This is a genomic window from Paenibacillus jepli (assembly GCF_047238105.1).
Taxonomy (GTDB): Bacteria; Bacillota; Bacilli; order Paenibacillales; family Paenibacillaceae; genus Paenibacillus_D.
The window spans coordinates 5708775-5766445 of sequence record NZ_JBDFMD010000001.1 but is presented as its reverse complement, the minus strand read 5'-3'; the positions used below and the strand labels follow the sequence as shown (position 1 = coordinate 5766445).

General features: G+C 56.8%; 45 protein-coding genes (2 of these 45 cut by a window edge). 15 read left to right on the top strand and 30 right to left on the bottom strand.

The features are described 5' to 3' along the window. The 4 genes from ABC336_RS24135 to ABC336_RS24120 form a co-directional block, all read right to left on the bottom strand. Positions 1-871, bottom strand: partial view of an ABC transporter permease gene (locus ABC336_RS24135; protein ID WP_413241080.1) — the 5' portion only. It extends 92 nt beyond the left edge of the window; only the first 871 of its 963 coding nucleotides appear in the window; the start codon lies at positions 869-871; its stop codon lies beyond the left edge, outside the window. Next, on the bottom strand, positions 868-2379 hold the full coding sequence (locus tag ABC336_RS24130) for a sugar ABC transporter ATP-binding protein (protein ID WP_413241079.1): 1512 nt from the start codon (positions 2377-2379) through the stop codon (positions 868-870). The genes ABC336_RS24135 and ABC336_RS24130 overlap by 4 nt, the downstream gene beginning before the upstream one ends. 114 nt (positions 2380-2493) lie before the next feature. After that, positions 2494-3411: a ribokinase gene (gene rbsK, locus ABC336_RS24125; protein WP_413241078.1), complete on the bottom strand. Its 918-nt coding sequence runs from the start codon at positions 3409-3411 to the stop codon at positions 2494-2496. A gap of 17 nt (positions 3412-3428) precedes the next feature. Then, the gene (locus tag ABC336_RS24120; protein WP_413241077.1) at positions 3429-4442 is read right to left on the bottom strand and encodes a LacI family DNA-binding transcriptional regulator; all 1014 of its coding nucleotides are present in this window, start codon (positions 4440-4442) and stop codon (positions 3429-3431) included. A 413-nt stretch (positions 4443-4855) separates the two neighbouring features. On the opposite strand from ABC336_RS24120, the gene ABC336_RS24115 reads away from it, so the two are divergent. The 6 genes from ABC336_RS24115 (at position 4856) to ABC336_RS24090 (ending at position 10220) form a co-directional block, all read left to right on the top strand. Continuing rightward, complete coding sequence (locus ABC336_RS24115; RefSeq protein WP_413241076.1) at positions 4856-6010, top strand: family 8 glycosyl hydrolase; 1155 nt, start codon at positions 4856-4858, stop codon at positions 6008-6010. 177 nt (positions 6011-6187) lie between these two features. Further along, the gene (locus ABC336_RS24110; RefSeq protein ID WP_413241075.1) at positions 6188-6736 is read left to right on the top strand and encodes an RNA polymerase sigma factor; all 549 of its coding nucleotides are present in this window, start codon (positions 6188-6190) and stop codon (positions 6734-6736) included. Then, positions 6729-7469: a hypothetical protein gene (locus ABC336_RS24105; RefSeq protein WP_413241074.1), complete on the top strand. Its 741-nt coding sequence runs from the start codon at positions 6729-6731 to the stop codon at positions 7467-7469. Before ABC336_RS24110 ends, ABC336_RS24105 begins: the two co-directional genes overlap by 8 nt. A 28-nt stretch (positions 7470-7497) precedes the next feature. Continuing rightward, the gene (bamE, locus tag ABC336_RS24100) at positions 7498-7884 is read left to right on the top strand and encodes an outer membrane protein assembly factor BamE domain-containing protein (RefSeq protein WP_413241073.1); all 387 of its coding nucleotides are present in this window, start codon (positions 7498-7500) and stop codon (positions 7882-7884) included. 102 nt (positions 7885-7986) lie between these two features. After that, positions 7987-9096: a copper amine oxidase N-terminal domain-containing protein gene (locus ABC336_RS24095; RefSeq protein ID WP_413241072.1), complete on the top strand. Its 1110-nt coding sequence runs from the start codon at positions 7987-7989 to the stop codon at positions 9094-9096. A 29-nt stretch (positions 9097-9125) separates the two neighbouring features. Beyond that, positions 9126-10220 carry a copper amine oxidase N-terminal domain-containing protein gene (locus ABC336_RS24090; protein WP_413241071.1) on the top strand — a complete coding sequence of 365 codons (1095 nt, stop codon included), beginning with the start codon at positions 9126-9128 and terminating at the stop codon, positions 10218-10220. A gap of 62 nt (positions 10221-10282) precedes the next feature. Here ABC336_RS24090 and ABC336_RS24085 read toward each other — a convergent pair whose 3' ends face one another. The 3 genes from ABC336_RS24085 to desA all read right to left on the bottom strand — a co-directional run bounded on the left by ABC336_RS24085 (position 10283) and on the right by desA (position 13170). Next, positions 10283-10882 (bottom strand): response regulator, encoded by a 600-nt coding sequence (locus ABC336_RS24085; RefSeq protein WP_413241070.1) that lies wholly within the window; start codon positions 10880-10882, stop codon positions 10283-10285. A gap of 4 nt (positions 10883-10886) precedes the next feature. Continuing rightward, entirely contained in the window at positions 10887-12014 is a 1128-nt protein-coding gene (locus ABC336_RS24080) for a sensor histidine kinase (protein ID WP_413241069.1), read from the bottom strand. 82 nt (positions 12015-12096) lie between these two features. Next, positions 12097-13170: a Delta(5) desaturase DesA gene (gene desA, locus ABC336_RS24075; protein ID WP_413241068.1), complete on the bottom strand. Its 1074-nt coding sequence runs from the start codon at positions 13168-13170 to the stop codon at positions 12097-12099. 288 nt (positions 13171-13458) lie between these two features. Between desA and ABC336_RS24070 the strand changes: the two genes are divergently transcribed. From ABC336_RS24070 to pstB, 5 genes are all read left to right on the top strand, one after another. Beyond that, positions 13459-14856, top strand: coding sequence for a TolB-like translocation protein (locus ABC336_RS24070; RefSeq protein WP_413241067.1), 1398 nt, complete (start codon positions 13459-13461; stop codon positions 14854-14856). A 38-nt stretch (positions 14857-14894) separates the two neighbouring features. Next, entirely contained in the window at positions 14895-15755 is an 861-nt protein-coding gene (locus tag ABC336_RS24065; RefSeq protein ID WP_413241066.1) for a phosphate ABC transporter substrate-binding protein, read from the top strand. A gap of 290 nt (positions 15756-16045) precedes the next feature. Continuing rightward, positions 16046-17008 carry a phosphate ABC transporter permease subunit PstC gene (gene pstC, locus ABC336_RS24060; protein WP_413241065.1) on the top strand — a complete coding sequence of 321 codons (963 nt, stop codon included), beginning with the start codon at positions 16046-16048 and terminating at the stop codon, positions 17006-17008. After that, positions 17005-17898 carry a phosphate ABC transporter permease PstA gene (gene pstA / locus ABC336_RS24055; protein ID WP_413241064.1) on the top strand — a complete coding sequence of 298 codons (894 nt, stop codon included), beginning with the start codon at positions 17005-17007 and terminating at the stop codon, positions 17896-17898. Before pstC ends, pstA begins: the two co-directional genes overlap by 4 nt. 19 nt (positions 17899-17917) lie before the next feature. Next, on the top strand, positions 17918-18673 hold the full coding sequence (gene pstB, locus ABC336_RS24050; protein ID WP_413241063.1) for a phosphate ABC transporter ATP-binding protein PstB: 756 nt from the start codon (positions 17918-17920) through the stop codon (positions 18671-18673). Between the two features lie 97 nt (positions 18674-18770). Here pstB and htpG read toward each other — a convergent pair whose 3' ends face one another. The 10 genes from htpG to ABC336_RS24000 form a co-directional block, all read right to left on the bottom strand. After that, entirely contained in the window at positions 18771-20663 is a 1893-nt protein-coding gene (gene htpG / locus ABC336_RS24045; protein ID WP_413241062.1) for a molecular chaperone HtpG, read from the bottom strand. A 147-nt stretch (positions 20664-20810) separates the two neighbouring features. Further along, positions 20811-21689 (bottom strand): cell wall hydrolase, encoded by an 879-nt coding sequence (locus ABC336_RS24040; protein ID WP_413241061.1) that lies wholly within the window; start codon positions 21687-21689, stop codon positions 20811-20813. A 341-nt stretch (positions 21690-22030) separates the two neighbouring features. Beyond that, positions 22031-23029, bottom strand: a complete 999-nt coding sequence (locus tag ABC336_RS24035) for a Gfo/Idh/MocA family protein (protein WP_413241060.1) — start codon at positions 23027-23029, stop codon at positions 22031-22033. 555 nt (positions 23030-23584) lie between these two features. Beyond that, a complete protein-coding gene (locus ABC336_RS24030) occupies positions 23585-25270 on the bottom strand; it encodes a glycoside hydrolase family 13 protein (protein ID WP_413241059.1) in 1686 nt (561 codons plus the stop codon). A 7-nt stretch (positions 25271-25277) separates the two neighbouring features. Beyond that, entirely contained in the window at positions 25278-26114 is an 837-nt protein-coding gene (locus tag ABC336_RS24025) for a carbohydrate ABC transporter permease (RefSeq protein WP_413241058.1), read from the bottom strand. After that, a complete protein-coding gene (locus ABC336_RS24020) occupies positions 26114-26989 on the bottom strand; it encodes a carbohydrate ABC transporter permease (RefSeq protein WP_413241057.1) in 876 nt (291 codons plus the stop codon). The genes ABC336_RS24025 and ABC336_RS24020 overlap by 1 nt, the downstream gene beginning before the upstream one ends. A gap of 98 nt (positions 26990-27087) precedes the next feature. After that, on the bottom strand, positions 27088-28347 hold the full coding sequence (locus tag ABC336_RS24015) for a sugar ABC transporter substrate-binding protein (RefSeq protein WP_413241056.1): 1260 nt from the start codon (positions 28345-28347) through the stop codon (positions 27088-27090). 143 nt (positions 28348-28490) lie between these two features. Continuing rightward, positions 28491-29468 carry a LacI family DNA-binding transcriptional regulator gene (locus ABC336_RS24010; RefSeq protein WP_413241055.1) on the bottom strand — a complete coding sequence of 326 codons (978 nt, stop codon included), beginning with the start codon at positions 29466-29468 and terminating at the stop codon, positions 28491-28493. A gap of 335 nt (positions 29469-29803) precedes the next feature. Continuing rightward, the gene (locus ABC336_RS24005; protein WP_413241054.1) at positions 29804-31222 is read right to left on the bottom strand and encodes a response regulator; all 1419 of its coding nucleotides are present in this window, start codon (positions 31220-31222) and stop codon (positions 29804-29806) included. Further along, the gene (locus ABC336_RS24000; protein ID WP_413241053.1) at positions 31219-32988 is read right to left on the bottom strand and encodes a sensor histidine kinase; all 1770 of its coding nucleotides are present in this window, start codon (positions 32986-32988) and stop codon (positions 31219-31221) included. The genes ABC336_RS24005 and ABC336_RS24000 overlap by 4 nt, the downstream gene beginning before the upstream one ends. Positions 32989-33197: 209 nt before the next feature. Between ABC336_RS24000 and ABC336_RS23995 the strand changes: the two genes are divergently transcribed. Beyond that, entirely contained in the window at positions 33198-33578 is a 381-nt protein-coding gene (locus ABC336_RS23995) for a PepSY-associated TM helix domain-containing protein (RefSeq protein WP_413241052.1), read from the top strand. Between the two features lie 29 nt (positions 33579-33607). Here the strand turns inward: ABC336_RS23995 and ABC336_RS23990 are convergent, their stop codons facing one another. The 4 genes from ABC336_RS23990 to ABC336_RS23975 are packed head-to-tail and all read right to left on the bottom strand — an operon-like array spanning position 33608 to position 38770. Beyond that, positions 33608-34915: an MBL fold metallo-hydrolase gene (locus ABC336_RS23990; RefSeq protein ID WP_413241051.1), complete on the bottom strand. Its 1308-nt coding sequence runs from the start codon at positions 34913-34915 to the stop codon at positions 33608-33610. A 7-nt stretch (positions 34916-34922) separates the two neighbouring features. Next, positions 34923-36599, bottom strand: coding sequence for an ABC transporter permease (locus tag ABC336_RS23985; protein ID WP_413241050.1), 1677 nt, complete (start codon positions 36597-36599; stop codon positions 34923-34925). Between the two features lie 3 nt (positions 36600-36602). Further along, positions 36603-37700 carry an ABC transporter substrate-binding protein gene (locus ABC336_RS23980; protein ID WP_487247464.1) on the bottom strand — a complete coding sequence of 366 codons (1098 nt, stop codon included), beginning with the start codon at positions 37698-37700 and terminating at the stop codon, positions 36603-36605. 17 nt (positions 37701-37717) lie between these two features. Continuing rightward, complete coding sequence (locus ABC336_RS23975) at positions 37718-38770, bottom strand: ABC transporter ATP-binding protein (RefSeq protein WP_413241048.1); 1053 nt, start codon at positions 38768-38770, stop codon at positions 37718-37720. 729 nt (positions 38771-39499) lie between these two features. Between ABC336_RS23975 and ABC336_RS23970 the strand changes: the two genes are divergently transcribed. Further along, positions 39500-40651 (top strand): LysR substrate-binding domain-containing protein, encoded by a 1152-nt coding sequence (locus ABC336_RS23970; protein ID WP_413241047.1) that lies wholly within the window; start codon positions 39500-39502, stop codon positions 40649-40651. A 139-nt stretch (positions 40652-40790) separates the two neighbouring features. Here the strand turns inward: ABC336_RS23970 and pflA are convergent, their stop codons facing one another. After that, positions 40791-41546: a pyruvate formate-lyase-activating protein gene (gene pflA, locus ABC336_RS23965; RefSeq protein ID WP_413242590.1), complete on the bottom strand. Its 756-nt coding sequence runs from the start codon at positions 41544-41546 to the stop codon at positions 40791-40793. A 263-nt stretch (positions 41547-41809) separates the two neighbouring features. Continuing rightward, positions 41810-44086 carry a formate C-acetyltransferase gene (gene pflB / locus ABC336_RS23960; protein ID WP_413241046.1) on the bottom strand — a complete coding sequence of 759 codons (2277 nt, stop codon included), beginning with the start codon at positions 44084-44086 and terminating at the stop codon, positions 41810-41812. Positions 44087-44445: 359 nt separating this feature from the next. Here pflB and ABC336_RS23955 point away from each other — a divergent pair, with 359 nt between their 5' ends. Continuing rightward, positions 44446-45675: an acetate/propionate family kinase gene (locus tag ABC336_RS23955; protein WP_413241045.1), complete on the top strand. Its 1230-nt coding sequence runs from the start codon at positions 44446-44448 to the stop codon at positions 45673-45675. Between the two features lie 293 nt (positions 45676-45968). On the opposite strand, the gene ABC336_RS23950 is transcribed toward ABC336_RS23955, so the two are convergent. From ABC336_RS23950 to ABC336_RS23920, 7 genes are all read right to left on the bottom strand, one after another. Next, positions 45969-48320: a glycoside hydrolase family 3 C-terminal domain-containing protein gene (locus tag ABC336_RS23950; protein ID WP_413241044.1), complete on the bottom strand. Its 2352-nt coding sequence runs from the start codon at positions 48318-48320 to the stop codon at positions 45969-45971. A gap of 45 nt (positions 48321-48365) precedes the next feature. Further along, positions 48366-49943, bottom strand: coding sequence for a response regulator transcription factor (locus ABC336_RS23945; RefSeq protein ID WP_413241043.1), 1578 nt, complete (start codon positions 49941-49943; stop codon positions 48366-48368). After that, the gene (locus tag ABC336_RS23940; RefSeq protein ID WP_413241042.1) at positions 49885-51720 is read right to left on the bottom strand and encodes a cache domain-containing sensor histidine kinase; all 1836 of its coding nucleotides are present in this window, start codon (positions 51718-51720) and stop codon (positions 49885-49887) included. The genes ABC336_RS23945 and ABC336_RS23940 overlap by 59 nt, the downstream gene beginning before the upstream one ends. Positions 51721-51769: 49 nt before the next feature. Then, positions 51770-52603: a carbohydrate ABC transporter permease gene (locus ABC336_RS23935; protein WP_413241041.1), complete on the bottom strand. Its 834-nt coding sequence runs from the start codon at positions 52601-52603 to the stop codon at positions 51770-51772. A gap of 16 nt (positions 52604-52619) precedes the next feature. After that, positions 52620-53495 carry a carbohydrate ABC transporter permease gene (locus tag ABC336_RS23930; RefSeq protein WP_413241040.1) on the bottom strand — a complete coding sequence of 292 codons (876 nt, stop codon included), beginning with the start codon at positions 53493-53495 and terminating at the stop codon, positions 52620-52622. Positions 53496-53630: 135 nt separating this feature from the next. After that, positions 53631-54953, bottom strand: a complete 1323-nt coding sequence (locus tag ABC336_RS23925; RefSeq protein ID WP_413241039.1) for an extracellular solute-binding protein — start codon at positions 54951-54953, stop codon at positions 53631-53633. Between the two features lie 282 nt (positions 54954-55235). Then, complete coding sequence (locus tag ABC336_RS23920; protein WP_413241038.1) at positions 55236-56252, bottom strand: glycoside hydrolase family 130 protein; 1017 nt, start codon at positions 56250-56252, stop codon at positions 55236-55238. Between the two features lie 231 nt (positions 56253-56483). On the opposite strand from ABC336_RS23920, the gene ABC336_RS23915 reads away from it, so the two are divergent. Continuing rightward, positions 56484-57671, top strand: partial view of an oxalate decarboxylase family bicupin gene (locus tag ABC336_RS23915; RefSeq protein ID WP_413241037.1) — the 5' portion only. Its footprint extends 6 nt past the window's final position; the window shows 1188 of its 1194 coding nt (coding positions 1-1188); the start codon lies at positions 56484-56486; its stop codon lies beyond the right edge, outside the window.

The following is a 57671-nucleotide window of genomic DNA, read 5'->3' as shown; positions in this document are numbered from 1 at the left end:
CATCGACCCAGAACGGCGACACCTTGGAAATAATCAAACCGTTTTTGATAATGCCCATAAACAATACGCCGAGCATCGTGCCCGCTATGGTGCCAATGCCGCCAAAGATACTGCCTCCGCCGATCAGTACGGCTGCCATGACTTCAAAAGCCAGGCTGTTCCCTGCTGTAGAGGCTTGTACACTGCCTACCTTGGAGGCAAAGATGACAGCGGCGATGCCGACCAGCAAGCCGGAGAGCACATATACCTTGAATTTGGACCCCGCAACGCTGATGCCTGCAAGCTTGGCTGCCGGTCCATTGCCGCCGATCGCATAGATCCGTCTGCCGAACCGAGTGAACTTCAGCGCGTAGATGAAGATAGCGATCAACACGATAGCCACAAGCAGCGGGAAGGATAGACCAAACAGCTTACCTTGTCCGAAAAAGCGGAATCCGGCAGGGAAATTGGTCATCCAGGTGCCTCCGCTGATGCCGACCGCGATGCCCCGGAAAATGTACATTGTCGCCAGGGTGACGATAATATCCGGGATCTTCACATAGGCGATGAAGAATCCGTTGACCATGCCGCACAATACGCCGATGCCGATCCCCATTACAGCAGCAATCCATGGGTGGATGCCGTGGCTGAGAAACAAACCGACCGAAGTAGCGGTCACAGCCAGCACCGAGCCGACGGAGAGGTCGATGCCGCCGAGCAGGATTACCATAGTCATGCCGATCGCCACGATAAACATGGAGATGTTCTGATCCAGGATCATCTGCAGATTGTCGATACCGAAGAAACCGGAGGAATACAGGGAGAACGCCAGGATGACGATCATCGTAAAGATGATGATGGGCGCTTCGTGCATATTCAATAGGCGTTTCATACGTGGCCTCCTTCTCTCAGCGGATGTGAAGCGCGCTGCAGCAATTGCTCCTGATCGGCTTCTCCATGTGCAAATTCGTGGACAATCTCGCCTTTGTGCAGGACGAGGATCCGGTCGCTGAGCCCGATCACCTCCGGCATCTCTGAGCTGATCAAAAGGATACTGAGACCTTCTTGTGCCAGCCTGTGGATGATCGCGTAGATCTCCGCCTTGGCTCCGACGTCCACGCCCCGGGTGGGTTCTTCCAGGATCAGGATGTCGGGATGCGTAGCCAGCCATTTGCCGATAACGACTTTCTGCTGATTGCCGCCGCTGAGGTAATCGACGCTTTGTCCGTCGCCGGGCGCCTTGATCCTCAGACTCTCCATGTACTCGCTGCTCATTTCGCGGACACGCGCTTCGTCGATAACGACGCCTTTGGAGAGTCGGGGCAAGATCGGCAGCGTCAGATTCTGCCGGATCGTCATCGGCTTGATGATCCCCTGCCGATGGCGGTCAGGCGGCACATAGGCGATCCGTCTCGCCTTGGCATCGCCGGGATTGCGGATGCTGGCCGGTATGCCGCTGACGATGATCTCGCCGGTGCCGCTCCGGAGGCCGAACAGCCGCTCAGCGATGGTGTGGGTTCCGGATCCGGGGATGCCGAACAACCCGAGGATCTCACCTTTATGCAGCTTGAAAGATACATGATGCGTGCTATCAAGCGAGAGCCCTTTCACCTCCAGCATGATCTCATCCCCCGGCTTTTGCTCTCGGTCAGGATAGAGCCGGCTCACCTCTTTGCCGACCATCATGTGGATCAGCTGCTGTTCGGTGACCTCGCCGATCGGACGGGTATCGATCCAAGCGCCATCCCGCAGCACCGTCACCTTATCTGCGATCTCGAAGATTTCCTTCATCCGGTGGGAGACATACACGATTGCTACACCTTGATCCCGCAGGCGTTTGACCACATCGAACATTTTCTTCACTTCATTCTCCGGCAGGGCTGCCGACGGTTCATCCATGATGAGGACATCGGCCTGAAAGGACAGCGCTTTGGCGATCTCCACCACCTGCTGGCTGTGGACGCCCAGATGGCGCACCTCTTGTCTTACATCGATCTCGCCGCCTCCGATCGAGTCGACCAGCCGCTGCGCTTCACGGGCCATCTTGGACCACTGGATGCGGCCGAATCGACCGACCATCTCCGGCCGGTCGATGTAGATGTTCTCTGCAGCCGACAGGTTGGTGAAGAGATTGAACTCCTGATGGATGATCGAGACTCCTTGGCGCTGGGCTTCCAACGGATTGCTGAACGCCACTTCCTGGCCATTCAGGCGGATCGCGCCTGCTGTCGGCGCGTAGACACCCGAGAGGATCTTCATCAGGGTTGACTTGCCCGCGCCGTTCTCTCCCATCAGCGCATGAACTTCGCCGGGATACAGCTCGAAGCGGACATCGGAGAGCGCCTTGACGCCCGGAAACTCCTTGCTGATGCCTTCCATTGTCAATACAGGCTGACTCATGGCTTATCCTCCAATCTTTAACAAGTCTCAGCGTTAAATCACAAAAGCATCAAGATGCGCGGGGGCCATCCGGATGTAAGGTCCCGCGTATTCTTCAGTGATGCAGGTGTTCAGCTACGATTGGCTGCTGGCCAGGAATGACGTAACCGCCGTTTCGTCCGGAATCGAGCTTTGGGCGCCCGCCGCCGTGACGGCCAATGCCGCGGCGGCTGTTGCATAACGCAGGCTCGCAAGCACGGACTCGCCGGCCATGTACCGGGCAGTAAAAGCGCCGATGAAGGTGTCGCCGGCCGCCGTCGTATCCACAGCCTTGACGGAATAGGCAGGCAGCCTGATATCTGCTCCGGCACTGTCCATATACAGCGATCCTTTGCCTCCCAGCGTAAGGATAATCCGAACTATGCCAGCTTTCAACAGCTGTTTGCCGGCCCGCCGCGCCTGGTCGTCATCTCCGACCGGCAGGCCGGTCAGCGCTTCCGCTTCGACCTCGTTCAGGATGAGACAATCGACCAGACGAAGCAGTTCAGGGTCGAAATCAGTGATCGGAGCGGGATTGACGAAGACAGGGACATTTGCCTGGTTGGCCAGTTGGAGTACCTTGCGGCCGGCGGACATGGGAATCTCGTTTTGCAGCAGGATCGCGTCGAATCCCTTCACATCCAGCAGCCCCGCTTCTGCCTCACCGAACTCGCCGTTGGCGCCTGCCGATAAAATGATATTATTCTCGCCCGTATGATCGATCGTGATAAGCGCGATGCCTGTCGTCTCCTTCATCCGGAGGACCCGAGAGAGGTCGATGCCCTCCTCAGCCAAGCGGTCGTGAAGGTCCTGGCCGAAGGCATCGGAGCCCAAGCCGCCCGCCATGGACACAGAAGCTCCGGAACGGGCGGCGGCTACCCCCTGGTTGGCACCCTTGCCGCCCGGATAAAAGGCGGTCCCCAGACCTTGTATCGTCTCCCCCGGCACCGGATGACGCTCGACACGGGTAACGATGTCCATATTCATGCTGCCGACGACCAAGATGTTCGCCATAGAATCTCCTCCAGGTACTAGTTGAGTTTTTTAACGGAGCCGAAGACCAGCAGTTCCACATCCAGTATCATTTTCTTAAGCTGTTTCTCAGCTTTGGACTCATCCGCAATCTTCTGGATCAGCATCTCTGCTGCCTGGACGCCCATCTCTTTGGTCGGCCGGCTGACGACCGTCACGCGGGGCTGGACGAACTGGGCCAGCTCGTTGTCGTCGAAGCCGATCAGCGAGATATCCTCGCCGATGCGCAGGCCCAGATCCCGAATCGCCTTGATGGCTCCGCAGCAGATTACGTTGTTGGCTGCAAAGATCGCCGTCGGCGGCTCCTCGGACTGCAGCAGCTCGCGAGTGAAGCGGTAGCCGTCCCCTTCCGACCAGGTCCCCTGCTTGTGATAGCGGCCCTCCGGCGCCAAGCCGCTCTCGTGCAACGCCTGATGGTAGCCCCAGTAGCGGTCCTTGCCGTCGTTGAAGTCATGCTCGCCATCGATGATTGCAATCCGCTTGTGACCGTAATCCACGAAGTGCTTTGTCGCTTCGTACGCCCCCCGGAAGTTGTCGATCATAACCCCGTCGTGGCCGCAATTATTGATATAACGATCCACCATGATTGTAGGCTTGCGGATATTTCGATAGAACTCGGGACGCTGATGCGTGCCGATGAGGATGATGCCGTCGACATTTTTGCCCAGGAAGCTCTCGAAGAACTCCTCTTCCTCAGCCTCGTCGTTATTGGTAGAGACCACCAGCGTGACGAAGCCCGCTTTTTTGGCGACCTCCACCGTCCCGCTGATTACTGCAGTATAGAACGGATTCTGAATCTCCGGGACGACGACCGACAGCATGCGTGTTTTTTTGTTGACCATCGACGCAGCCATCGTATTCGGCACAAAATTCAGCTCGTCGATGATCTTCAGAATCTTCTTGCGCGTCTCATCGCTGACGCGATCGCGGCCGTTGAGCACCCGCGAGACGGTAGCCACGGAGACGCCGGCCTGCTTGGCAACATCTTTTATCGTAATTTCCTTATTCGACATAATCACCCCGCCAATTGCTTTTGTCATAACGTTTACGCAACTTATGGTTTTTATTCTATTACACGATTTCAAAGATTACAAGAGGGGTTTTCGTTTTCATAAAAATAAAATCGCTTACATCGTTAAAATCTAACACGTTTACGTTATGTATTATTACTTAAACCCTATTAAACATGGGTGTTTTTTCAAATTGAAGTTAGGTATAATTACATTTAAGATATCTCCTGTTTTAGATCGCCCGCTTATTTTGTAATACCGTTTACACTTTTTTTGTATATATTCACCAATTGATTGAAGCTCTGCTTCCGCCGCTCACAAAAGTCCTATACTTTTCAAAGGATAACCTAAATCCTCCCTCCCGCTGCAAATGGTAAGATAGAATCGATATCTATCTGAACAGGGGGCTGCCTTTTATGACAACACCTTCACAAGGCGCGTTTTATACCGGCCATTATCGCAATCGGTTCCAAGAAGCTGGTTATACAGAGCAGGAAATTCATGAGCGGCTGGAGCAAAGCTGGTCCGATCTGTTGAGGGGAGACGAAGATGTCCGGATCTACTACCCGGTCGGCGAAGACAAAGGCTATTTCCTGGACACAGGCAATCTGGATGTCCGTACCGAAGGCATGTCCTACGGGATGATGATGGCGGTACAGATGGACGATCGTGAGATTTTCGACCGACTCTGGACCTTTGCCAAAACGTATATGCAGCATACCGAGGGTCGCTACAAGGACTATTTTGCCTGGCACTGCAAGCCCGACGGCACACGGATCTCGCAAGGTCCCGCTCCCGACGGGGAAGAATTTTTCGCGATGGCGCTACTCTTCGCCTCTGCCCGCTGGGGCGACGGTCCGTCCCCATACGACTATGCCGAGCAGGCCCGGATCATTCTGCGCGCCTGCCTGCACCAGGGGGAAGACGGCGAAGGAGATCCGATGTGGGATCGCGCGACGCGCTTGATCAAGTTCATCCCGGAATCCCCGTTCAGCGATCCGTCCTACCATTTGCCCCACTTCTACGAGTTGTTCGCTCTGCAAGCCGATGCGCGCGACCAGCCGTTCTGGAGGGAGGCTGCTGCCGCGAGCAGAGCCTATCTGCAGAAGGCCTGCCACCCGGTAACCGGACTGTCTCCGGAGTACGCCAATTACGACGGTACCCCCGCAGAGCCGCAACGGCACGGTGACTTCCGGCATTTCTTCAGTGACGCTTACCGTGTCGCCGCCAACATCGGCCTGGATTGGGAGTGGTTTCGCGCCGATCCGTGGCAGGTGGAACAATCCAACCGGCTGCAGCGGTTTTTCCGCCCGATCGCTATGGCGGACTACCGGCGCTATACCATTGACGGTCGGCCTTTCGACGAATCGTCCCTCCACCCTGTCGGGCTGCTCGCGACCAACGCCATGGCCTCCTTGGCTGCCGATGGTCCAGACGCCGAGCATTTCGTCCGGCTGTTCTGGGACACTCCGCTGCGCCGAGGCGTTCGCCGCTATTACGACAACTGCCTATACTTCTTTAGCCTGCTGGCTCTCAGCGGACGCTTCCGCATCTACTTGCCGCACCAATAGATATACATGCAAACAGCTCTCCCATTACGGCCCACGGCCATGACGGGAGAGCTGTTTGCTTGTTACGACGGGAACGCAGATCACACTAGTATCCGATCAAGCCCCCATTATTCAGCAGCTTCTTGGGTAAATATATAATGGAACTATTCAGCTGCCCATATTGTCTAATCTATGGAGGTGAACACATTGGGGGAAATCAACTGGAACTATCTCGAACGGATGGACGCGGACAGCTTCCGTCATCTCATGGAGCTGCATGGTCAGGATGTATGGAACCTGGCTTTTACGATAACCAAAAAACATGATATGGCCGACGACGTAACACAGGACGTGTTCCTCAAAGTCTATCACTCGATCCATACCTTTCGCGGTACCTCCTCGATCAAGACATGGCTGCTCTCGATTACGCGCAACATGTCGATCAATCATCTGAGGTCCGCCTTCCTGCGGCGGGTCACGCTGATGGGCAAGGTGTCCATGGACGGCGGCAACGACTCCGCAGAAAAAGTAGCGTTGGATAATCAGTTTACCCACGAGATCTGGAGCGTCGTCTTGAAGCTGCCGCTCAAGCTTCGCGAGGTACTGATCCTGCATGCCAAGTTCGAGCTGAATACGAAAGAAATCGCGGATGTGCTGCAGCTGCCGGAAGGAACCGTCAAATCCCGACTGTCGCGTGCCAGACAAAAAATGAATCTCTATTGGAAGGGGAGTGCACAGTATGACTAAAGAGATCAGGCCCGAATGGTACAAAAATCTCCAAACCGGGCCGCATCGCAAAAAAACATTCACTGCCGAGAATATCACGCAGATCGAACGCAAAGTGAGCCGAAGCAAGAAACAAGACAAGCGCAAGCGCTGGCTGCCGATCACGGCTCTGAGCGCGACCGCTGTCGTACTGCTGCTTGGTATCACGCTTAATCTGGACCGCTTCACAAGCCCGTCGCCAGATGACGGCAACGCCGGCCCCGGCATTACCGATCCCGGTGAGCCGCCTGTCGGCACCAATGATCCCACTGAACCGCCGCCGGATGATCAGACGCCAGGGCCCGATATCGCACCTCTTGGCGAGGAGACCTTGGTCGAACTGGCTTCCCTGGACCAAGTGATGCTCAGTGAAGCATTGCCCTTCTCGCTGGACGAAGTGAACGAGGTGTCCGTACGGACTGCCGACAACGAAGAAATCACAATCGTAGAAGAAGGACCGAATAACCTGGTGACTTTCCTGGGCCAGGTGTCGCTGAGCCAAAGTACCGTCGATGAAGAGCAATCAGCAGACCAGCCACAGCTCGACACGATGCTCAGATTCGAGACAGGTGACGCGCTCTACGCGATTCCGTACGCGAGCCAATATCCTGGATCTGGGCCCGGGATTGGTCTATGCCGACAGCATCACGGCCAGACAGCTGCACGCGACGCTTTATCCCGACTCCGCAATAGGCCAGTTCGTAACTGCCCATAATGCGGTAATCGGCAGTACGGAGACAGAAGTGGAAGATCGTTCGCAGAGCTACGAAGCCGATCGCCTGGCTATAGACGGCAAGACTTATTATCAGTGGTACGAAGAGCTTGTCGAATCGCCTGCGGAGGTGCAGCTCCCCTACTACACGCAGACTGGCAGATTCGATGCCGTCCGGTCGCATGATGAAGGCGGCATCGTCAGTTGGGACCTGCTTGTAGCATTCACCACCGATGCCTACCAGACCAGCGACGGCGTCCGCGTCGGCATGTCCAAGGATGAGGTGCTGGAGGCACTCGGTACGCCGCATATCCAGACCAGCATCCATTGGAGGTACGACATCGATAATTGGGATGACCTCCACTTGTACTTCGAAGGGGATACGGTGCGCTATGTTGTGATGACGACCGCTGACTAGGAAACCGTCTGAATTCATTACGCAAAGAAATAAATGCAACCTTTCCGCTCCATCTCGCGTCAGAGAGGTCGTAAGACAAAAGCAGAAAGGAGATTTCCAATTATGAAACGCAATGTAAAAAAAGGTTTGACCAGCTTACTCTCTGTGAGTGTACTCTCGCTGTCCGCCGCATCCATCATCTCGGCCAGTCCGGCTGATGTGCGCCCGATCAGCGCTCCAATTCAGGTTCCTGCCCAGCAGGACATCTTACCGATCAGCGCGGAAGCTGGTGACGAGATTGCTTCCTACCAGGCCGTTTACGGGGTTGTAACCAAAGTTGAACCCTATCGCGATATCCCAGATACGCTGCTCGTATCGCTTGAGGTTGAAGACGGCGAGACCGTTAATTTCGTCGTCAATGAAAAGACATTCCTGGTAGACGATCTTGAGCCGGCCGTCGGCCAGCAGCTCGTCGGCTTCTATGACACAGCCAAGCCTGTCATCATGATCTACCCGCCGCAGTACGGCGCAGAAGTTCTGGCCGAGGTTCAGGAAGACGTGAACTATATGACCGATCGCTTTAATAGCGACCTGTTGAGCGCGGATGGTACGCTGAAGCTGAACGTCACAGATGAGACAGAGATCGTGAACGAAGACGGCACACCATTCGAAGGCGAGCTCGGTAACCGTGTCCTGCTCGTCACCTATACGATCGCTACGCTGAGTCTCCCTGCCCAAACGACGCCGACGCATATCGTCGTTCTGGAACCGGATGAGGTCACTGCGCCGCCAACTGACATCGACGTCGATGAGCCGCTCGGCTCGGACGACGAAGCGCTTGAACCGGCTGTGCCGATCTCGGATGTCATCGGCGATGTCAGCGGCCATGACCTGGTCGTAGGCGATCTGATCATCGATGCGCCTGCCGCTTACTTGGATGAGCAAGACAATGTTATGGTCCCTCTGCGTGCCATTGTCGAATCGCTTGGTCTCGAGCTCAAGTGGAACGCTGCCGATAAAAGCATCGTTATCGATGAAGACATCTCCCTGAAAATCGGCGAGAACCGTTATGGCAACAGCGCCAATGACGCGATCGAGCTGGGTGCCGCTCCGGTCATCGTCGAAGGCAACACGTATGTGCCGCTGTCTTTCTTCAAGGAAGTAGCCGGTCTGAACAATGCGTATGTGTTCGAAGGCCAGATCGTCATCAACAACAACGATCCGATCGAATAACCTTTTTATAGAAAGGAGATTTACCAATTATGAAACGCAATGTAAAAAAAGGCTTGACCAGTTTGTTATCCGTCAGTGTACTCTCCCTATCCGCAGCCTCCATCATCTCGGCAAGCCCTGCCAATATTGTGCCGATCAGCGCGCCGATCTCGGCTCCAGCGCAACAGGATGCCGTACCGATCAACGCGCCGGTTCAGGATGAGGTCGCTCCTTATGCAGCCGTCACTGGCGTTGTAACTCAGATCCAGAATCATGGCGCAGAAGGCGACATGAAGATGCTCACGCTCGAGCTGGAGGATGGGAATATCGTCAATCCAACCATCAGCGGGGATACTTACTTTGTCGACGATGTAGAGCCTGCCATCGGTCAAAAGCTCGTGATTTTCTATGATACCGGCAAGCCCATGCTGATGATCTATCCACCGCAATATACCGCAGAAGTGGTCGCTGAAGTAAAGGAAGACATGAACTACAAAGTGGACCGTTTCGACGAGAATCTGCTCAGCGCAGACGGTAATCTGATACTGAATATCTCGGATGAAACCGAGATCGTGTTTGCCGACGGTACACCATTCGAGGGCGAGCTCACCGACTATGTCCTTCTGGTCTCCTATACCGTAACGACCAGAAGCCTGCCGCCGCAAACGTCACCGGTGCATATTGTCGCTCTGGAGGATGACCCGGGACTCCCTACGGATGGTGATCTTGAACCTCCTGTAGATGAAGATCGCGATGAGACTGCGAAGCCTACCCTCCCTATCGGTGATGTGAGCGAGAAGGATCTGGTCGTGAATGACCTGATCATCGATGCACCTGCAGCATACCTTGATGAGCAAGACAATGTCATGGTACCCCTGCGCGCCATCATCGAAGCGCTCGACCTGGAACTGAAATGGGTTGGCGCAGAGAAGAGCATCATTATCGAAGAAGACATTACTTTGGCGATTGGGAGAGCGCTCTATGCCAACGGCGACAATGACGCCATCGACTTGGGAGCTGCTCCAGCACTCGTAGAAGGCAATACGTATGTGCCGCTGTCTTTCTTCAAGGACGTGGTTGGCTTGAACAACGCTTATGTGTTCGAATCTCAGATCGTGATCGATAACAACGAGCCGATCGAATAATCCAGCATCAAGAAACGCCTGTCATCCTGAGGATGGCAGGCGTTTGAGTTGTTGCTGGCAATTTACTTAAACCAGCCCTTTTCCTTGAAACGCGTAATCGCTTCGATGCGGTTGCTGACATTGAGCTTGTCGAGGATGACGGAGATATAGTTGCGAACGGTGCCGGTCGTGATGAACATCTCACTTGCAATCTCTCTGGTATTTTTGCCGCCGGCAATCAACGCCAGCACTTCCTTCTCCCGCGAGGTCAGCGGATTCTCCTCGCTGAAGCCTTCGTCTACCAGCTCGGAAGCATAGATCCGCCGGCCCGCCATGATGTTGCGGATCGATGCCGCCAGCTCTTCGCTGGGACTGTCCTTCAGCAGATAGCCGTGAACATCGGCCTTGACCGCCCGTTCGAAATAGCCGCTGCGGGCAAAGGTGGTCAGGATGACGACCTTGCAGCCAGCGCCCTTAAGCTCTTCTGCCGCGTCCAGCCCCGTCTTCAACGGCATCTCGATGTCCATAATACACACATCCGGCTCCAGCTCGCGCACGAGCGTGACAGCCTCCGCGCCGTTGCCCGCCTTCCCTACCACTTCCATATCCTCTTCGAGATCCAGCAGCGAAGCCAGTGCGCCTAACAGCATCCGCTGGTCCTCTGCGATGACGATACGCAGCATTTGCTCACGCCTCCTTTTTTTCACCTTGCAGGATGTTCGGGACGGTAAAGGTGATGCTCGTGCCTTCCACCGACTGAATTGCCAGCCGCCCGTTGACAAATTCCAGCCGCTCTCTCATGCCTTGCAGCCCATGGCCGCGGTAGTCGTCCACCCCTACTGTCAAACCTTTGCCGTTGTCGCTGACCTCAAGCTCCACCTCGCTCGGCGTCTGTGCGATGCGTACCCGACAGGCAGTTGCTTCACTATGACGCACCACATTGGTCACCGCTTCCTTCAGACACATCGTCAGCACATTCTCGCCCAGCAGCGTTGTTTCACTGAGCCGGGGATCCCCGTCCAGTTCAAAGGAGATCCCTGCCGCCTGCAGCAGCTGACGGATCCGCTGCACTTCCTCCTCCAGCCGGGCTCCGCGCATCTCGGTCACCAGCTTGCGCACCTCCTTGAGCGCGCTTCGGGCGGTCTGGCTCACATCCGTGATCTCAGCAAGCGCCCGGTTCGGGTGGCGGTGGACGAGCTTGCCCGCCAGGTCGCTCTTCAGACCGATCAGCGAGAGCTTTTGCCCCAGCGTATCGTGTAGATCACGGGCAATCCGTTGCCGCTCCTCTAGCTTCACCAACTCGGAGATCCGCTTGTTGGCGTGCTGCAGCTGGCCTTCAAGCTGGTCGCTCTTGTTGCGGTTGTACGTTGTAACCGGGAGCAGGATGACCGCGATCAGGCTGACCAGGACAAAGGGCAGCTGCGAGATGATCACCGGATTACGCTCCAACAGGCCGAAGTTGATGGTGGCCAGCGTCGTCATGAGATGGAGCGAGTAGAGTGTATAAAAACCGACACGATGCTTGATATTGCCGATGAAGAAGGCCAGAAATATCGCGAAGTAGACATATCCGAACCATAAAGTCATCGTCACCGAGATGACCAGCTGCATACTCGTCCATAGGTATACGATCCAGCTCTTGGAGATAAAAGACAATACATAGCAGATGAAAAAGCCGACGATCATTACACCGCCGACAATACTTTGATACATCGAAGTGGAGCTGAAGACAAAATAAAAAGGCAGAATGTAGAAGACGACCCACACATACGGACTAAGCCCCGTATTGCGCTGCAAGATTTGATACCATTTCAAACCGCCGTCTCCCCTCTGCCCCAATTATAGAGTGATGAAAAAACCTTCTCGGAACGAATCATTCTTTGTCATTATACCAAATCTAAGGACGGGCTGTGCTTTTTTTGCGGAGCGGTTCGCTGGCCAGCTTGAGCTTGTCGGAGACGCTTTCCTTCGCGGCTGCGAAACGCCTCAAGCTGCCGAAGGTGACAAAGTTCCTGCGTTCCTCATCCCACAAGTGGAATCGCAGCGATTTCAGACTGGACCACAACGTAATCGTCGTTGCTTTATGCAGCGGCGGCGTCTCATTATGTGCCTGCTCCAAGTAATAGTTTGGCACTTTGGGGCTGAGATGATGTACATGATGGAAGCCGATATTGCCAGTCATCCATTGCAGCACTTTGGGCAGCTTGTAGTAGGAACTGCCTTCTACTGCAGCCTTGACGTAGCTCCACTCGTCGTCTTTTTCAAAATAGGATTCCTCGAACTGGTGCTGCACGTAGAACAGCCAGATCCCCAGCAAACCGGAAAAGAAAAATACCGGCCCCTGCACGAGCAGGAAGCTCTGCCAGCCGATCGCCCAGATCAGCAGGGTGTACAGACCAACCAACAGAACATTGGTCAGGTACGTATTCATGCGCTCTTTGCGACGGGCGCCCTTACGATTGAAGCGATACTGGAGCAAAAACACGAACACTGGACCAACAGTGAACATAAAGAGGGGAAAACGGTAAAGACGATAGAAAGCTTTCTGCCAGAAGGAGGCCTGGCGATATTCGTCGACCGTCATAATCCACAGATCGCCGATCCCGCGTTTGTCGAGATTGCTGCTCGTGGCGTGGTGGATATTATGCTCATTTCTCCATTGCTGGTACGGGACCAGGGTCAGCACGCCTGTGATCGTACCGATGATGTCGTTGGCGCGCTTGCTGTTAAAGAAGGAACCGTGACAACAGTCGTGAAAAATAATAAACGTGCGTATGACAAATCCTGCGGTCACAAGCGTCAAGGGCAACGTAAGAAAATATGAAACAGAAAGACTCAAATACGTCAGATACCATAATGCTACGAGCGGGATCAGTGTGTTGGCCATCTGGATCAAACTGGCTCTGGTATTGGTCTTCTCATAGGGTCTGATTGTTTTTTTGAGCTCTTTAATGGAATCTGAAATATTCATTATGCAGTGCCTCCTCGGGTAACTTACGCGGCTGCCGCAAACAGCATCCGGATGTTTTCTCTTCTCAAGTATAGGGAAAAGTATCATCCCTTCGTAGTCATAAACGTCATCTCTTACACATGACAACTGTCATGGTTCTGTCTGTATTGTGACGAATACGGCGCGACAGTATACATGGAATTGACAATATTTACAATATCCCAATATCAAATTGATCATCATTTTACAATAGGACCATATAATCAGTTTCGTACCCTATAGACTATTGAGAAAGGTGATCAGACCCCCATGTCGATGAAGAAGTCTCTCGTCATCACTGCGCTCGTAACCGCACTCTCCACTGCTTCGGTGAGTAGCATTACAGCCGCCCCTGCCACGCAAGGAGCCATACAATCGATTCCACTGCTCATCAATCAGTCACACACTACCGCAAGATCCGTTGAGGTGAACGGCGTTCCTATGTTCTCCCTGCGCGATCTCGGCACGGCAGCGCACATCTATTTTGCCGTAGAAGGCAAAAGCGTTGTCGCTTGGGATGGCCTGAACCGGGTAGAGCTCAGCAACAACTCCGCTGCGGCCCGCAAGAACGGTTCTCCTGTGACACTTAGGCACGGTATGGTAAAAGTCGACCAGTCGTATTTTATCGCTCTTGAAGATTTCCTGTTTCTCTTTGATGCCGACCTGGAGCAGGGAGCTTCGGGAACGGCGTCGATCAGTACAGTTCAAAAGCTCAAGGGTGCTGACCGCGCGGTCTGGATCGACGCTCGCCGCCTCCTGGCATCTCAGATCACGGACGAGGGACGAGTAGACTACATCGTCGACGCTGCCAGCGGGGTTTATGCCGAACTTATGACTTCTGACGACGCCTCGGATCTGGTCGTTGCTCCGAGCGGCAAGCTAGCCGTATATACACTTGAGGACGGTTCCGTTCATTTGGTCAATCTGATCACTCTTGCCTCCAGCCAGCTAAGCGCCGACGATACGATCAAGACGGAGCTCGTATGGGCTGCTGACAGCTCGGCCATCTACTTCCTGCAGGGAGACAAAGGCAGCGTCATCGCCAAGATCAGTCCGATGACCGGCAGCATCTCCAAAGTACTCGAGGACAAGGTCGATTATAAGTCGAACCTTGCCGTATCCAAAGACGGCAAGTCCTTTTATTACTCCGTTGTGAAGCCAGGGGCCGTCAAAACCGATAGCGCCGCGTCTGTCGATGATGACGAGGTCAGCATCGACATGACAGGCACCGAGCCGCAAATCTATTACTATGACGCTGCTGCCGAAGAACCGAAGCCGATCGCGCTAACCTCCGACACCAACGACAAATGGCTGATCGGCGCTGCCGGAGACGGCAGCAAGGCTTACTATATCAGTATCGAGGATGGTCAGAGATCGAAGCTCATCTCGATCGGCAGAAACCAGCAAGCCACTACGCTGCTCAGAGGCGGGGAGGTGCTCTATGCCGTTATGGCAGGCAGCAGCCTCTACGTCGTCGTGGACGAACAGGGGGAAGAGAGCATCTACGAGCTCAAAACCGCTACTGATGCAGCCACGAAGCTGTACGCGCTGCCGGAGAGCTTCACCCATCTTGTTGCTGGCCCGGGCACACCGCTGGCCGTCCTTACAGACAATCATGTCCATGTTAACCGCGACGGCCAGTGGATGTCGGTTATCAAACAACCTTAAGCTCAGGACCTCGGGTCCGGAAGGAGAATTTGTTTTCTATGAAGATAAAATGGTTTCGTTCGCTTACTTTTACCGCTGTCGCACTTTCCCTGGTTTTTGGCACCGTCTCTCCTGTCGTCGAAGCTTCCAGCAAGCTGAGCGGCAACATCGTCATCAATGGTTCCTCCGCTCTGCTGCCGCTGACGCTGCAAGCGGCCAATGAATTCAAAAAACTGCACCCGAAGGTCAAAATCTCGGCTTCGGCTGCCGGCTCCGTTACCGGTCCGCAGGCCGTACGCAAAGGCATCGCCGATATCGGCGCTTGCGACTGGGATGCCTCCACCGATGTGCCGGGCTTCAAAAAATTCGAGGGCCAAGTTGCTCACAAAATCGCCGTTATTCCATTTGCGGCTGCTGTGAACAGCGGAGTAAAAGTAGACGGGCTGACGACAAAGCAGCTGCAGGACATTTTCTCCGGCAAGGTAAAAAACTGGAAGGATGTTGGCGGGCAGGATCTGGATATCGTCGTCGTCAACCGGGCATTCGGCTCGGGCACACGCGTCAATTTCCAGGACAAGGCGCTCAAAGGTACAGAGTTCATGAGCAAAGGCGACAATTACAAAGAAGTCTCCTCCAGCGGCAACATGAAAACAGCTATCGAGACAACGCCAGGCGCCATCGGATATCTCGATCTGGTCTATGTCACCAATAAGATGACACCTCTGAAAATCGACGGTGTCGCGCCGACCGAGGCCAACGTCATCAACGGCAAATACAAGGTTTGGGGCTACGGCTATTATATGACCAAAGGCAAGCCGGACGGCGCCACCAAAGCCTTCATCGAGTACGTGCAAAGCAAGAACTTCCAGAATGGATCGCTGAAAAAGCTGAAATTCATCCCCATCTCCGCGATGAAGTAATCGCTCCTCAAGGTGAAACGGCTGTCGCCGTCTTTGGCGGCGCAGTTAGTTTCATTCCGGAGAAATACAAGCCAAGTAGATAGGAGAATCATATACTTTCTTGTATTTCAAGGTGAAACGGCTGTCGCCGTCTTTGGCGGCGCAGTTAGTTTCATTCCGGAGAAATACAAGCCAAGTAGATAGGAGAATCATATACAATCTTGTATTTCGAAAGCAGAGAAGCCAGCACTCGGCGCCTTACGGCGGAGCGGCTGGCTTCTCTTCTTAAATGAACGAAAGGATGAACTCCTATGATCGAAGCCCCGCCTTCCAACGCCAGCTTGCCGGCCGCGGACCAGGGCCGCAGCCTTGTTACCTCCGGTCCTGCCCGCTTGCTGGACCGCAAGAGACGTCTCTCGATGTATAATCAATTGTTCAAATGGCTCTGCATCGGCAGCGCCGTCTTCGTCTGTCTGATTTTGTTCGCTATCCTCATCTTCATGGCCCGCACCGGTCTGCTCACGTTCCAGTCGGTATCGCCGCTTACGTTCTTCTTCTCCAATGAGTGGGTGCCCGAGAACGACCAGTACGGCGCGTTTGTATTCATCTTCGGCACCTTTGCCCTGACGCTGCTGACGATGGCTCTGTCGGTGCCGCTGTCGGTGGTCGTCGCCATCTTCCTTGCCGAGATGACGCCGGCTTGGCTAAAAAATGCGCTGCGGCCGATCATGGATCTGCTCGTCGGCATCCCTTCGGTCGTCTACGGCTTTCTGGGATTGACCATCCTGATCCCCTTGCTGCGAGAGCTCACCGGCTCGTTCATGGGAGACGGGCTGCTGGCCGCCGCCATCGTCCTGACGATCATGGTGCTGCCGACGATCAGCAGGATCACTGATGATGCGATCACAGCCGTGCCGCACAAGTACCGGGATGCCGCCTACGCACTCGGCTCCACCCGTTTCCAGACAACGGTGCAGGTCGTGCTCCCAGCCGCCCGCAGCGGAATTCTGTACGCTGTCATTCTAGGCATGGCGCGCGCGGTCGGTGAGACGATGGCCGTTGTGATGGTGATCGGCAACACGCCGCAGCTGGCAGACTCGCTATTCAAGCCAACAGCGGTGCTGACGAGCAACATCGTGATGCAGATTTCCAACGTGCCGTTCGATTCCACCTGGAACCATGCCTTGTATATGATGGGGCTGCTCCTGCTGATCATCTCCCTGCTGATGATCGTACTGATCCGCATCTTCCAGAATAGGAGCGATGTCCGATGAAGCCATCCGAGCCTCTGCATCCTTTCTCGTCCCGCCGCAGCTCCAACCGGCTGTATGACCGGTTCTTCACGGGAATGGTATGGACCGTGGGCATTGCCATTGTCCTGTTCATCCTCGCCCTGCTGTTCGTCATCCTGCAGCGGGGGCTGCCGCAGCTGGACTGGGGATTCCTCGTCGGCTTGCCGAGCGAGATCGAAGAGGGCGGCGGCATAGGCCCGACGCTGTTCAACTCTGTCTATATGCTCGTCATCTCGATGGCTATTGCCATCCCGCTAGGCATGGCCGCTGGCATTTATCTGGCCGAGTTCGCGCCCGACAACCGGTTTGTCGGCTTCATCCGCATCTGCGTCGAGGGTCTGGCCTCCGTTCCCTCGATTATCTTTGGCCTGTTCGGTATCGCCGTATTCGTCGAAGTGTTCCAGATCGGCCTAACGATCCTTGGGGGCGCGATCAGTCTTGCGTTTCTCAATCTGCCCGTATTGACCCGCGTGACCGAGGAAGCCGTCAAAGCCGTGCCGATCGATATCAAGAACGCCTCGTTTGCGCTGGGGACTACGCATCTGCAGACGATCCGCAACGTGATGTTGCCTGTGGCGCTGAACGGTATTGTCACCGGCATCTGTCTGACGGCAGGACGCGCATTCGGCGAGAGCGCCGTCATCATCCTGACTGCCGGGGTCACGACCTCAGGCCAGATGTGGGACTTCAACATCTTCTCCCCCGGTGAGACGCTTGCTGTTCATCTTTGGTATGTACAGTCGGAAGCGATCGTCCCGGACGCCACGGCGATCGCAGAAAAAGCCGCTGCTGTACTCGTGTTCGCCGTCCTGCTGATCAACCTGCTATTCCGTGTTCCACTCTGGATCAACTCGCGGCGCGCCAGATCATGACTTAAGGGAGGTTTCCGTTGTGGAAGCTTATATCACCACACATGAGCTTAGTTTGTATTATAAGACCTTTCACGCTCTTAAAAGCATATCGCTCAGCATTCCCAGCAAATCCATCACCGCCTTCATCGGTCCGTCAGGCTGCGGCAAGTCGACGTTGCTGCGGACGCTGAACCGGATGAATGACAGAATCCCGGGCACTCGCATCACTGGTGAGATCAAGATCGATGGCACGGACATCTACGATCAGACGGTGGATGTCGAGACGCTCCGCCAAAAGGTCGGCATGGTATTTCAACAGCCCAACCCGTTTCCCAAGTCCATCTATGACAATGTGGCTTACGGTCCCCGCATGCATGGCATCCACAATAAGAAGAAGCTGGACGAGATCGTCGAGACCAGCCTCCGCTCAGCCGTGTTGTGGGATGAGGTCAAGGATCATCTGAAGCGGTCGGCGCTCAGCCTCTCCGGCGGTCAACAGCAGCGGTTATGCATCGCCCGGGCGATCGCCGTCAATCCCGACATCCTGTTGATGGATGAAGCGACTTCCGCGCTCGACCCGATCTCCACATTGAAAATCGAGGAGCTGGCCCAGGAATTGAAAAACCGCTATACCATCGTCATGGTCACGCACAACATGCACCAGGCGGCTCGCGTCTCCCAGCAAACCGTATTTTTCTTAAACGGCGAGTTGGTCGAGGCAGCTCCGACGGAGCAGCTCTTCGCTCGTCCCGAGCACAAACGGACGGAAGATTATATCAGCGGCCGGTTCGGCTGAGCCTTCATCTATACACCAGACACGCCAAAGCCCCCTGCGGCTCCCTGACGGACGGGAAGCTGCGGGGGGCTTTGGCCTGGTGATGCGCAGAAGTCTGTTACGCGCCTGGCGTGACCATCACTTTGCAGATATCGTTGGTGAACTGTACCGGATCTTCGATCGGCAGACCCTCGATAAGCAGCGCCTGATGGTAGAGAAGATTGGTATACAGACCGAGCTTTTCTTTGTCGTTCGCGTAGCTGTTCTTGAGGGACTCGAATACCTCGTGGCTGCTGTTGATCTCCAGCACCTTGTCGGCTTTGACGTTTTCGTTGTTCGGCATCGCCGCGAGGATCTTCTCCATCTCGATCGTCAGCTCGCCCTCAGTGGTGAGACAGACCGGGTGGCTGCGCAAGCGCTTGGACACGCGGACGTTTTTGACCTTGTCGCCAAGGATCTCCTTCATCGCCTCGAACAGCTCCTTGTGCTCGTTCTCGGCCGCTTCGTCCTTGTCCTCCTTCTCCTCTTCACCCAGACCAAGGTCGCCGCTGGAGACATTCTTGAACTCCTTCTCCTTGTAGCTGGTCAGCATCTTGATGGCGAACTCGTCGATGTCGTCGGTGAAGTAGAGAATCTCGTAGCCTTTGTCGGCGACCATCTCGGCCTGCGGCAGCTTCTCGATGCGCTCGATCGACGAACCGGCGGCGTAATAGATATATTTCTGGTCCTCCGGCATGCGGCCGATATACTCATCCAGCGTAACAAGCTTCTTCTCCGTAGACGAATGGAACAGCAGCAGATCCTGCAGCACATCCTTGTCGCGGCCGTACTCGTTGTATACCCCGAACTTCAGCTGACGTCCGAATGCTTTGTAGAACTTCTCGTAGTTCTCGCGCTCGTCCTTCAGCAAGCTCTGGAGCTGGCTCTTGATCTTGTTCTTGATGTTCTTGGCGATCAGCTTCAACTGACGGTCATGCTGCAGCATCTCCCGCGAGATGTTGAGCGAGAGGTCCTCGGAGTCGACCATCCCTTTGACGAAGCTGAAGTAGTCCGGCAGCAGATCGCCGCATTTGTCCATGATCAGGACACCGGCAGAGTACAGCTCCAGCCCCTTCTCGTACTCTTTGGTGTAATAATCGAACGGCGTATTCTCCGGGATGAAGAGGATCGCGTTGTAGACAACCGCGCCGTCGGCGCTGATATGGATATGCTTCAGCGGCTTGTCGAAGCCGTAGCGCTTCTCCTGGTAGAACGCTTCGTAATCCGCGTCTGTCAGCTCGCTCTTATTCTTCTTCCAGATCGGCACCATGCTGTTGACGACCTGCTCCTCGGTGTACTCTTCGTACTCCGACTCGCTGCCTTCCTTCAGGCGCGACGAGGGGATCTCCATCTTGATCGGATGGCGGATGAAGTCGGAATATTTCTTGATGATCGCCCGCAGCCGGTATGGCTCGAGGAACTCGTCGTAGTTGTCCTCTTCGCCGTTCTCCTTGATCTTGAGCGTAATATCGGTACCTACTGCAGCTTTCTGAGCAGGCTCGATCGTATAGCCGTCAGCACCGTCGGACTCCCATTTGTAAGCTGTGTCGCTGCCCAGCGCCTTACTGACGACAGTCACACTATCCGCCACCATGAATGCCGAGTAGAAGCCGACGCCGAACTGGCCGATGATGTCATGGCCGTCCTTGATCTCGGTCTCCTTCTTGAAGGCCAGCGAGCCGCTCTTGGCGATGACGCCGAGATTGCTCTCCAGCTCTTCCTGGGTCATGCCGATCCCGGTATCGGAGATCGTCAGCAGCCTGGCGTCTTTGTCCGCCGTCACCTTGATATAGTAGCTGTCCTTGTCATAGACGAGCGAATCGTCGGTCAAGGCCTTGTAGTAGATTTTGTCGATGGCGTCGCTGCTGTTGGAGATTAGCTCGCGCAGGAAAATCTCCCGCTGCGTATAGATCGAGTTAATCATCATCTCCAGGAGCCGCTTGGATTCTGCCTGGAATTGCTTCTTTTCCACTTCCACACTCTCTCCCTTCACAATTAAGAAAACGGATGTTGTTAAGGTTGGACTATGGCTATTTTAGCACTCTTAGGCACTGAGTGCCAAGTGCTTTTTTTGCACGCGAAGACCCCGCCGTATGACGCAGCGGGGCCTCGCACAACCTTATTTTGTAAAGATATGATTGCCGATAACGATCGTGACCGGGCGGCTGCGCACCCACTGATTGTCCGTTTTGTCCGGATTGAAGAAGACGAGCGCCCCCTTGGAGGGATCGCTGCCGGTCATCGCCTCGTCAACTGCACGGATCGTCTCTGCGGACGGTACGGCACTATAGATTCGTTTGTCCAGCACGGGTGAATATTGATAGTAGGACTTCCCGTTATAGGAAGTGACATGGAAGATCGTATCTTTGATCGTATCCGGCCAATACCCCGTCGTATCCAACACACGGTTGATGATCGAAGCCGCAACCGCTACCTTGCCTGTGTAGCTTTCCCCGCCGGCTTCCGCTTCCGTGATGCGGTACAGCCAGGTCATATCTTCAGCCGTCGCCGAGACGCGTTTGATATTCGCAATGGACTGCGGCTTGTAGTTGCCGCTGCTCGTGCGAAGCGATACCGTGCGGCTGGCTGCGTCGTAGGCAGTCGTCATACCGAGCTTGTCGGCTGTATAAGCCAACGGAACAAAAGCTCGCCCACCTTGCAGGAATGCCGAGGCGATCAGTTCTTCACTGCGCCACTGATTGCTGCCCCAGTCGTAATCGGCATGACTGCTATGTACGGGAAACGCCAGCGTGAGCGCGCCCTGCCGCAGCACGGCCGAGCGGTATTGGGTGCTCCAGGATACTTGAACGCCTAATTGATTGAACAGAACCGCCGGTACCATCATCCGGTCATGACGAATTGCCGCAGGCGTCTGGATCTCAGTCCCGTCAACGGTAAGCTTCAATGTCTGTACTGGTGCAGCACTTGCGGCAACCGGTATGACGATGATGCTTGCCATTACAACAAACCAGCCTAGCATTTTACCTGTAAATTTCATCCATCGATTCCTCCTATCCGTTGTCTACTCTACTACAGATAGATTGATAGGAACCATGGCAATAATATCCTATGTACCGCTCTGGATCAGGAATGTAAAGGGATGCAAGGAATGGGAAAATACGCTTCAGCCCATGGCTGGACTGAAAAAAAGAAGACCGTTCGCACGGCCCTCTCCTGTAAAATCATCCTTTATTTACTAGAAGCGTGGTGAAAATTAGACCTACGTTGTGCGGATGAATTCCGGGAGCAAAGGCGAACGCTCAACGCTTTCTGCAAGAAAGCGACTTCGAAAGCATACGCCCTTCTCCAGGACAATTCCGCCCCACTTCCGGCACTTTTTCACCAATCTTCTAGGTCTTGCGGCGCTCCCGCCTTGGCATAGATCGCGGCGATCAGCTCCGTTGCTGCACCTGCCGATTCCCCATCTACATACGGAGACCGATCCTCCTCGATGCTGGCTATAAAATCTGCGCACAGCCGCTCGAAGAGCACGTCAGGGACGGCATCCGGATCTGACTCCGGCAGCGGCTGCTCCACATGCGGCAGATTCCAGGAGAGGACCCTGTCGAAATCGAAAGCGATACTGCCCCGCTCGCCCGAGATCTCGATGCGGTCGCTGCTCGCGCCGACACAGCCCGTGGACGCCTCGATCATGCCGACCGCTCCGCTCCGGTAACGGATGACGGCATAGCCGTGATCCTCGGTCTCGATGTCGTGAGCAATCCTGAACATGTGGGCGCCGATCACTTCAGCGAAGCCGCCGCCAAGCCAGTTCGCCAGATCGATCATATGGCTGCCCTGCTGCATGAACGGCCCCCCGCCGTCCTCCGCCCACGTACCGTGCCACGAATCGTAGTACGCGGCATCGCGATAATGCTTCAGCGTGACATCAAGCACCTTGAGCCGTCCGAGTGCGCCGGAATCGATCAGCGCTTTGACGGTCTGGATATGCGGCGTGAAGCGGCGCATATAAGAGACCGCCAGCTTGACGCCCTGTCGCCGGCAAGCCTCGAGCATCACTCGTTGTCTCGCCGGATCGATGTGCAGCGGCTTCTCGCACAGGCAATGCAACCCTTGCGTCGCCGCCCCCAGCACACCTGCCTCGTGCGCTGCATTGGGGGTGCAGACGACCGCAGCCGTCGCCCCGGACCGGACGGCGACCTCGGCGATATCGGTACCCCAGACGCTGATGCCTGCCGCTTCGGCGAATGCCCGGGCGCGCCCCTCGTCTCGGCCCACCACGCCGACCACCTCCGCTTGCGGCAGCTTGCCAAAGGCGTCGAGATAACGTTTGCTGATGGTGCCATGACCGATTATTATAATTTGGTGCTTGTTCATTGGTCATCCGCTCCTTTCACCGTGTTCCTTTCCCATTGTAAAGGAAGCGGTTGCGCAATGCCACAGCAATAAGCTATCGAAGCGCAGGATGGATGGATAATGCTCGCCATCTGATGCTCAGGCTGGCCGCAGATGCGTCCAACTGCCGTTTGGCAGTTCGATGAACATTAACCAAATGCAAATTGTTACTTGGATCGCACCATCGGGCGGGATTCCCGCCATTCAGGTGCAAATTGCAGCTTGTTGAAAAAATGCCGATGGGTGCGGAATCGATTCTGGTCGACGCTTTCTGGAAGAAAGCGACTTCGGGAGCATAAGCTGCGAAGCGTTCGCCTTTGTTCCCGGATTTCCCCCTTTAAAAGAGTGCCAAAATCAAGAAATCTGGGAACAACAGCGATCGGAAGAACGATCCGTTACCTTGAGGCTTTATTTTTCAACACCCTGAAATTGTTACTTGGATCGCAGCATCGGGCGGGCTTCCCGCTGGATCGCGCCAAAAAGGCGGGATCCCCGCCCTTCGACACTGGGGAAACCCGCCTCCTTTAACTAACCCTTTCAGTTCATCTGGTAGATCCTCGCTTCATGGGGGCCCAGCTGCAACGGTGCGCCAGGCTCGTCATCCGCTCCGGCATAGTTGTCCAGCAGCAGCACGCGCTCACGCTTACGCCATGACTCCGGCAGCTCCAGTACAGCCGGCTGGTCAGCATGATTGAGCACGACCAGCCATACCATCTCGCCATACGTTCGAGTATACACATAGAGATGCTCATCATCCCGCCACGGCTCCAGTTCCTCGAACTCGCCATAGACCATAACTTCATACTGCTTGCGCAGGGCGATCAGCTTCTGATAGTAGCGGTAGACCGAGTCCGGGCTAGCCGCATCCTTCTCCACATTGATCTCCTTGTAGTTGGGATTGGGATGAAGCCACGGCGGTCCGCTGGAGAAACCGCCATGCTCGCTGTCGTTCCACTGCATCGGCGTACGCGAGTTATCCCGGCTGAGCGGCTGAAGCTCCTGCAGCACCTCTTCGGGGTCGCGTCCTTTGCCTACTTCCTCCTCATACCGGTTGCGCATCGCGATGTCATTGTAATGGTTGATCGACGGGAAACGGACGCCCGTCATGCCGATCTCCTCCCCCTGGTACACATACGGCGTACCGGGCAGTGTATGCAGCATCGTCGCCAGCAGCTTGGCGGACTGAAGCCTGAACGCCCCGTCGTTGCCGTATCTCGTCACCTGGCGGGTATGATCATGATTGTTGAGGAACTGGGAATTCCATCCCCGTCCCCATAGTCCGTCGTACCAGCGCCGCTGGATCTGCTTGAACCTGACCATGTCCCAGGCGGCCATCTCGTCGCACACCTCGAAGTGGAACAGCATGTTCAGCTCGCCCCGCTGTTCATCCACAAATTTCAATCCCTCTTCGGGACTGACGAACGCCGCCTCCCCTACCGTGACGGCATCATACCGGCTGAACACTTCGCGGTGCATCTCTTGCAAATAGTCGTGCAGACCCGGATTATTCGTCAGATAGGCGATATGCTCCGGCTTCTGGGCATCGGCAAAGACAGACGGCTTCGCCAGCAAAGCGATCGCGTCCAAGCGGAAGCCGTCGATCCCTTTGTCCAGCCAGCGGCGCATCATCGCATAGATCTCCTGGCGCAGCTCGGGATTGTCCCAGTTGAGATCAGGCTGCTCGGTCGCAAAGGAGTGAAAGTAAAATTGCTCCGTCCCGGCATCCCACTCCCATGCCGACGGCGTAAAGTAGGAGCGCCAGTTGTTGGGCGGCTGCAGGTCGTCCCCATCCCGCCAGATGTACCAGTCCCGCTTGGGATTGTCGCGCGAGGAACGGGATTCGATGAACCACGGGTGCGCCATCGACGTATGATTGACGACCAGATCCATGATCAGCTTCATGCCGCGGGCGTGCACTTCTTCCAGGAGCCGCTCCCAGATCTCCATCGTGCCCGCCTTGGGCATGACCGCTTCGTAGTCGGAGATATCGTAGCCGTTGTCCAGATCAGGCGATTCGAAGACAGGATTGAGCCAGATGATATCAATCCCCAGCCCCTGGATATAATCCAGCTTCTCGATCACCCCCTGCAGATCGCCGAAGCCATCGCCATTCGAATCGTAAAAGCTCCGCCAGTACACCTGGTAGACGACCGCTTCCTTCCACCAGGCTTTGAGAGGACCGGAAGAGCGGGAGTTTCGTTGCGTTTCTGTCATGATGCGCATTCCCTCCTTACTTCACAGCACCAGCCGCGATGCCTTTGATGATATACTTCTGAGCGAATGCGTAGAAGATGACGACTGGAATAATCGTCAGCGTCAGCCCGGCCATCGCCAGGTTCCAGACGATCGTGAACTCGCCGAAGAAATAAAACGTCGCCAGCGGTATCGTCCGCAAGGCCGTCGATGAGAGGACCAAAGATGGCAGCAGGTAGTCGTTCCACATCATGATCACGTCGAGAATGGCCACCGTCACCGTGATCGTCTTCAGCATCGGGAAGACGATCCGCCAGAACACGCCGAACTTGGTGCAGCCGTCGATCGTGGCCGCTTCCTCCAGCGCGATCGGCACGGATTTGATGAAGCCATGGTACAGAAACACTGCCATGCTTGCATGGAAACCGATGTTCATAAAGATCAGGCCTTCATGCGTATTAAGCATCGGAATCCCCGTGTTCGTCCGGATCGAGTCCATCACCTGCATCAGCGGCATCATCAGCGTCTGGAACGGGATGAGCATCGTCGAGACGAAGACGAGGAAGATGATCCGGCTCAGCCGGTTGTCCGTGCGCACGAGCATCCAGGCCGTCATCGACGCCAGCACGACGATGAACACGACCGAGACGATCGTCACATAGAGCGAATTGCCGAAGGCCGTGAGAAAGTTCATCTTGTCGATGGCTTCGCGGTAATATTGAAAGCTGAAGGTCGAGGGCAGCGACAGCACATTCTCATAAAGCTCGGCGCGGTTTTTGAACGAATTGATCAACATGATATAGATCGGCGACAGAAAGGCCAGTGCAGCGATAAAGAGCAGCGCCTCCAGCAACCATTTTCCCGGCTTGTTCATTACATCTGCACCTCTCTTCGCTTCGTGATGATCACCTGGGTTATCGTAACGGCGGCGACCATGATGAAGAAGACGATCGCCTTCGCCTGGCCGAGTCCATACCTGCTGTAGCCGAAGATTTCATTGTAGATATTCATCGCCAGCAGCTCTGTCGAGTTGACCGGTCCGCCGCCGGTGAGCGACAGATTGACGTCAAAGATCTTGAAGGCGCCAGACAAGGTCAGGAACAGACAGATCGTAAAGGAAGGCATCAGGAGCGGGAAGACGATGCGCGTGATGCGCTGCCACAGGTTGGCGCCGTCGACGCGGGCGGCTTCCATCACATCATCCGGGATCCCCTGGATACCGGCGATGTAGATGATCATCGTGTAGCCGGCCATCTGCCAGGCAAAGACGACGACCAGCGCATACAGCGCATATTGGGGATTCAGCAGCCAATTGAAGAAAAAGCCGGTCCACCCTGTCGCTTCGCCAATATTGCGGAAAGCGTCGCTGAAGATGAACTTCCAGATATAGCCGAGGATCAGTCCGCCGATCAGATTGGGCATGAAGAGCATCGTCCGGGCCGCGTTGCGGACGCGCAGCTTGCTGGTGACCAGCAGAGAGAAGAGGAGTCCGAACAGGTTGACGATGATGAGCGCCAGCACTGTAAATTGCAGCGTCACCCAACCCGATTGGATAAAACGCGAATCCTGGAATAGACGCATATAGTTGTCCAAGCCTACAAACACCTTGGGATTAGCGGCAATTCCATCCCAACTGATAAACGAGTAGTAGATCCCGATCAGAAACGGAATAATGACCACAATCGAAAACACAAACAGCAGCGGGACGGTAAATAGGGCAAACCATGCCCGGTCTCTATTTTTCTTCATCCGTATGCCTCTTTTCCACCGTGTATTGAACTTCAGACAAGACGAAAGCCTAACATGGCTGGCAAGTCAGGCTTTCGCATGTGCTATGCATTCATGGGTTAACTGGCGTTTGCCCATACCTGGTCCAGGCGCTCCAGGAATTGCTCCCCGGTCATGGATGACGAGAGGAAGAACTCCTGCGCCAGCGGCGCCAGGTCGTTGACGATGATGCCGGACGGGAAGAATGTAAAGGCCCACGGGATTGTATTACCGCTCTGGGTAGCATCGTAGACCGCTTGAGACAGCGGGTTCATCTCGGTCACTTCGATGTTGGTGACCGCCGGTATGAAGCCAAAGTCGTTGACAATCGCGTTTTGCCCGGTCTCGCTAGTAAACAGCCATTCCAGAAACGCATTAGCCGCTTCGATCTCGCCTTCGCTCGCTCCGCCGTTGATGACAAATGCGGTTGCGAGATCGACCGCCAGCTTGTCATTGCCCATCAAGGGGAACGGCATCATGCCGATGTCCATCTCGTCGAAGTCCGCGAGCATGCTGTAGCTCCAGTTGCCCTGATGGACCATCGCATTGCGTCCCGTGGCAAAGTCGCCCATCTGCCGGTCATAAGTAACCTCCAGCGGGTTGACCGCCTCCGCCCGGATCACCTCGAGGAATTGTGCAAACTCCTGGAACTCCGGCGTCTCTGCCATGGTTACTTCGCCTGCCGCCAGGCTCGCCAGGAAGGCTTGCGGATCCTCTTGCAGCGCAAACGGCGTATTGATGAGATGGCCAATCAGGAAATACGCTTCCTCCGACAGGCTCAGTCCATTCACGCCGTCAGCCTTGAGCTGCTGCAGCGTCGAAGTGAAGCTGGCCAAGTCTGTCACGTCGGAAGGATCTACAAGCTCAGTATTGTAGACGAGGCCATATCCCTCCACGCTTGTCGGCATGCCTACAATCTTGCCGTCGATCTCCAGCCCCATGCCGGGAGCCAGATAGGAAGCATAGGATTGGTCAGACATATCGTAGAAGTAGGATTTGAAACGCTCCGCTTCTTGACCCGGCTGGATGCTGAAGATCGTCGGACCTTCGTTGGCCGTTAATCGGGCTTGCAGCTGCGTCGTATAAGCATCCCCTGCAGAGCCCCATACTTCTACCTGGTTGCCTGTTTCTTCGGTATAAGTCCGGGCCAAAGCCTCCAGCTCTCCCGCAATCTCTACCTTGGATTGGAAGATCGAGATGGGCTGCATGGCAGCCGTTCCCCCATTATCCGGGGTGTTGGTGCCCGGTGCAGGATTGTTTGCCCCATTGCCGCATGCCGTCACGACAGCCGCTACCGTTACTGCAGTCAGTAAACACGAAAAATATTTTACTCGCTTCAAGATACACGCCCCCTCAGTTTTATTCATTCTCAGTTACTATTACCATCATATTGCGTACTGTAAACACTTCCATTAATAAAATTAAGTATAATATCTAAGTAAAATATATTGATCGACAAGTAAAATTATACCTCGCACCTTCATCACGAATTGTCAGGGGTGGTCTGTCGCCAAGTAACGGAGGCATTGAGCTTGAACGGCTGCGTGAGCGCCTGTCCCTTAATCATCTCGAGGAGTTCCCTCGCCGCCAGATAGCCGCTCTCATAGCGGGGAATAGAAACCGTCGTCAGACCGGCCATATCGGCAGTCTCCGAATCGTCGAAGCCTGTGACCGCGATCTGTCCGGGTACCCGGATGCCGCTTTCCTCAAACGCTTTGATCGCGCCGATCGCCATATTATCGTTCGCACAGATCAGGGCTTCCGGAAGATCGGGACCGAGCGCCATAATCTTGGCCGCCTGATAACCGCTCTGTTCCCGGTAATTGCCATGGTAATAATATTTGCGATCGAAGGTCAGATTATTCTTGGCGAGCGTATCCGTCAGGCCAGCGTAACGCTCCTTGTTATCCAGCGTGTGCTCCTGGCCGCCGAGAAATCCAAACCGCTTCATCCCCATCTCAACCAACGTCTGCACCATCTCGCACATGACGGGATAGTTGTTCACGACAACACTTTTGACATTGGCCTTCTCATCTTCGATGATGCGGTCCATAACAACGATCGGAAACTCCGGCGTTGCAGCGGCCAGCACATCCTCATCGGTCATGCTGCCATCCAGACAGATCGCCCCGCCTGCAAAGCTGCTGCGCATGAAGCTGGTGCTGGAGCGATTCGTGCAGATGACCAGATCGTAGCCATTCTCGGTCAAGTAATCGCTTATACCATGGATGATCTTGAGGTAGAAGTCCCGGTCGAAATCTTGAAAGACAAATAAAATGCGGTTCGCCTTGCTGGATCGCTCTTTTCTAGTCTGGGTGCTTAATTGATAGCCTTGCTCTTTGCAGATTTCCAAGACCCGCTCGCGGGTGGCCTGGCCGACGTTGGAGCGTCCGTTCAATACATTGGACACGGTTGACACCGATACACCTGCCAGAGCAGCGATGGTCTCCATTGTAACCATAGTTCGTTCCCCCTCACCTTACCGATCAGAATAAAGTACATTTTTACGTAAAAATAAGAGATTTTATGAAGTACACCCCTTCATTTTAATTTAAACTTTACTAATGTATTGTACAATCGAGTTCTTATTCAAACAGGGAAAGCCCGCCAGTACGCGAAAAACGTGCAAGTAAAAAATACAATCCAACAAGGTGAAACGGCTCCGCCTAAGAGTTTTGCGAAGTCTAATATTTAAATAAATCAAGGCAGTCATCCGGGAAGGATGACTGCCTTGGTAGATCATCGGACCACGTAGTATTTACTCGCCGAAGCTTACCCGATCCAATCGATATATATCTAACCCCGCCCCTCCGGATCTGCCAGCTTGCCGCGCTGGCGGTATTCGCTGGGCAGACACCCGGTATGCTCGCGAAAGCGCCGGCTGAAATACTTCTCGTCTGTATACCCGATCTGCTCGGCTACCCAAAGAACGGTATGATTGGTCTCGCGCAGGTATGCTTTCGCTTGCTCCATCCGGTGATACCGGACATATTCATTGAAGGGCATGCCCAGGAGGTCACGGAAGCACTGGCTAAAGTAGCTGCGGCTCATATGCGATTCGCGGGCAAGCACTGTCGCCTGCAGCGGCTCGGCCAGCCGTTCATGAACCTGCCATGCGGCTCCCAGGATCGCCTCTCTCACCTCCGCCGAATAGAGCGGTTTGCTGAGACGGTCAGCCAGCAGGTTGCGGGATGCCCGCAGCCAGTGCGCGACCTCATGCCAGGAGGTCAGCCGCTCCGGCAGCTCCAGCCGTTCCGGCGCGTAGAAGCGGTGCCACGCCATCACCCACAGCTCCAGCTCTGCCAGCAGCTGGGCTGGCGGCAATCGGAGCTCGCGCAGCTCGTCCAGCAGCTCCTCGAACCTTGCTTCCCGGTGCAGCCATGCCAGCGACTGCCACCGCTCCCTCAATGCCAGCTGGTCCGGTTTGGCAAGCGGCTCGGGATGCTCTTCCACCGACAAGTCGATGTTATACCACAGCTGCTGCGGACGCCAGTCATAGAAAAAACCGTGTCCCCGATAGGCGGCCAGCCGCCGTTCAAGATGACCGGGTTCGAGATGAGCCAGTCCCTCCACCGAGAGCAAGGCAAGGTGCGGATACTGTCCGCTTAGCTCCTCCAGCCGCGTCCGCTCCTCGCGGAATGCTCGCTCATCCCGGGGCAGCGCGACATAGAGGCCGTCAGCTGCCTCAGCGTACCCGGGCAACGCCGTGTCCAGGTCAGCTCCGCTACCAGCGGGAGGCCCCTCTGTCTCCCGGACGATGACAGCCAGTCCCTTCTCGGGAGCCGGCTCGCCAGGTGCTCCCTCCTCTGGCTGTGCTTGTCCGCGGGCACGTCCCTGCTCCTCCGCGATGCGTCCACAGATGCGGGCCAGCACTTCATCGAACTGCTCTTCCTCCAGCTGCACCTTGGCGACATAATCGATCGCGCCCAGCCGCAGCGCTTCCTGGATGTACTCAAAGTCTTGATGCAGCGTCAGTACGACGATGAAGATATGGGGGTACCGCTTGCGGACCGCCCGCATCAGCTCCAGCCCTGACATGACCGGCATCGACAAGTCGGTGAGCAGGAGATCGATCTGCAGCGTCTCCAACTGCTCAAGCGCCTTCTCGCCATTGCGGGCCTCCCCCGCGACACGCAAGCCGTATTTCTCCCATGGCATCGCCGATATGAGCCCTTTGCGCACCAGCTTGTCGTCATCTACGATCAGCACGTTCATCCCTTGTCCTCCTTCCGATACGGCAGGAACAGACGGATCGCCGTCCCCTTGCCCAGCTCGCTGTCGATGGTCAACCGCGCCTGACCTTCGTAGTGGGAATGGATGATCCGCTTGACATAGCTCATACCGATTCCCATACCGACCTTCTCCTTGGCATCCTGCTTTTCTTCGAGCAGCTCTGCAATCTTCTCATCGGTAATGCCGGTGCCGTTATCCTCGATCGTGATCTCCACTTCCTCATGCAGCGCTACGCCTACGAAGATTTGTCCGCCGTCATCGAGCCCGTGATACAGCGCATTTTCGACCAGCGGCTGCAGGATGAACCGGGGTACCTCGATATCCAGCACCGCATCATCGACATCGATCCGTACGTCAAATTCAAAGTCGTAGCGGATCTGCTGCAGGATGAGATACTGCCGGAGCGAGTCGATCTCCTCCCGGATCGTCGAGCCCTCGCCCAGCTTGCCCAGATTGTAATGAAGCAGCTTGTTAAGCGAGAGCACCAGCCGGTCGATTTCCTTTTGCCCGTTCATGACCGCGAGCCAGTGCGCCGTATCCAGCGTATTCATCAGGAAATGAGGATTAATCTGATGACGCAGCTTCTCCACTTCCAGATCGGCGCGCCGCTTCTCCTTCTGCTCAACCTCTTGGAACAGCGTGGAGATCTGATCCTTCATGTTGCGGAACTGATGGATCAGGTAGACAAATTCAGGTATCGTCGTCTGGGGCGGCGGCAAGTTCGTACGGGTGCCGATGACATTTTTCATCTCGAGACTGAACTGGTTGAGCGGCTTGTAAACCATCTTCCATAGCAGCCAGGATATCAATAGCGCTACTATTGTGAATAACAGCAGCAATCCCCCCATCTGCAACAGCCACGTATTGCGTTCTTCGTTGTATTCGGCGGACGGGATCAGCGAGACGATGCTCCAGCCTTGATTGCTGACCGACTTGAACCAATAGTAGCCGTCCAACTGGCCCGAGGCGGCGATGTCGCCGTAGCCGCCCCCGCCACCTGTCGACAGGCCCTCAAAATACGTGTCCCTCGGAAAAACATCGGCCACCTCGCTGTAAGCGATCCTCTGGTCATTGTCCAGAATGAGATGATACGAATGCTTGGCAATGCGATCGCTTTCGAGAATGTTCTGGGTCAGCTTGAAATCGGATTCGATATAGACGAATACCCCGTTCTGATCCGGCAGATCAATCTGGCGCATCGCCGACAGCACATATTGATCGTTATAAAGTGTGTTGCTGACATGAGGTCCGAAATAAGTGATCCGATGATACTCTGCCAGCCGTGGCAGATTCTGGAGCGAAAAGTCGCTTCTCAGTGCCGTGCTCTCGAACATATGCCGATCCTGATTGGTAAAGTAGTACAAGACCAGTCCCGTCGAAGGATTCGTAAAGGTGATCAAGTTCAGTTCCGACTTGATGCTCTCAACCAGACTGGCTCTCTCGTAAGGCTGGACCTCCATCAGCAATTGTTCCAGCCGCTGGCCGACACTTCCCGGATAAGCAAGCTGCTGGGAGACGTGATTGAGATTGCTGATGGTGCTCTCCAGTGACAGCTTGACCTGATGCAGGTTGCTCTGTACGCCCGAATTCAGGTTTTTATTGAGAATCGCCGTGATCGCCTGATGCGATAGCAGCACGGCACACAGAAATGGAATCAGCGTCGCTGCTCCGAATATGAGCAGGATCCGCTTGCGCAGTGTCGTCTGCTCGAATAGATATTCTCGTAATCGTCTTAATGAGAAAGTCATGCAAAGTGCACCTCTGTGACTGTAGTAGGATAGTAGCATTATATCAGAAGAGAGCCGGCAGCAGGAGACTTCCGCTCTATGAAGTACGCTGCTGCGCTCACAAAACAGACATATTCTGCGCCAGGATTAACTCCAAAGAGTCATGTGCGGCTACCTGGTCCCGTCCTATACTGACTAAAAATAGAGGATTTATGTGATAGAAGACAAGAATGATTACGAACTTGAACCGTTCCAATGAAAATCCTTGCCCCCGGGCCGCGCACCGGCTCCAGATCCCGCTTGATGTCCGCGATTTACGCTTCCGTGTGGAGATGATCTTCGCGCCATTCATCATTATCCTGGCCATCAGCGGCTCCGTTTATCTGTTCAAGCCGCAGATCGTAGGCTATCTGTATAAGGACATGCTGACCGTACGAGTCCAGACAGATGGACTGGAAGCCATGCCTGCCAAGCGGTTTGCGGTGGGAGCCGATGCCGTGCATGAGCTCGCTGCGCTCGAGGCTGCATTGGCTGGCCAAGCGCCGGCTGAGACGGGCGGCGGCATCTCCCGGCATGACAAAGCCCGTGTTCTTCCTCCGGTATGGAGATGAACACGGGCCGCGTGCATAGTACGATCACTTCATCCGCTGCTTGCGCGCTCCAGGGGATCGGCGGGACGGACTTCGATCCACCCGGTATCCGCCAATGGCGCGAGTCTGCGGATCAGCCGGGCTGTAGCATCGGCGCCAGTGTGGACGAGCAGCGTGCGCTGCGGCTGCAGCGCCGCCAGCATGGCCAGCACATCGGGCAAGCCCTGATGCACTTTGTAGCGGAAGCAGGCGATCTCGCACGCCTGCAGCTGGCTGACAGGCCCAGGCTGGGCGGCACGCGCATCGATGCTGAGGTGCCCGGTGAAGAGCACGGCATGCCGGGCCTCGCCCTGCAGCAGTCGGCCATAGGTGCGCGCCGGCTCAGCAAGCATCATCCCGTCAGGCGAGAGGATGATGTGCGGTTCATCCGCAAGCAGCCGGCGGCGCGCCGCCGCTGAGCCGACCTGACGGATGCGATGCAAGGCGTGAGCCAGCCGTTCTGCCGCACCGGGACGCAGCCAGCCGGTGACAGGTGCGGACCGCAGGAGGCGCGCCCACTCCTCCGCCAGAGCCGTCTCTGCGGCCAGCGGGAACTGCGGCAGCCGCTCAGTCAGCTCGACCAGCAGCTCCATGCCGCGGCCGCGCAGCGGTACCGGCAGCAGCGCATGGCCGCCGCGCGCCTTCACCTCCGCCAGCTTGCCGGCAAGCTCTTGCAGATGCAGAGCTTGGCTGCCGGCAGCGTCGCCGTACGCCGCATCGAGGATGGCCAGCTCGAGCACACGGCCTCCGAACAGGCGGGCATCCGGCAGCGTCGCCTGTAGAAGCGGCGACTCGGAGCTGTAGTCGCCGGAGAAGAAAGCCAGACGGCCAGCAATGTCCAGGAGCAGCCAGACGGCTCCCGGCAGATGGCCGCTGGGCCCCCAGCAGACCCGCAGCCCAGACGCGACCGTCAGCCAGCTGCCTGATGGCGCTTCCTCGTCCAGGAAGCGATAGCGCAGCCGCTCCCAATCGGAAGCTTCATAGGGCACGGCCGCACCGCGACCTTCCGCGTACGCCCGCCAGGCTTTGGCATATCCCGGCAGCTGCAGGTAGGTCTCCCGCGTCAGCCACACCTCGCCGTCATAGCCCCAGCGCAGCAGCAGCGGCAGTGCCGCCATATGATCCTCATGGGCATGGGAGAGGAATACCGCTCCGAGCTGGGCGGCCCGCTCCGGGACGATGCGGGGATAGCGGCCGCCGCTTTCTTTTTTGCCGCCGCAATCCAGCAGCACCGAGATCCCCCCGGCCTCCAGCCGGTAGCACGAACGGCCATGCTCCCCCGCGCCTCCCCATACCTCCAGTTCGATTCGTTCTATCATGCGTGCCTCACTTTCTGTCAGCTCCCAGATGATTCATCACCACCAGCACGAGCGTAGTCAGGCCGACGGAGACGACCGCCATCGCCATGCCCAGCGACACTTCCCCCTGCTCGAACTGGCTGAAGATAAAGGTGGCTGTGACCTGCATCGACGGCGGCAGCACCATGAGTGATGCCACCAGCTCGCGCGCCGAGATCGTAAACGTCATCATCCAGCCCGCCAGGATGCCGGGGACGAGCAGAGGCAGGACGATCCGGCGGAACAGATAAAACGGGCTGCCGCCGAACACCCGGCCAGCCTGGACCAGGCTGCCGTCGATCTGCCCGGCTGATGACTTGATGTACTGCACGGAATAAGGCAGGAAGAAGACCACATAGGTAAGGACGACCATCGTGTACGTATTGTAGATCGGGATGGGCATCCACGGCGCATTCCACAGCAGGATCAGACCGACGACGATGACGATGCCGGGCACGGTGTTGGGCAGCAGGCTGAACAGATCCAGACTGCGCTGGGACAGGCGTTTCATATTGCCCATCTGCAGCACCAGGAATGTGCCGATCAGCACGGCCACAGTCGCCGCCAATGCGGCTAGTCCCATACTGTTGGTCAATGCCTGCCAGCCTTTGGAGCCCGGACGGAGCAGCTCCACGTAGTGCGCCAGCGTCACATTGCTCCAGGCCAGGCCGTCTCCTCGCAGCTTTTGCATGGAAGCCGCGATGATCGAGAAGTACGGGATGCCGATCGAGCAGCACAGCAGCAGCACGGTATACCCCCACCCGAGGATGGCCCGCCAGCCGCGCAGCGGCAGCATGCGGATGCGCATGCCCTTGCCGCCAAGCGTCCGGTACTGGTGGCGGCGGCTGATGATGCTCTGCACATACCAGAACATCAGGCAGGCGCCGAGCAGCACCGAAGCCAGCGCCGTTGCCTTGCCGAAGTCGATCGGCCAGCTGGAGGTGAAGCGATGGATCTCGCTCGTCAGCACGTAGTAGCCGATCTGCCGGCCAAAGGTGGCTGGCGTGCCGAATTCGGCGATCGTCTTGACGAAGACGAGCAGCGCGCCCATCGCATAGCTCCCAACCAAGAGCGGCAGGACAACCCTGCGCAGCCGGTAGAGCATGCCGCCGCCATGGACGCCGGCCGCTTCCTCCAGCGACCCGCCGATCCGCACCAGCGCATTGCGCAGGATCAGATACAGGAACGGGAACAGATGCAGGCTCATGATGGCCACCATGCCGAACAGGCTGAAGAATGCAGGCGTCACACCGGCGGCGGCTGGCAGCAGCTGCTCTGCGAAGCCGCGGCGCTGCATGAACAGGATCCAGCCCATCGAGCCTATATAGGGCGGGGTCATGAACGGAATGATCAGCACGACATCCAGCCAGGCATGACGACCGACCGTCGTCCGGGCCGCCAGGAAAGCCATCGGCAGCGCGAGCAGCGTCGAGCCCATCACGACCCAGCCGCCCAGGGCGATCGAGTTCCAGAAGATGCCGAGCAGGCCCGGATCGGACAATACTCTCAGCGGGGCGAGCGCATCGAAGACGCCATCCGGGAACAGGCTATGCAGCAGCACCATCGATAGCGGGACCAGCACCAGCACGCCGAGGAGCAGCAGGCCAAGTCCCATCCGCCATGAAGCAGCGGGGAGCCGAAGCCCCCCGCGATGCTGGTTATTCATGGTTTACTTGAACAGCTCCAGGAAGCGCGCGCTGATCGCTTCGCCCTGTTCGCTCATCCAGTTCCAGTCGTAGTCCAGCAGCTTGATGTCCTCGGTGTTGACGCGATTGTCGGCCTTGATATCGGCTCTTCCCGGCAGCAGATATGCACTTGTGACCAGCGCCTGGGCTTCGTCGGAGAGCAAGTAATCGATGAATAGCTGGGCATTGTCCAGATTCGGAGAAGTTTTCATAATCATGGCTGCCCGCGGGTTGATGACCGTGCCGGATTCGGGATAGACGATGTCGACCGGTTCACCCTTGGCTTTGGCGCTATATGCCATGTAGTCGACACCAGCCATGACGATGCTCTTGGCCCCGGTGATAACCGGATCGAGCGCTTCTTTGTTGGCGCCGGCCATCGCTACGCCGTTCGCTTTGAGCTGTTCGAAGAGGCTCCAGTCCTCATCGCCCTGGTCGTTAAGATAACCGGAGATGAAGTCGAGCGCCGAGCCCGACAGCGACGGATCAGGGATGTTGACGACGTCTTTCCACTGCTCGTCGGTAAGTTCGGACCAGACGGCAGGCGGCGCATCGACCAGCTTCGTGTTGTAAGTGATCCCTAGCGCCGATGCGCTGTAGCCGAACAAATGACGGTCGCTGTCGACCCAGTCCGGCTGCAGCTTGTCTGCCTGCGCCGCTTCCGGGTAGGCTTGCGTCCAGCCCTCGGCTTTCATCGCCATCGCCGATGGCCACGAGGCCAGGACGACTACGTCGGCTACCGGGTTGCCCTTCTCTGCCTCAAGACGGCCCAGCACCTTGCCTGTCGTCCCGTCGAACTGCTCGACCGTGACGCCATACTTGGCCTCGAAGCCTTCGCGGATCTTGGCAGCCAGTCCTTCCGGCCCGGCCGTGTAGACGACGACTTTGCCCGATGGCGCAGCAGGTTGCTCGGCAGGCTGCTCGGCAGCCGTAGTTTCGCTTGGGGCGCCTGTAGTGCTATTTGCATTGGCGGCTGCATTGGTGCTGCTGTTGCTGCTGCCTGCTGCGCCGCAAGCGCTGAGCAAGCTGCTGGATAGCAGCAGCAACGCCAGCGACCACCGCCATGTTCTCGTCTTTGCCATGTGATTCATTGCCGTATTCATCGATTCATAACCTCCCTGAGTTGGTGTTGCCCTGGTATAACAGTTGTTGCGGTTTCAGCGGTTGTTGAGCTTGCTTGCCGGGGGCCGTCTGCCAGCGTGTGAATGTGATGTTCCCCGACGCCCAACTGCACAGTTCCGCCGACGGCCAACCGTTCATGGTGGTAAGCCGTCCAGATGGTCCCGTTATCCAGCTGCACCGCTACCTCGTAGCGGTCTCCCAGATAAGAGACCCGGCTGATACAGCCTTCGAAGAGGCGATCGCCCGGTCTGGCTGTCCACCTGACATGCTCGGGCCGCACCATCTGCCGATCCGGCTCGATCCAGTTGGAGCGGCCGACGAACTGGGCGACGAACGGATGGCTCGGCGTATGATAGATCACCTCCGGCTCGCCGCTCTGAAGTACCTTGCCCTGCTGCATGACGATGATCGTGTCGGACATCGCCATCGCCTCCGTCTGGTCATGCGTGACATAGACGGCTGTCAGCCCCAGCTCCCGCACCATCTGGACGAGCTCCTCGCGCATCTCGTCCCGCAGCATGGCGTCCAGGGCGCTGAGCGGTTCATCGAAGAGGATCAGGCCGGCCCGGGCAGCGATTGACCTGGCAAACGCCACCCGCTGCTGCTGCCCGCCCGAGATCTGATGCGGGTATCGCTTCTCAAAACCCTTCAGCCGTACGGCCTCGATCGCCTCCGCGACGCCAGCCGCCGTTTCCTTGCGCCGGCCGCGGGCTTTGAGCCCGAAGGCGACATTCTCGTAGACAGTCATGTGCGGCCATAACGCAAAGTCCTGGAACACCATCCCCAGTTCTCTCTGCTGAGGCGGCAGGATGATGCCTCTCGCGGTATCGCAGACGATGCGGTCGCCGATCCGGATCATGCCGCTGTCCGGCTGTTCCAGGCCGGCGATCAGCCGCAGCAAGGTCGTCTTGCCACAGCCCGAAGGACCCAGCAAGGTGGTGAAGGATCCTGACGCGATGTTCAGCTCCAGCGGATGCAGCGCGGTGGCTCCGTCGAATGACTTGGTCACGCCGCTTAATGTTATCTGCATATGTGCTGTTCCCCCTTTCTCATCTTCACTTGCTTGTTTAAGCATAGCCCCCTTTCATCTGCGTGATATTTTCGTAGTGTTAAGTGTTTATTAAATAAACTATTAAGTTATATACAATCGCATAGAGATAATCTATAATCTGGATGACCTTGACTGTGAAGCTGCGGATCCCCCTCGCACAGACTAAACTCCCTCGCCGCTGGGGCGGGATCAGAGGAGGCAACCGCAGTACGACACGTTGAGAGTCCAAGCCGCGGACTCGATCGAATGCAACCGCAGTATGGACACGATAGCGCCTATTTGGAACAAAACCTGCAGAATGCTGGGGTGGCGGACACACGATCCGTTATTTGCTGGTTTTAGGCGCATCGGACGCCCTCCCCAGGCCGATAGCGTATCCTCTGTCCGCAAGTTCATCTAAAAACCTATCCATGGTCGAATTAACGTCTGCTGTGTCCGTTCGGTCGGCAAGTGGGCCGGTGCGTTGCAGCTCAGCAGACGGTCGATTCCGACGCTCTAAGGGAAAAAAAGTGCGTTGCAGCTAGGCGGACGGCCGACTCCGACGCTCTAAGGGAAGAAAAGTGCGTTGCAGCTCAACGACCGATTCCTGGTTATGCTGATCTTTCTTCGTCCTTCCAGGACGTGCGGCTTTGTCGGAGAAATACAAGCCAAGTAGTTAGGTGAAACATATACGCCGTCTTTGAACAAAGCCCTGGAGGCGATCCAACCGTGAACTTTATCAAACTGGACATCCTTGTCCTGCTCGACAAGCACAAAAAAATAACCGCCGTCGCTGGCGCCCTGGGCGTCAAGCAACCGACGATTACGTTTCACATGAAAAGTCTGGAGGAGCAATACGGCGTCCCCCTCTTCGAGATGAACGGCGGCAAGTATGAGCTGACGCGTGCTGGCAAAGCGCTGCTCCACTATGCCCGGCAGATCCGTTCGCTGGGTCTGGAGGCTGGCCGGGTCATGGCTGAGCAGCGGTCGCCCGATCGGGGAACCTTCCATATCGGAGCAAGCTACGTAGCAGGCACTTACCTGCTGCCAGCATGGATTCACCGCTTCCGCGAGACCTATCCGGAAGTGGAAGTGCGGCTGACCATCCGGACAGCGCCGGTCATCCGGCAGCTGCTGGCCGAGCGCCGGATCGACCTCGGCTTCATCTCTGCCCAGCACACAGAGGGCGATAGCCTGCACTGCGAGCCGCTGTGCGCGGACCGGCTGGTCGTGGCGTTCGCGGCAGATCACCCGCTCGCCGTACGAACCAGTCAGGTGGCCGCCGGGGGAGAAGCAGATGTTGAAACGGACAGCCATCTCCGACTGGCTTCCGACGCGATTGCAGCGAACGACGCACTTGTCGCATCAGCAGACCGGGTGGCCGCCGGGGCAGAAGACGGGACAACCGCCTCTGCGCGACAAGCAGCTGATGAGATAGCAGCGAACCACACGCTTGTCGGAAGAACCATCCAAGTAGCGGACTTGGAAGGCGACGCGGGAGCCGAAGGGTACGCACTAACCCAGCCAGCGCCTGAGGACATCGCGGCCTATCCGTTTCTATTCCACGGCCAGCAGTCGACTACCCGCGAGATGACGGACCGCTGGGCCGCAGTTCATGGCATCGAGCTGCAGCGGGGGATGGAGCTTGATTCGCTGGAGACGATCAAGCGCTCCCTTGTGCTGGGCAAGAGCGTCACCTTCATCTCGCACATGGCGATTCGCGAAGAAATCGCCTCCGGCCGCCTGGCCTGCGCTCCGCTTCCGGGCGAACATCCAAAGCGCATGATCTATGCCTGCTACCATCCCGAACGCTGGATGTCGCCGCAGATGAGCGCCTTCCTCGAGCTCGTCCGCCAGCAGGAAGAGCTGCAAGCGCCATGACTGGCTTTTGCAGCTTCTTAGCGGTACTGGCAGGCAGATCCCGGCTGTAGGAGGCCGTCTGCCGCAACGAACCTTTCTTCCCTTGCAGCAACTCCACTAGCCTCGCCGCCTGCAGCAAGCAGTTGTCTCTCCTCCCGACTCACCCCGACCGCAGGGCGTGCCGGCCTTCGGCCGCGCACCTTCCCTCGTCGATCCGTCGCATCGCCTGTTCCACCTCATGAACCTCCGGCTCGCGCACATGCGCGAGCGGATAGTCGCGGCCCAGCGCCCGCCATTTGTAGACGCCCATCCGGTGATAGGGCAGCAGCTCCAGCTTGGCCACCGAAGCGAGCCCTCCAACGAAGCGCCCCAGATTATACAGATCATCCTCGCCATCTGTCAGGCCCGGGATCAGCACATGGCGGATCCACACCGGTTTATTGATCGCCGACAAATGCTGAGCGAAGCGGAGGATCCTGCTGTTGCTCCGGCCTGTCAGCCGCTCGTGGCGGAGTTCATCCATCAGCTTCAGGTCAAGCAGGACCAGATCGGTCGCATCCAGCAACTCAGCGGCATTGCTCGCCTCGCAGAACCCCGAGGAGTCCAGCGCTGTATGCAACCCCCAGCGCGCTTTGCATTCACGGAACAGCCTGGCGACGAAAGGCGCTTGCAAGGTCGGTTCGCCGCCTGTGACCGTAATGCCGCCTCCGGAACGCTTGTAATAGCTGATATAAGGCTCGATCTCCGCCAGCACGTCCTCCACCGTCACCTCTGTCCCGCCTGCCGTATCCCAGGTGTCGGGATTGTGGCAGAACTGACACTGCAAGGCGCAGCCTTGCATGAACAATACAAACCGTATCCCCGGCCCGTCTACCGTCCCGAACGTATCCATCGAATGTATCCGTCCCTTGGCCATCATGACCGCCTCCATTCCCCCGGCGCACGGCGCCACTGTTGCTGTCTGCGCCATCCCCTCCAAGGCTGCAGCTTGCCAGCACGTGTAAAAGGCTTTGATGGAGATACGCCGAACAGGTATTAGAACCTGTGTGAAACATATAAACTCTTATAAATTGCAAAATACTTACTTCCCTCTGTATCCTGTCTTCAGCCGCCCGCCCTGCGACGCTAGCCGACGGCTGTCCCCGATGTTCTTGACTGCAGAAACAGCCCTCTCTCCCCCTACACCTGCCCGTGGAACGTCCGGTTGATCACATCAAGCTGCTGCTCGCGCGTCAGTTTAATGAAGTTGACCGCATAGCCCGACACCCGGATCGTCAGCTGCGGATATTGCTCCGGATGCTCCATCGCATCGATTAGCTGCTCGCGGTCGAATACATTAATGTTGAGGTGATGTCCCGAGTCGGCAGCATAACCATCCAGCAGCGAGACGAGATTGCTGATCCGCGTCTGCGGTTCTTTGCCCAGCGCCTTCGGGATCAGGGAGAAGGTGTTGGAGATGCCGTCCTGACAGCTGTCGTAAGGCAGCTTCGCGACTGAGGCCAGCGAAGCCAGCGCCCCTTTGCGATCCCGCCCGTGCATCGGATTGGCGCCCGGAGCGAACGGTACGCCTGCGGCGCGTCCATCCGGCGTGCTGCCCGTTTTTTTGCCGTACACCACGTTGGAGGTGATGGTCAACACGGACATCGTCGGCACCGCATCCCGGTAAGTGTTGTGCTTGCGCAGCTTGGCCATAAACGACTCGGTCAGCCGTACCGCAATCTCGTCAACACGTGCATCGTTGTTGCCGTACTGCGGGTATTCACCCTCGATCTCGAAATCGACAGCGATGCCCTGCTCGTTCCTTACAGGACGCACAGTCGCATAGCGGATCGCACTAAGCGAGTCGGCAGCGACTGACAAACCGGCGATCCCGCACGCCATCGTCCGCAGGATGTCGCGGTCATGCAACGCCATCTCCAGCCGTTCATACGCATACTTGTCATGCATGTAATGAATGACGTTGAGCGTCTGGATATACAGCTCCGCCAGCCAATCCATCACCCGGTCATAGCGTGCCATGACCTCCTCGAAGTCCAGCTTGCTGCCGGCGAGCGGCTGCTCCGCCGGACCCACCTGGAGGCCCAGCTTCTCATCAACCCCTCCGTTAATGGCGTAGAGCAGCGCTTTGGCTAGATTGGCCCTGGCGCCGAAGAACTGCATCTGCTTGCCGATCCGCATCGCCGAGACGCAGCAGGCGATCCCGTAATCGTCGCCAAAGATCGGCCGCATCAGGTCGTCATTTTCGTATTGGATGGCACTGGTCTCGATCGACACCCGCGCGCAGTAGTTCTTGAAATGCTCAGGCAGCCTCTCCGACCACAGCACCGTCAGATTGGGCTCCGGCGCCGGTCCCAGGTTGTAGAGCGTATGCAGGATGCGGTACGAGCTGCGTGTGACCCGGCTCTTGCCATCATCCGCCATACCCCCGATCGACTCGGTGACCCAGGTCGGATCGCCGCTGAACAGCTCGTTGTAATCCGGGGTCCGCAGGAATTTGACGATTCGCAGCTTCATGACGAACTGATCCATCAACTCCTGGGCTTCCAGCTCGCTCAATGCCCCTTCCCGCAGATCGCGCTCCAGATAGATATCGAGGAAGCTGGAGACGCGGCCGAGACTCATCGCTGCTCCGTTCTGCTCCTTGATGGCGCCGAGATAAGCAAAGTACAGCCACTGAAATGCTTCTTTCGCCGTGTTGGCCGGCTTGCTAATATCGTAGCCGTAAGCTGCCGCCATCTGCTCCAGCTCCTGCAGCGAACGAATCTGCTCGGAGAGCTCCTCGCGCAGGCGGATGACCGGCTCGGTCATCGCTTCCCGCTCCAATTCCTTGAGCTCCTGCCGTTTGCCCGCAGCGAGCCGGTCCACCCCGTACAGCGCGACCCGGCGGTAATCGCCGATAATACGACCGCGCCCGTAAGCGTCGGGCAGCCCCGTGATGATCCCGGCTTTGCGCGCATTGCGCATCTCTGCCGTATAGACATCGAACACGCCTTGGTTATGGGTTTTGCGGATGGTGGTGAACAGGTGGACAATCTCCTCCGGCAGTTCGTAGCCGTAGGCTTTGCATGCATCCAGAACCATCTTGATGCCGCCGAAGGGCTGGATGGACCGCTTGAGCGGCGCGTCCGTCTGCAGACCGACGATCTGTTCTTTGTCACGATCGATGTAGCCCGGCTCGTGAGCAGTGATCGAAGAGACTGTCTGCACATCGACATCAAGCACACCGCCCCGTTCACGCTCCAGCTTCATCAGTTCCTGCAGCCGGGACCACAGACTGCTGGTCGCTTCCGTAGGCGGCGCGAGGAACATCTCGTCTCCATCGTAAGGCTGTATATTGCGATCCAAAAAGTCTTTGATATCAATCGTATCCTGCCAGGCTCCCCCGGCAAACCCGCGCCATGCCCCGTCTGCCGCCGAACCGGCTTGCGGCTTCAACTCCGCTTCTTTCATCGCCATATTGAATCATCCTTTCGCTACGCGCATCCGGTTCCGCAGCCCTGTTCAAGAGAGGCGGGAGCCCTCGGCGCTAGTGATTTCCCTTACTGACTCCAGTCTACCTTCCAAGACACCCTATGTATGTGAAAATGATCACATGTAAACATGTCTTTTTATCCACTGTTCCGTGCCTGAACTGTCACTGAAAGTTGTGGCATACATCACAGTCCCCGAAGCGCCGGTTTGTTGTAATGAAAGAAGATATACTGCTGCGGTACGGGATGCCCCGCTCATAGCTGGCTGCCTCCTGCGCCGCAGACGCATGCGGGCTGTCTCCAAGACAGCTTGGCTTGCGACTACAAGCGATGGGAGAGAGACATGTGAACATACTGGTCATCAATTCGGGAAGCTCTTCACTCAAGTATCAGCTGTATGACATGATCGCCGAGACCATGCTGGTGAAAGGCCGGATGGAATGCATCGGCACTGCGAAGTCTTTCATTACAGAACAAGGGCAGCACGGGCCTGAACGCAGCGAACAGATGCCCTTGCCGGACCATGCTGCCGCTTTGGAGGCGATGCTACATAAACTGACCGACCCTGAACATGGCGTGATCCGCAGCCTCCAGGATATCGACGGCGTCGGCCACCGTATCGTCCATGGCGGCGAGACCTTTACCTCAGCGACCTTCATCGATGAGCAGGTCAAACGGCAGATCCGCGATCTGTATGAGCTCGCCCCGCTTCATAATCCGGCGCATATGACGGGCATCACCGCTGTCGAGCAGCTGCTCGGTCATGTGCCCCAGGTTGCGGTGTTCGACACCGCCTTCCATCAAACCATGCCTGAACGCGCATATCGCTACCCGATCGCCAAGGAATGGTACCGCAAGCATGGCATCAGGCGCTACGGATTCCATGGCACTTCGCATGAATATGTCTGTGAACAAGCCTCCGAGCTGGTGCAGACGCCGCTGAGCGAGATGAAGATCGTCTCCTGCCATATCGGCAACGGCGCCAGCTGCACTGCGATCGAGGAGGGACGGTCCGTAGATACCAGCATGGGCATGACGCCGCTCGAGGGACTGATGATGGGGACGCGTACCGGCGATATCGATGCTGCGATCCTGCCTTACTTGATGAAAAAGGAATCGCTCGGCTGCGACGAGCTCAGTACGATGCTTAACAAGGCGGGCGGTCTACTCGCTGTCTCCGGCCGAAGCGGCGACGTGCGCGAGGTCAGCCAGGCTGCAGAAGCCGGCGATGCCGACGCCCGGTTGGCCATGGAGATGTACGAATACCGGATCCGCAAATATATCGGCGCTTATGCCGCAGCCATGAACGGGCTCGACACGATCATCTTCACCGGCGGCGTCGGCGAGAACGGCGCAGCCTTGCGCAGCCGCATCTGCCGCAACCTCTCCTATCTCGGCGTGGCCCTGGACGAGAACCGCAATCAGCGTGCCGGCAGCGGCGCCCGGATCATCTCCGCCCCCTACTCCAGCGTCTACGTCATGGTCATTCCGACCAACGAGGAGTGGATGATCGCCAAGCAGACCAATGCGCTGCTGCACGAGCAGCCGCATCGGTTGGCCGAGCCTGCGCTGTAGGGCGTGGCTGGTGCAGTCCAGGGAAGCGCAGCAGCCGCAAGGTTGCTGCGCTTCTTAGGGTTCGCCTCGCAAACTATATTAGATCCGCTGCTCCATTCTGCCGCCCAGCCTAAGAAGCTTGGCAATGAATAGCCGTACACGTCGGCGATTGCCACGCTGCAGCGGCACAGAGGGGCGCTTACCACTACCTCTCCCACGCCAGCTTCCGCCCCTCCTTGCCCCTCCTCCCGCGTCCGCATCCAACGCAAAAAGGGCCCCGACCAACATGAACATGGCCGGGGCCCTCCTCCAACTTACACCAAACGCAGCTCAAGCTCCTGAGCGCTGGCGGCGTCTGCGCCAACCAGCACGCGGAGGCGGCTAGGCTCGACCGCAAAACGCATCTCGCGGTTCCAGATCGCCAGCTCCGCCTTGCCGAGCGCAAACGTCACGGTCGCCCGCTCGCCAGCCGCCAAAGCCACCTTGCGGAACGCCTTGAGCTCCAGGAGGCGACGGGTAACTGTCGAGCGCGTCGCCTGGATATACAGCTGCACCGTCTCGCTGCCTGCCACTTCACCTGTATTCGCTACCTCGACGTTCACCTGCACGGCCGCGCCTGACTCGATATCGGCGGCGCGCACCTCGAGCGCCTCGCCAGCCACAGCCTTCTGTGCAGCGGAAGCAACGTCCCCGACCATCGCACCAAGGCCGCTGTACCCGAAGGTCGTATAACTCAGGCCGTAGCCGAACGGATACAACGCTGTCTCCTCCATATCCTTGTACGGACGGGAACGGCCCAGATTCTTGCGGTTGTAGTATACCGGCAGCTGCGCGGACGAACGCGGCAGCGATACCGGCAGCCGGCCGCTCGGGTTGACTGCGCCGAACAGGATCTCGGCCAGCGCCCTACCGCCCTCCGTGCCGGGATACCAGCCGCACAGGATGGCCTGGCAATGCGGCTGGATGGCGGTCAGCGCATGGGGACGGCCCTGGATGATGACGGCAACGACCGGCGTCCCGGTAGCCGCAATCGCCTGCACCAATTCCTCCTGCACACCGCCGAGCTCCAATGCGGCAAGGTCGACGCCTTCGCCGCAGTCCATATCGGACGGCGGACCGTCGGCGATGATCGCCTCGCCGTTGCTGTCGAACACCTCGTCGAACCGCCGGGCGCTGCTGCCGCCCAGCACCAGCACGGCGACATCGGCGCTGGACGCCGCCGCGACCGCTTCTGCGAAGCCCGAGCGGTCATCCGACCGGACGCTGCAGCCCTGGGCATAGCTTACCTCGGCACCTTCCGGTGCCAGCGCGCGGATGCCCTGCAGCACCGTTACACCTGTGCCTTCGGCCTGGATACTCGTATAGTCGCCGAGTTGGTGGTACAGCTGATCGGCATTAGGCCCGATCACGGCGATCCGCTTCTTGTCCGCCCCGAGCGGCAGGATGCCTTCTTCATTGCGGAGCAGGACGGCCGCCTCGCGTGCGAGCTGCAGATTGAGCTGCATCGCCTCCGGCGTCTTGACCCGCTGCGCCGGCAGCTCTTCATCGGTATAAGGCTGGTCGAACAGGCCCAGACGATACTTCAATGTCAGCACCCGGCGCACTGCCTGATCGAGCTCTGCCAGATCGACCAGGCCTTGCTCAACCGCCGTCTCAAGCGTCGTGAACGCTTTGTCCCACAAACTCAGATCGACGCCCGAGGCGAGCGCCAGCGCCGCCGCCGAAGGATGATCGCCGGTCAGCGCCAGCAGCCGGTCGACCGCCGTCCCGTCGGCCATGATCAGGCCGTCGAAGCCCCATTCCCCGCGCAGAATGCCGTTCAACAGCTCCGGATTGGCATGGCAAGGGATGCCGTCGATCTCATTATAAGCAGCCATATACCCCGCCGCTCCCGCTTCGCTGCCAGCCTGTGCAGCCGGCAGATGGATCTCGCGCAGCTCGCGCTCGCCGATCGCTGCCGGAGCGGCGTTGTGGCCGCCCTGACAGGCGCCTTGCGCGCACAGATGCTTGAGAATCGCCGCGACCTTGTTATTCTCCTTCAGCTGTCCGGGCTCCGTCCCCTGCAGTCCCCTGACCACCGCAGTCGTGAAACGGGCAGCCAGATGCGGATCCTCGCTGTAACATTCCTCCGAACGGCCCCAGCGCGGCTCCTGCAGCATATCCAGCGCCGACACAAGCCCCAGGTGAGCGCCCCGTGCCCGCAGCTCAGATGCGACCATCGCATAGGCCTGTTCAGCGAGCTCCGGATTCCAGGTCGCGCCGACAGCCAGGTTCACCGGCAGCAGCGTACCGTCCAGCGCCTGATGGCCATGGGGGCATTCCTCCGAGAGCAGGACCGGGATGCCCAGACGTGTATTCTCCTTCACATAACGCTGGATCCGGTTGGCGAAACGGGCATTATCCGCTGTCGGGATCCCTGTCTTGTATGTAACCGCCGACCACGGATCGGCACGGAACAGCCCATACAGCGCGCCCATGCCGCCGCCCCAGGCGACATGCTCCTTGAACGCTTCGCTCAGCTCCACTTCCGAACCGTTGCGTGTATAGGCATTCCAACCATACATATGCTGATTGACCTGGCCGACTTTCTCCTTGAGTGTCATCTGCGAGAGCAGATCCTCGACGCGTTGTTCGATCGGATAAGCGGCATTTTGATAAATATTCATAATTCCCTCCTGATCTCCCACTATCTGAATATTAGCTCACCAGCGCTAACCCTTGGCTGTCATCGCACGGTATTCCTTCGGGGTCATGCCGGCGACCGATTTGAACACCGAGACGAAATATTTGTACTCCCGGTAGCCGACCTGATCGGCGATCTCGAACACTTTGTCATGGGTCGTCGCCAGCAGCTCCTTGGCATGGCCGATGCGCAGCTCATTCATATATTCCGTAAAGCTCTTACTCGTGTGTTTCTTGAAAATATAGCTAAAATAACTCGGCGTAATCTTGAGCCAGGCGGCCACCTCGGAAGCCTTGAGATCTGTCCGGGAATGCTCCCGCATATAGCCGATCGCCTTCTCGGCGATCCAGTTGGACTTCTCCCGGGCGCCGCGATCGACCAGCTCCATGAATTGGCCTACTTCATTGCCTGCCAGTTGGCGGATGCTCTCATACGAATTGTACAAGTAAAGGTCGATCGGCGACTGCCGGCTCGCCTCGATATCGCCGAGTCCGCTCTGGCGCAGCCGCTGCCGCAGCAGCACCATCAGCTCTTCATAGACCTTGGCCACTTCATGCAGCAGCAGCCGCTGCTCCTGGAGCTTGTCGAACAGCATGCACACTTGCGCCCGCACCCCGGCAGCGTCTTTGCCAAACAGCGCAGTCGTCACGCTCTGCAGCCACGTCTGATCATCGAACTCAACTAGCGGCTGACGGCGCAGCTGTTTCGGATAGGCGGGCAATAGCACCGGACGCCGCTCCAATACATAATAGGACAGCAGCGCTCGGGACGCCCGGCAGGCCGCTGTCGTCTCCTCCAGCTGATCAAAGGCCGGCGAGAGGGCGCAGTACATCGGCTGTATACCCTGCCAGCCGTCCATCACCGTCTCCAGCTCCGCCTGCCACCACGCTTCATCGCGGTCTTCCTCATCAATGGCAAGCGTGTACAGCAGGTTGAGGTTGTCGAAGACCGATATCGAGCGGATGCCTCTCGTCTGCAGACCTTCGCGGATCGTCCCGGACCAGGACTCCAGCAGCGCCTCATAGTCATCTGCAGACAACTCGGCATAAGCTTCTGCGAATGCCGCCAGCTGGCTCGTGAGGATGCGCAGCCTGCCGCTCTGCCACCGGCTGCGGTCGGGCGGGGACGCCTTGGACGGCGTACCCCTGACCGCAGCGGTGAACCAGAGGAGGTCCTCTTCGCGTGTGCCCGAACGCTGGGACTTGCGGATCTCTTCCGACACCCGCTTCACCACCTCCACCAGCGCATCGACATCCACAGGCTTGAGCAGATAGTCAAAAACTCCGAGCCGCACCGACTGCCGGGCGTACTCGAAGTCCTCATAACCGCTCAGAATGATGATGCGCGTCTGCGGATGGCTCTCCTTCAGATGCTCGGCAAGCTGCAGCCCGTTCATACCCTCCATGCGGATGTCGCTGATCAGCAGATCGACCTGATGCGCTTCGACCATCTCGAGCGCCTGCTCGCCGTCATAAGCTTCTCCGACGACCTCGATGCCGATAGCAGCCCAGTCGATCGTCATCCTTAGGCCCTGGCAGATCACCGGCTCATCGTCCACGATCAGCATCCGGATCACTTGGTCCTGCGGCCTCTGCAAGTTGCTCATGTTCTTCGCCCTCCCGTCGGCTGGTTTTGGGGATGACCAAGCGCAAGACTGTGCCTGCCGGCGTGCTGGAGACGACGGACAGCCCGTAGCCTTCCCCAAAGTAGATCGATAACCGTTCGTGTATGTTGCGAATCGCCCCGGACCTCTCCTGGCTGACATACGGCTTGCCTTCCAGCATCGCCTGGATCGCCTCCAGCTTCTCGGCAGGTATCCCCGGCCCGTTGTCCCGCACATCAATCCAGACCTCATCCGCCACGGCATAACAGCGTACAGCAATAACATTGTGCGCGGATTTGCGGCTGACACCGTGCTTGATATAATTCTCCACCAGCGGCTGGATCGTCGTCTTCAGCATCGGCACCTCCGCAATATTATACTCCATATACAGCGAATACTGAAACCGCTCGCCCAGACGGCGCTGCTGGAGATAGAGATACGACTGGACAAACTCCAGCTCTTGACCAACGGTAGACATGTACTGTCCGCCGCCGAGGCTGGAACGGAAGAAGCGCGACAATGTCTCGATGAGATGGCTCGTCTTCCCTGCCTTCTCCAGCCGGGCCGTCCAGCGGATCATATCCAGCGTATTGTATAAGAAATGCGGATCCATCTGCTGCTGCAGCAGCCGCAGCTCCGACTCCCGCTCCCGCAGCTCCTGCTTGTACTTATGCTCGATGAGCTCTTTGATCGTCAGTACCATCTCATTGAACTTGCGGTTGAGATCGGAGATCTCATCATGGGAATCAACCGGCAGCTGCGCGCTATAGTCGCCGAGCTTTACCCGATTGGTCTCATTCTTCAGACGCATGATCGGCCGGATGATCGTGTAATGGAAGCCGAACAGCGCCAGCACCCCGAGCAGCAGCACCACGGCGAGGATTAGTGTCATCACCATCCGGACGCCGGCCGACTGGGCGTTGACATACGACTCCGGCACGGCAGTGATGATCGTCCAGCCCGTCATATCCATCGTCCGGGTGAACGTAAGATACGGCTTGCCGTCCGCTTCCACCGTAGCGAAGCGGATCCCCGCCTGCTTCATCTGGGCTAATACTTCATGAGGCTCGAACCCCGGAGGCGCTTCCACTTCCGACTGAAGCACATAATGGCCCTCGCGATTCAGGACATGAACGCTGCCGCCTTCGCGGTACACCTGGTTCTGCAGCAGTCTGCCGATCTGCGCCTGATCCATCCGGATGATGAGATCACCCTGGGGGTTTGTAATATTGGGATAAGCGTTGAGAACGCGAAACAGGGACACCACATGGATCTCCCTGCTCCAGCCGCTCTGGGTGCTATACCCTTCGCTCCAGACGATACCGCCTCGGCGCTTGGCTGCCGCCTGCAGCCACGGCTCCTCGGCAGCCATGATCGGCTCGCCGATGCTGATGCTGTTGCCGTTGTAGCCCCGGATGTCGACGGAACGGATATAGGATTTGGACATCAGGTGGAAGGTCAGGAAGCCCTCGACATCATCCTTTGCCCGTTCCGTGGCATCCGTATACTCGCGCGCACCCGGGCGGAGATACGTATTGAGCGCCGGACTGAAGATCAGATAATTGGCGATATCCTCGACCAGGGCCGTCTGCTCTTCAAGCTGGCCGGCCACGGAATCGAGATTACGGATCGTCGCATTGACATATTGCTCGCGCAGGATGTCCTTGAATTGGGTTTGTACGAATACGCCTACTCCCAGTGTCGGGAAGATAACCAGCAGCAGGAAGATGACAAACGCTTTGCGTTTGAGCCCAAAGTTCTGCAGCAGCCGCAGCTTCATATCCCGTTAGCTCCCTTCTTGCCCGACACAGCTGATCATTGGTTGTATATCAGCCTTTGACGGCGCCTGCAGTCATTCCGTTCACCAGTTGCTTCTGCAGCAGCAGGTAGAAGATAATAATCGGAATAAGTGCAATTGTAAGGGCCGCCATCTGCAGCGTCAAGCTTGCAGTCTCGATGCCGACGAAGCTGGCGATACCCAGCGGCAACGTTTTGATCGCTTCCTTGCTGATCAGCACGAGCGCGAACAGGTACTCATTCCAGTTGTAGATGAAGTTCAGGATCAGTACGGTAGCCATCGCCGGACGGGTGATCGGCAGGATGATCGACCAGAAGATCCGGTAGATTCCGGCGCCGTCCATTACCGCCGATTCCTCGAGATCCTTGGGCAGACCGCGCATGAAGCCTTCCAGGATGAAGATCGTCAGCGACAAGTGAAATGCCGTATACGGCAGGATCAGGGAAGCGTAGGTATCCAGCAGGTTCAGATTCTTCATGATCATGAAGATCGGGATGAGCGTCGCATGGATCGGTACGAGCATGCCCAGCAGGAACAAAGCGTAAGTGAAGCCTCTAAGCTTGAACTTGAAACGCGACAGGAAGAAAGCTGCCAACGCGCCCAGCAGCACCGTCACGATAAGCGAGCCGAATGTGACGATCAAGCTGTTCATGAAGTACGTACCCATATTGGCGACTTCCCAGGCCCGGGAGTAATTCTCCCATTGCAGCGCCTGCGGCAAAGCAAAAGGACTGGCTGCATGCTCCTGCTCTGTTTTAAACGAACCGACAACCATGAAGAACAAAGGCACAATATTGAAAATGGCTACAAAGCCAAGAAATAGATAGGAAACGATACTAACCAAAGGCGATTTTTTTTCCATCATGGGGAATTCCTCCTTCCTAGGCGTCCTTTTCGCGGCCGAATTTATTGACCAGCGAGACAATAATCAGACTGAATAACAGGATCAGGATCGACACGGCACTGCCGAAGCCGAATTGCCTGCTTATGAAAGCGGCGTTGTACATATAGACCGTCATGACTTCCGTCTGATGCGCCGGTCCGCCGCCGGTCAGGATCTGGATCAGGTCAAAGACGCGGAAAGAGTTACTGATGCTGTAGACCACAGCCACTAGAATCGTGGCGCGGATCATCGGGATCGTAATCGTGAAGACCCGGTGCAGGCCGGTTGAACCGTCCAGCTCCGCCGCCTCATTGACCTCGCCAGGGATACTTTGCAGCGCCGCCAGGAAGATGATCATGTACAGGCCGAAGTTCTGCCAGATGTACGCGACACTGATCGAGATCATCGACCAGGAGGGATCCCCCAGCCAATTGCGCTGCCAGCTCTCCAAGCCGATCAAGCCGAGAAAACCGTTCAGGAAGCCGTACTCCGTATTGTAGATCATGCCCCAGATCAGGGATACCATAACCGAGGAGATGACCACCGGGAGGAAGCTGACTGTCCGGAAAAAGCCGGCCCCTTTGAGGCTCCGGTTGAGCAGCAGAGCGATGGCCAGACCGAGCGGGATTTGTCCGACCAGACCGGTCAGCATGATGATGACATTGTTTTTGACGGACAGCCAGAAGATGTCGTCTCCGAAAATCTTGGTAAAGTTATCGAAGCCGATAAAGACTTTGTCCGTGATGCCGTCCCAATTGAACAGCGAGTAGTACATCGACAAACCGATCGGCACCACAGCGATACCGATATAGATGATCAATGACGGAAGCAGACCGAAAAAGATAGCCCACTTCGTCCGTTTTAATGTATGCATCAGGCGTCCTCCTGTTCTGCCAGTAGGCCCTTCTAATCGAAGAAAACCCGTTCATCCGGGTTTTCTTCGGTTAGGGCTTGTGTGTAGTTGTATCGGCAGCCATACTGCCAAAACGATCTGTGGATGAAATCCGGATTATTGGCCCAGTGCGTTTTGCGTGTCTTGCGCTACACCTTCAGGCGTGCCTCTGCCTACTGTCAAAGCTTGCAGTCCGTTCTCGAACTCTTTGGCAGCCGCTGTAGGGATGACTGCGTCGAATACAGGCGTAGAGCCTTTGCTCGTCAGCTCCATCATCTCTTTCAGGTACGGGCTGGCATCCTCAGGAATCTCGATGTCTGCAGGGATCATGATGCCGACGCTTGTCAGTTCTTTGTACAGGTCTTCGCTGACGAAGAACTCCATGAACTTGAGAGCAGCTTCATGCTTGGCTTGGTCCAGATCGCTCTTGATGGCGATGCCGAATTGGGATACGCCTGCAGCGATGCCTGGCTCGCCTGCTCCGCCTTCTACAGCCGGGAACAATGCAATACCGAACTTGTCGCCTTCTTCGTTGTTGATGCGGATCCGGCCGTCTACGGTAGCCGAAGAGATGTGCAGAGCCGCTTTGCCCTGGATCAGGTAATCCTGTGCTTGTACGGAATCCATGTTGTTGGCGTCAACGTTGAATGCTTCCAGCTTGGTCAGCTCGTCGATGACGGCAACAGCTTGGACGAATTGCGGATCATTGAAGTCAGCTTCCCCGTCCACAACCTTTTGCAGGAAGTCTGCGCCGGCATAACGTTGTGTGATGACGGACATATACGAAGACTGCAGCGGCCATTTTTCTTTGTTGCCCAAGGAGATCGGCGTGATACCTGCAGCTTTCAGATCTTTAATCATTTGGATAAAACCTTCGTACGTATCAGGGAACGTGTCATGACCGGCTTGAGCCAGCAGTTCTTTATTGTAGTAGATAATATCTACGAAGTTCTGCTTGGTAGGAATGGCATACTGATTGTCGTTCTTGCTGTAGCCGACCAGAGAACCTTCACGAACCAGACCGTTCCAGTTATCCATGTAATCATTCAGTGGATGCAGCAGGTTGCCGTTGACGAGCGGATCAAGGTCGGCTCCAGGCCATACGACGTTGATGTCTGCCAGGTTGTTGGCTGCTGCAAGTGTGAACAGCTTGGTTTTGTATTGTGCAGCTGCTACGCTGTCCTGTTCGATTTTGATGTTTGGATTCGCTTCTTCAAATGCAGCGATCCGCGCTTTGTACACATCGTTATCCGGATTTGGAGCTGTCCAAGGATGCATCATCGTAAGCGTTACTTGTTGTTCGCCGCCTGCACCGCTGCCGCCTTCATTGCCGCCGCCGGCGCTGTTATTGTTGCTTCCGCCGCCGCAAGCAGCTACAAAAGCCATGACAGCAACTAAAGCCGAAAGCATCGTGACCCGGACTGTGTTTGTTTTTTTCATGTCTGAACCCTCTTTTCGTGAGATTTGTGTTAGGAAACATCACTTGAACTCAACCGTTAATCGATCAAATAATGTTATATCCAAAGTATACCGGACATTTATGCAGAGCTATATACCTGAATTCTATGATTATATCCTTTATTTTTTAGATAACAGGTAAATAAAAGCTGACATTGGGTTTAAAGTAATGGAAAATAGTAGTTACGAAACCCTATTTTGCAAACGGTTACATACTTCATCCCGGGATTCGGGCACTGCGGCCCGTTTCCCGAGATGCATATTCTAGGTCGTTGGATCCAGGATGTATTCGACTAGTTCGTCGAGTGGAACCGTGGCCAGAGCAATCGCTGTATCCGTCACTCCGTAATAGATGTAAAGCAGTCCATCCTTGACCACGTTCCCTGTCGGGAAGATGACATTTGGAAGCTGGAAGCCGAATTTCTCATAGTATGTCTCTGGCTCCATAAAATAATTAGCTGTGCGGGCGATAATTTTTTCCGGGTTCTCCAGGTCAAGCAGCAGCGCGCCTACGCGATAGACGGTGTCATAATCGACGCCGTGATACAGCACAAGCCAGCCTTTATCTGTTTTGATCGGTGGTGTCGAACCGCCGATTTTCTTCTGCTCCCAGTCGCCGCTGCCTGCTTTGGCCAGCAGCTTGGGCTCTTCCCAGTTGATCAGGTCATCGGAGTAAGTAATCCACATCGCCGCTTTTTCTGTACCATACGCCTCGCCTACATACTCTTCCGGACGGCGCAGCAATACGAACTTGCCATTGATCTTCTCCGGGAATAGAATGTTGTCGCGGTCATTGATCTCAAGCGGCGTCGTGTCGCAAAGGAACTCCCAATGGATCAGATCCTTGGAGGTAGCGATACTCGAGCGGGTCAGCCAGTGGCCTTCCTCTTCGCCCCAGCCGTCCGGGTAAGTCGGAAACGAACGTTCAGGAATGCCTGTGCCTGTCGGATAGTAATTCATTGCGCAAGGGCGCAGCGCGTAGTTCATATAGAACGTATCGTCGATCTTGACAACACGCGGGTCCTGCACGCTGCCGTAAGGGAAGCCCAACTCGTCCGGGGTCAGGACAGGCTTGTCGGTCACATGCGTAAAGTTCACGCCGTCCTCGCTAACCAGCAGGCCAAGATAGTTCTTGCAGGGCGTCAGCGAGCCTGCTGTCCGTTCGATCATATAGAATTTGCCGTCTTCGATGATTACTGCCGGGTTAAATACGGTAGCCTTGCGCCATTCGTAAAGACCGGGCACAACGATCGGATTCTGGGGATGTCTTGTAATCTGCATAAGCCCTCCTGTTGTGGCTGAAAAGTAGTATGTTTGCGTGCTTCAACCTCTGATAACTTAAGTATAAAGAACCATCCCGGTGCATTCTATCCCACAATCTTTCGAAAACGTCCGACAGAATACCGTTTAGGCACAGATGCTTGAGCAGTTAACACGGCATAGTGCGAGGAAAAGTATCATATGTATGGGGCAAAGCGCAAGCTAACTTGTGAGAAGCGAGGTGTACAACCGATGGATCAACCCAAGCGCGGACAGCACGAGTCAGCCGCCATCCCCCAGCCGATCCGCAGCGATGGCGCTGGCGGCATCGACCGGGGCCCCCGGGATGTGATGCGCGACCGGCAAAATCCGGATATGCTGGTCCCGCCTGCAACTGACGCCGGCCTGGTACCCAATCTCCGCTACTCATTCTCGGATACGCACATGCAGCTCAATCATGGCGGCTGGTCGAGAGAGATCACCGTGCGGGAGCTGCCCATCGCGACGACGCTGGCAGGCGTCAATATGAGTCTGACCCCTGGCGGTGTCCGCGAGCTGCACTGGCATCAGCAGGCTGAGTGGGCCTATATGCTGCTTGGCCGTGCCCGGATTACCGCCGTCGATCAGCTCGGCCGCAATTTTATCGCTGATGTCGGACCAGGCGATCTGTGGTACTTCCCTCCGGGCATCCCCCACTCCATCCAGGGTCTTGAGGAAGGCTGCGAGTTCCTGCTTGTCTTTGATGACGGCAGCTTCTCTGATCTAAACACGTTGTCCCTGTCGGATTGGTTCGCGCATACGCCCAAGGAAGTGCTCTCCGCCAATTTTGGCGTACCAGAGGAAGCCTTCCGCGACATTCCCAGCGAGCAGGTCTACATCTATCAGGACCGCGTGCCCGGCCCGATCGACAGTCAGCGCGTAGAGTCGCCCTATGGCACGGTTCCGCAGAGCTTCACGCACCGTTTATTGGCCCAGCCCCCCTTGCGCACACCCGGCGGCAGCGTGCGGATCGTCGATTCGACCAATTTTCCTGTCTCGAAGACGATCGCAGCCGCGCTGGTGGAGATCGAGCCGGGGGCGATGCGGGAGCTGCACTGGCATCCCAATAATGACGAGTGGCAGTATTATCTGACGGGCCATGGCCGGATGACCGTGTTTGCCGGCGACGGCTCGGCCCGGACGTTCGATTACCGTGCCGGCGATGTCGGCTACGTACCGTTTGCCCAGGGTCACTATATCCAGAACACTGGCACTGGGACCTTGTGGTTTCTGGAGATGTTCAAGAGCGGCCGGTTCCAGGACGTCTCGCTGAATCAGTGGCTGGCACTAACTCCCGCAGAGCTGGTGGCAAGCAATCTGCATGTCGGCCCCGAACTGCTGGATCAGCTGCGCAAAGTGAAGTGGCCGGTCGTCACGTATCCGGGGTTCGGATACCACGCT

Excerpts from the sequence above, each read along its gene's own strand:
- ABC336_RS24130 (WP_413241079.1), bottom strand. The coding sequence starts at position 2,379 with ATGAGTCAGCCTGTATTGACAATGGAAGGCATCAGCAAGGAGTTTCCG.
- rbsK (WP_413241078.1), bottom strand. The coding sequence starts at position 3,411 with ATGGCGAACATCTTGGTCGTCGGCAGCATGAATATGGACATCGTTACC.
- ABC336_RS24120 (WP_413241077.1), bottom strand. The coding sequence starts at position 4,442 with ATGTCGAATAAGGAAATTACGATAAAAGATGTTGCCAAGCAGGCCGGC.
- ABC336_RS24115 (WP_413241076.1), top strand. The coding sequence starts at position 4,856 with ATGACAACACCTTCACAAGGCGCGTTTTATACCGGCCATTATCGCAAT.
- ABC336_RS24105 (WP_413241074.1), top strand. The coding sequence starts at position 6,729 with ATGACTAAAGAGATCAGGCCCGAATGGTACAAAAATCTCCAAACCGGG.
- ABC336_RS24095 (WP_413241072.1), top strand. The coding sequence starts at position 7,987 with ATGAAACGCAATGTAAAAAAAGGTTTGACCAGCTTACTCTCTGTGAGT.
- ABC336_RS24090 (WP_413241071.1), top strand. The coding sequence starts at position 9,126 with ATGAAACGCAATGTAAAAAAAGGCTTGACCAGTTTGTTATCCGTCAGT.
- ABC336_RS24085 (WP_413241070.1), bottom strand. The coding sequence starts at position 10,882 with ATGCTGCGTATCGTCATCGCAGAGGACCAGCGGATGCTGTTAGGCGCA.
- desA (WP_413241068.1), bottom strand. The coding sequence starts at position 13,170 with ATGAATATTTCAGATTCCATTAAAGAGCTCAAAAAAACAATCAGACCC.
- ABC336_RS24070 (WP_413241067.1), top strand. The coding sequence starts at position 13,459 with ATGTCGATGAAGAAGTCTCTCGTCATCACTGCGCTCGTAACCGCACTC.
- ABC336_RS24065 (WP_413241066.1), top strand. The coding sequence starts at position 14,895 with ATGAAGATAAAATGGTTTCGTTCGCTTACTTTTACCGCTGTCGCACTT.
- pstC (WP_413241065.1), top strand. The coding sequence starts at position 16,046 with ATGATCGAAGCCCCGCCTTCCAACGCCAGCTTGCCGGCCGCGGACCAG.
- pstA (WP_413241064.1), top strand. The coding sequence starts at position 17,005 with ATGAAGCCATCCGAGCCTCTGCATCCTTTCTCGTCCCGCCGCAGCTCC.
- ABC336_RS24040 (WP_413241061.1), bottom strand. The coding sequence starts at position 21,689 with ATGAAATTTACAGGTAAAATGCTAGGCTGGTTTGTTGTAATGGCAAGC.
- ABC336_RS24035 (WP_413241060.1), bottom strand. The coding sequence starts at position 23,029 with ATGAACAAGCACCAAATTATAATAATCGGTCATGGCACCATCAGCAAA.
- ABC336_RS24030 (WP_413241059.1), bottom strand. The coding sequence starts at position 25,270 with ATGCGCATCATGACAGAAACGCAACGAAACTCCCGCTCTTCCGGTCCT.
- ABC336_RS24025 (WP_413241058.1), bottom strand. The coding sequence starts at position 26,114 with ATGAACAAGCCGGGAAAATGGTTGCTGGAGGCGCTGCTCTTTATCGCT.
- ABC336_RS24020 (WP_413241057.1), bottom strand. The coding sequence starts at position 26,989 with ATGAAGAAAAATAGAGACCGGGCATGGTTTGCCCTATTTACCGTCCCG.
- ABC336_RS24010 (WP_413241055.1), bottom strand. The coding sequence starts at position 29,468 with ATGGTTACAATGGAGACCATCGCTGCTCTGGCAGGTGTATCGGTGTCA.
- ABC336_RS24005 (WP_413241054.1), bottom strand. The coding sequence starts at position 31,222 with ATGAACGTGCTGATCGTAGATGACGACAAGCTGGTGCGCAAAGGGCTC.
- ABC336_RS24000 (WP_413241053.1), bottom strand. The coding sequence starts at position 32,988 with ATGACTTTCTCATTAAGACGATTACGAGAATATCTATTCGAGCAGACG.
- ABC336_RS23995 (WP_413241052.1), top strand. The coding sequence starts at position 33,198 with ATGATTACGAACTTGAACCGTTCCAATGAAAATCCTTGCCCCCGGGCC.
- ABC336_RS23990 (WP_413241051.1), bottom strand. The coding sequence starts at position 34,915 with ATGATAGAACGAATCGAACTGGAGGTATGGGGAGGCGCGGGGGAGCAT.
- ABC336_RS23985 (WP_413241050.1), bottom strand. The coding sequence starts at position 36,599 with ATGAATAACCAGCATCGCGGGGGGCTTCGGCTCCCCGCTGCTTCATGG.
- ABC336_RS23980 (WP_487247464.1), bottom strand. The coding sequence starts at position 37,700 with ATGGCAAAGACGAGAACATGGCGGTGGTCGCTGGCGTTGCTGCTGCTA.
- ABC336_RS23975 (WP_413241048.1), bottom strand. The coding sequence starts at position 38,770 with ATGCAGATAACATTAAGCGGCGTGACCAAGTCATTCGACGGAGCCACC.
- pflA (WP_413242590.1), bottom strand. The coding sequence starts at position 41,546 with ATGGCCAAGGGACGGATACATTCGATGGATACGTTCGGGACGGTAGAC.
- pflB (WP_413241046.1), bottom strand. The coding sequence starts at position 44,086 with ATGGCGATGAAAGAAGCGGAGTTGAAGCCGCAAGCCGGTTCGGCGGCA.
- ABC336_RS23950 (WP_413241044.1), bottom strand. The coding sequence starts at position 48,320 with ATGAATATTTATCAAAATGCCGCTTATCCGATCGAACAACGCGTCGAG.
- ABC336_RS23945 (WP_413241043.1), bottom strand. The coding sequence starts at position 49,943 with ATGAGCAACTTGCAGAGGCCGCAGGACCAAGTGATCCGGATGCTGATC.
- ABC336_RS23940 (WP_413241042.1), bottom strand. The coding sequence starts at position 51,720 with ATGAAGCTGCGGCTGCTGCAGAACTTTGGGCTCAAACGCAAAGCGTTT.
- ABC336_RS23935 (WP_413241041.1), bottom strand. The coding sequence starts at position 52,603 with ATGATGGAAAAAAAATCGCCTTTGGTTAGTATCGTTTCCTATCTATTT.
- ABC336_RS23930 (WP_413241040.1), bottom strand. The coding sequence starts at position 53,495 with ATGCATACATTAAAACGGACGAAGTGGGCTATCTTTTTCGGTCTGCTT.
- ABC336_RS23925 (WP_413241039.1), bottom strand. The coding sequence starts at position 54,953 with ATGAAAAAAACAAACACAGTCCGGGTCACGATGCTTTCGGCTTTAGTT.
- ABC336_RS23920 (WP_413241038.1), bottom strand. The coding sequence starts at position 56,252 with ATGCAGATTACAAGACATCCCCAGAATCCGATCGTTGTGCCCGGTCTT.